Here is a 51,109-nt window from a genome sequence, read left to right on the forward strand (position 1 = left end):
TCCCCCTGTGAGAGTAGGACGTCGCCAGGCAACGTAAAAAGAACTAGCATATGCTAGTTCTTTTTTTATGTTCTTGTCGTAGACATACACATAATAGGCAAATGCACATACATTATAACAATAAATAATAAAATAATTTTCAGAATAAAAACACGTCTTTCTGTACAAAATGGATGTATGGAGGTGTATCGATGATGGGGATACCGTTAATGGGGAAAATATGTGTCATTTGTGAATGTGAGAAGTCGGTTGGAATTCATTTATATATGAGTTTTATTTGTGAGGAATGTGAAGCTGATATACTCTGTACAGATACAGATAATCCAAAATATACGTTTTTCTTAGAGCAATTAAAGAAAACAACGACTCCATATCTTAATAAATAATAAACGATAGGCATTGTAGGGCCTATTTTTTTTTGTATAAAAATCCTTTTACATGTTGGTAAAAGTTTTATCAAACAAATGGCATGGTTATTGTTATAATAGAAGAAGAATGGACGTAAAGGAGTCAATCATGGATCAAAAGAGAACGCCTTTAATAGAAGCATTAGTAAGGCATGACGAAGAAAATGTGGCTTCTTATCATGTACCAGGACACAAAAATGGTATGATAAGTATTAAACAAGGAAATTTGTATTTCCGTGACATACTCCGTATTGATGCAACCGAAATAACTGGCTTAGATGATTTACACGATCCTGAATCATGTATAAAAGATGCAGAACAGCTAACAGCATTATTATATGAAGTGAAGAAAAGTTATTTCCTCGTGAATGGTTCAACAGTTGGTAATCTAGCGATGATTTTAAGTGTATGTGGAGAAAATGATAAAGTACTTGTACAACGAAATTGCCATAAATCCATTACAAACGGATTAAAGTTAGCAGGAGCCAAGCCTGTTTTTCTACCAACGAGTGTAGATCAGCAAATGGCTGTATCTACTGGAATAGACATAGAACGTGCTAAGAAGGCGTTAGAGGTGCATCAAGACTGTAAGGCAGTTATTCTGTCTAATCCTAATTATTATGGTCATACAGTAGCATTACGTTCTCTTATTGAAATGGCACATGAGTATGGAATTCCTGTTTTAGTAGATGAGGCTCATGGTGCTCATTATCAGATAAGTGAATTATTCCCACATTCTGCTATTGAAGAGGGAGCAGATATTGTTGTTCATTCTGCTCATAAGACATTACCAGCTATGACGATGGGCTCTTATCTACACGTGAATAGTAATCGTGTAGACGAAGAAAAGCTAGGTACTTATTTACATATGTTACAATCTAGTAGCCCTTCTTATCCAATAATGGCATCTCTTGATTTAGCTCGTTATTACGCAGCAGAGCTGAAAGAAAAAGGGGCTATACATATCCTAGAAGATATAAAAGAGTGGAAAGAAGAAATAGAAAAGATAGAACAATTATATATTATTTTACCAAAATCCTCGGTGTCAGTGGATCCACTTAAAGTGACTATTGGGAATCGATGTGGATTATCTGGCTTTGAATTACAATCCTTATTTGAACGTGTTGGAATCTTCACAGAGATGGCAGACCCGTTCCACGTTTTATTTGTACTTCCGCTACATATTCAAGTGAATAAGCAGGAGATTCTTAATAAAATGCGAACAACAATACAAGGATATACGATACAAGAAGAGAAACTATACCCAACCGTAATAGAACAAGAAATATCTCCATTCCCTTATAGCTATAAGGAATTAGAAAAGAAAAGAAAACAGTTAGTTGGCTTTGGAGAAGCAGCGAATCGAATAGCGAGTCAGACTGTAATTCCTTATCCACCAGGTATCCCTCTTATTTTAGATGGGGAAGTAATTACTACAAAAAAATTAGAACAATTAAAGTGGTTAATAGAAAGTGGAGCAAGATTTCAACAAGAACAATACATAAAAGAAGGTATCCTAGAAGTATACGAATAAGAAAGGGGAAAACATCATTGTTTATCACATTTGAAGGACCAGAAGGAGCTGGTAAAACGACAGTTTTGCAGCAAGTAGCAAACAGGTTGAGAGAAGAAGGCATAAAAATTGTCGTAACGAGAGAACCTGGTGGTATTCATATATCAGAACAAATTCGTGGAATTATTTTGGATCAGCAAAATACGATGATGGATGCTCGAACAGAGGCATTATTATATGCAGCAGCAAGAAGGCAACATCTTGTTGAGAAAGTTATACCGGCATTAGAGACAGGACATCTTGTATTATGTGATCGCTTCGTTGATAGTTCGTTAGCATATCAAGGACATGCAAGAGGTCTTGGGATGGAAGAGATTTATCAAATAAATAAATTTGCGATTGAATCATGTATGCCAGATATGACGATTTACTTTGATATTCATCCAGAAGTTGGACTAGCACGCATAAGAGCAAATGAGAATCGCGAAGTGAATCGTCTAGATTTAGAGAATATACACTTCCATGAAAAAGTACGGGCAGGATATTTGAAAATTGCAGCGGCAGAAAAGGAACGTATTCAAATGATCGATGCAAGTCAGTCTATAGAAGATGTATATCAACGAGTGTTACATATAATCGAAGCTCGTATGAATCGTTAAGATAGAAGAAGCAAAAGAGTGTTTTGTCTTTTTGTTCTTTTTCTTACTAGGTCATCGGATAGAACATTGCTATAATTGAGAAGAGGTTAATTACAGGGGTGAAAGCATGAAGATTGAGCAAAGTATGTTGTCTAAATTAACAAATAATCGTGAAACAAAATCTGTCGTGACTGGAGAAAAATCATTTAGTACATACGTTCATAAGCAGGGGGAGAAAATGCAAGCCGGACATCTGCAACAGCTTATGAAGGAAATCGAGGGGCAAGGAGAGCGATTGGCGCGTGGAAAAAACTTTCGAGATTTAGCTAAATTTAAACATTTAGTTAAAAAGTTTGTACAAGAAGCAGTGGACTACGGAATGAACGTGAAACAATCGACTAGCTGGGATATGCATGGCTTCCAACAGACACATCGTACAGTTGCAAAAGTTGATGAACAGTTAGTAGAGTTAACAGAGCGTGTAATGGAAAAAGAAAGTGACAGCCTAACTGTTTTAGAGAAAATTGGTGAAATAAAAGGATTGTTAATTAATTTATATACGTAAGAGAGTGATAAGATGAGACAAACGTGGGGAAATCTTCAAACCGTACAGCCGATTGTTGTGAAAATGTTGATGAATAGTATGAAGAAGCAACGTGTTGCCCACGCTTATTTATTTGAAGGGCCAAAAGGGACGGGAAAGCTAGAGATGAGTATTCATTTCGCCAAAAGTCTTTTTTGTACAGAAGGGTTGCAATATGAACCATGTCAGCAATGTTCGAACTGTAAGCGAATTGAATCAGGAAATCATCCAGATATTTTCCTTGTAACACCAGATGGTCTTTCCATTAAGAAACAGCAAATTCAGCAACTTCAAGAGGAATTCACAAAGACTGGGGTAGAATCAAAGAAGAAACTTTATATTATTGAGCATGCCGATAAGATGACAGTCAATGCGGCTAATAGTTTATTAAAGTTTCTTGAAGAGCCACATGCCGAGACAGTCGCAATTCTATTGACGGAGCAAAGTCATCAATTGTTAAATACAATTATCTCTAGGTGCCAAATGTTAACGTTTAGACCGTTACCACGTGCACAACTAATAGAGAAATTAGTAGAGAAGGAAAATATACCATCTCTTGCAGCAGTTGCAGCCCAGCTAACAAATGATTTAGGTGAAGCGGAAGCGTTGTGCCATGATGATTGGTTTGCACAAGCTAGAGATTTAGTGATAAAATTATATGAAACGTTAAACACAGCGAGTAATCAAACTCTTTTATTTATACATGAACAATGGATGAAACATTTTGATGATAAAGAGAAGCTACAAATCGGATTAGATATATTATTGCTTATCTATAAAGATACATTATATGTACAACTCGGAGAGAAGGAAAAGGTAGTGTTTCATGATCAAGTATCGTTGTTACAACATCTATCTCTTCAACAATCAGGGAAACGAATAAGCAATGCTATGGCAAACATTTTGGAAACGAAAAAGAGAATAAACGCAAATGTAAACACACAGTTGCTGTTTGAACAATTAGTATTGCGTTTGCAGGAGGGATAAGCGCTTGTATGAAGTAGTAGGAGTACGCTTTAAAAAAGCAGGGAAAATATACTATTTTGATCCTGGGAGTTTGAAAATAGAGCAAAACGAATTTGTTATTGTAGAGACTGTTCGTGGTATTGAATATGGAAAAGCTGTAATAGGTAACAAGAAAGTGGGAGAGAATGATGTTGTTCTTCCATTAAAGAAGGTCATTCGCATCGCGGATGAAGATGATAAGAAAATTGTAGAAGAAAACAAACGAGCAGCAACAGAAGCATACAATGTATGTTCATCCAAAATAGAAGAGCATACGTTAGATATGAAATTGGTTGATGTAGAGTATACATTTGATCGTAACAAGGTGATTTTTTACTTTACAGCAGACGGTCGTATTGATTTCCGAGAACTTGTAAAAGATTTAGCCGCTATTTTCCGAACAAGAATTGAATTACGCCAAATCGGGGTACGTGATGAAGCGAAGATGCTAGGTGGTATCGGACCGTGTGGACGTATGTTATGCTGTTCAACATTCCTAGGTGATTTCGAGCCGGTGTCTATTAAGATGGCAAAGGATCAAAATCTCTCTTTAAATCCAACGAAGATTTCTGGACTATGTGGTAGATTAATGTGTTGCTTGAAATATGAGAATGATGAATATGAAGCTGCGAAAGAACAATTACCAGACTTGGATGAACAAATTAAGACACCGGTTGGCGTTGGAAAAGTAATTGGGCTCAATATTCTAGAGCGATTAATTCAAGTAGAACTAGTTGAAACAGAGCGCATTGTGGAGTTCACATTAGATGAGTTAATGAACAAAGGAGTTGCCTCTATACAGTCCACAGATAGATGAGGTGGGAAACGTGGATAAGAAAGATATATTCGAATCAGTGTTAAGTATGGAAGAACAAATCGGTCATTTATATAAACAATTAGGAGAACTAAAGCAACATTTAGCAGAACTAATTGAAGAAAATCATTATATTAAGATTGAGAATGAACATTTACGTAGACGTTTTGAAACTCCTTCAAGGGAAGTTCCTGTAGTGGAGAAGAAGCACGCACGTAAGAAGGAGAGCAAGCCAAATAAGCAGCTAGATATCGGTGAAGGATACGACAATTTAGCTCGTTTATACCAAGAAGGCTTCCATATATGTAATGTTCATTACGGTAGTGTCCGAAAAGAAGGAGATTGTCTGTTTTGCCTCTCCTTTTTAAATAAAAAATAAACGATGCCTTTCCACATATCGTTGGAAAGGTATTTTATTATTTTCTTCTTGTGGAGGAAATGATAAAGACATTAAGGTTTGCAGCGGTAGAAAGGTAGGAGAACCTATGGAAAAGCTATACGATGATGAACGTCTAGATTATTTATTAGGAGAAGAGTTGCGTATTATTCAGAGCCCTTCTGTTTTTTCTTTTTCTCTTGATGCGGTATTGTTAGCAAAATTCGCATACGTACCAATTAGTAAAGGAAGAATATTAGATTTATGTACAGGGAATGCTGTTATTCCATTGCTATTAAGTACGAGAACAAAAGCGACGATTACAGGTGTAGAAATTCAAGAAAGATTATATAACATGGGATTAAGAAGTATTGCTTATAATGGATTGGAAGAGAATATTAACTTAGTTCATGGCGATCTAAAAGAAATGCCACAAGCATTGGGATATCATCAATATGATGTTGTGACATGTAATCCACCTTACTTTGAAGTATTGCCAACATCGGAGAAAAATCCGAATGAGCATTTAGCAATTGCGAGACATGAGATTATGTGTACATTAGAAGACGTTGTGCGAGTAAGTAGCCAATTAGTGAAACAAGGTGGAAAAGTAGCATTTGTGCATCGACCAGAACGGTTACTTGATATTGTAACGTTAATGCGAGAATACAAAATTGAACCAAAGCGTATCCAACTTGTATATCCAAAACATAACAAAGAGGCGAATACACTTTTAATTGAAGGAATTAAAGATGGAAATAAAGGATTAAAAGTATTGCCACCGTTAGTTGTGTACGAAGAAAACAATGAGTATACGAAAGAATTGAAGCACATTTTATATGGAGAGTAAACATTATGTGTATATCGTACAATGCCGAGATGCTAGTTATTATATCGGATATACAACAAATGTAGAAAAGCGCGTGTGTACACATAATAACGGTACAGGTGCAAAGTATACGCGAGCACGTAGGCCAGTGATACTTCTCTATTATGAAGAGCATGACACAAAATCAGAAGCATTAAAGGCAGAATATCAATTGAAGCAACTGACTCGGAAAAAGAAAGAAGAGTACATAACAGAAGGTAGGAATATGTATGTGGCAACAAAAAAGTTTTCAACAGAATGAAGGGATATTATATTTAGTTCCAACACCAATTGGGAATTTAGAAGATATTACATTTCGTGCGTTAACAATTTTGAAAGAGGCAGATTTGATTGCAGCGGAAGATACAAGGCAAACGAAGAAGTTATGCAATCACTTTGAAATTTCGACACCGGTAACGAGCTATCATGAGCATAATAAAGAAGCAAGTGGCAGAAAGATTATGCAAGCATTAGGAGAAGGGAAAGTCGTAGCACTAGTAAGTGATGCAGGGACACCATGTATTTCAGATCCAGGTTATGAACTTGTATGTGAGGCGACAGCACAGCGATATACAGTTGTACCACTACCTGGAGCAAATGCAGCATTGTGTTCGTTAATTGCATCAGGGTTACCAACGGAACATTTTTATTTCTATGGCTTCTTACAGCGTCAAAAGAAAGAGAAGAAAAATGAACTGGAACGATTAAAAAAGTTCCCACATACGATTATTTTTTATGAATCGCCGCATCGCTTAAAAGAAACGTTGCAATGTATGTATGACATATTAGGAAATAGACGTATTTCGGTATCACGTGAATTAACAAAGAAATTTGAAGAATTTATTCGTGGTACAGTAGAGGAAATTATTCAGTGGTCGCAAGAAGATGAGATTCGCGGGGAGTTTTGCATCATTGTTGAAGGTACGCATGAGTATGTCGAAGAGGAAGAGACGACATGGTGGGAGAATATATCGATAACGGATCATGTGGAACATTATGTGAACGAAGGCATGATGTCGAAAGATGCGATTAAAACGGTTGCGAAAGAACGCAAGATGATGAAACGGGATGTCTATCAAGAATATCATGCAAAATAAAAAAGAGCGTCTAGCACGCTCTTTTATTATTTTGTTGCTAAGTAGTTTTGAAGTTCAGTTAAGATTGACTGAGCACCTTCTGGACTTAAGATAATTTTACCTTGAGCTAATTTTAAGTTACCGTCTGATACTTCACCTGTTACTTGGCAAGTCATATTTGGTTGGTATTTCTTTAAGATGATTTTCTCTTCGTCAACGTAGATTTCTAATGCATCTTTTTCTTCGATATTTAATGTGCGGCGTAATTCGATTGGAATTACTACACGTCCTAATTCATCAACTTTACGTACGATACCTGTAGATTTCATAACTAATTGTTCTCCTCTCAATCTCTTATCTATTAAAATATTAATTATTTACATTCGTCAAAGTTCGACAAAAGGTTACAAAGATATGATACCAATAATTACAAGTAGTGTCAACGGATAACTTCTATAAAAGTGGGGGATTTCGACATTTTTTTTATCAGCTAGAAGAGGAATGGTTGATAGGCCACATTTTTGGACAAAATGCAAAGAGATGTAAGAAAGAAGGAAATACTTTTCCTATTAAAAAATGCTATAATGGCTTATAGAATGCACATTATATAGAGTGGAAAATTAGAGGAGGTACATATTGTGACGGAGAGTAAAAATACATATTACATCACAACGCCAATTTATTATCCGAGTGGGAAATTACATATCGGTCATGCATATACAACAGTAGCTGGAGATGCGATGGCACGTTATAAAAGAATGAAAGGTTTCGATGTTCGTTACTTAACGGGAACAGATGAGCACGGACAGAAGATTCAGCAGAAAGCAGAAGAGTTAAACATTACACCACAAGAGTATGTTGATAATATCGTGGCAGGTATCAAAGACTTATGGGGAAAGATGGACATTTCATATGATGATTTCATTCGTACGACAGAAGATCGTCATAAACGTGTTGTCGACAAAATTTTTAAACAGTTATTAGATCAAGGTGATATTTATTTAGATGAGTATGAAGGTTGGTACTCGATTCCAGATGAAACGTTCTATACAGAAACGCAATTAGTAGATGTAGAGAAAGATGAAAACGGAAAAGTAATTGGTGGAAAGAGCCCAGATAGTGGTCACCCAGTAGAATTAGTACGTGAAGAATCATATTTCTTCCGTATGAGTAAGTATGCAGATCGCCTATTAGCTTTTTATGAAGAAAATCCATCGTTCATTCAACCAGAGTCTCGTAAGAATGAAATGATTAATAACTTTATTAAGCCTGGATTAGAGGACTTAGCTGTATCTCGTACATCGTTTGACTGGGGAGTGAAAGTACCAGGGAATCCGAAACACGTTATTTACGTGTGGATTGATGCTCTTTCTAACTATATTACGGCATTAGGATATGGAACAGATAATGAAGAGTTATACAATAAGTTTTGGCCAGCAGATGTACATTTAGTAGGAAAAGAGATTGTTCGCTTCCATACAATTTATTGGCCAATTATGTTAATGGCGTTAGATCTTCCACTTCCGAAGAAAGTATTTGCCCACGGTTGGATCTTAATGAAAGACGGAAAAATGAGTAAATCAAAAGGAAATGTTGTCGATCCAGTAACATTAATCAATCGTTATGGATTAGATGCAGTACGCTACTACTTACTACGTGAAGTACCATTCGGTTCAGATGGTGTATTTACACCAGAGGCATTCGTTGACCGCGTAAACTTTGATTTAGCGAATGACTTAGGAAACTTATTGAATCGTACAGTAGCGATGATCGATAAGTATTTTGGTGGCGAAATTCCAGCATATAAAGGAGCAGTTACGGAATTTGATGGTGTCCTTGCTGATTTCGCAAAAGCAACGGTGACGAAGTACGAAGAAGCAATGGAAAACATGGAGTTCTCTGTAGCGCTAAGTACGTTATGGCAATTAGTAAGTCGTACGAACAAATATATCGATGAAACTCAACCTTGGGTATTAGCGAAGTCAGAAGAAGATAAAGAGAAATTAGCTTCTGTGATGAATCACCTAGCAGAATCATTACGAATGACAGCGGTAATGCTACAACCATTCTTAACTGAAACACCAGGAAAGATCTTCGAACAGTTAGGTGTAACAAATGAAGCGTTAATAAACTGGGATAGTTTAGCAACATTTGGTGCATTAGGAGAAGGCATGAAGGTAGCGAAAGGAAATCCAATCTTCCCACGTTTAGAAGCAAAAGAGGAAGTAGCATATATTCAAGAACAAATGCAAGGGTCCGCACCTGTGAAGGAAGAGTCAAAGAAAGAAGTCGTTGTAGAAGAACAAAAAGAAGAAATTCTTATTGATGATTTCTTTAAAGTAGACTTACGCGTTGCAGAAGTACTTGTTGCAGAACCAGTGAAGAAAGCAGATAAGTTATTAAAAATCCAATTAGATTTAGGATCTGAAAAACGCCAAGTTGTTTCAGGTATTGCGAAATTTTATAAGCCAGAAGAGTTAGTAGGGAAGAAAGTTATTTGTGTAACGAACTTAAAACCTGTGAAACTTCGCGGTGAGTTATCCCAAGGCATGATCTTAGCCGGTTCAGATGCAGAAGGAAACTTATCATTAGCAACAGTGGATCAAACCTTACCAAACGGTTCAGTCGTAAAATAAGATAAAAATGGACATCGCTTGTCAAAGTGAATAAAAATCCGACATCATTCGAGATGTTTCACGTGTAACATTGCGTGAAATGTCTCTTTTTTTCGAATAAACGAGAATAATAGGGGTTTGATGTCATGACCGTAACAGTTTTACAAACATGTTACAAAAAATAAATCGTTTTCTAAAATGACTATTAGAAAAAAGATACATGAGCGAGAAGGGAAATGTGATATATAAAAGGGGATTCGGAGAGATGATAATATTTTTAAAGGGTTGATTCATGTCTTCGTACTGTAACCTTTTTGTTACTTGACCGTTAGGCACGTAATTTTTCTTTATGCTAGACTAAAATGCAGATGGATGGAGGATGAGCATGTTATTTGATACGCATGTACATTTAAACGCAGCACAATATAATGATGATTTACAGGAAGTAATTAACCGCGCATTAGAAGCAGGAGTGAAGCATCAAGTCGTTGTCGGTTTCGATCGAGAGACGATTACACGAGCACTTGAATTGGTGGAACAGTATGACTTCTTATATGCAGCAGTTGGTTGGCATCCTGTTGATGCAATTGATATGACAGATGAAGATTTGCAGTGGTTAGAAGATCTAGCCGCTCATCCAAAAGTAGTGGCACTTGGTGAAATGGGCCTTGACTATTACTGGGATAAATCTCCGAAAGATGTGCAAAAAGAAGTATTTCGTAAGCAAATTCGCTTAGCGAAGAAAGTAAAACTTCCAATCATCATTCATAATCGAGATGCTACACAAGATATAGTAGATATTCTGAAAGAAGAAGGAGCAAGTGAAGTAGGTGGCATTATGCATTGCTTTAGTGGCAGTGTAGAAATAGCGAAAGAGTGTATGAAGATGAACTTCTATATTTCATTAGGTGGCCCCGTAACATTTAAAAATGCGAGGATGCCAAAAGAAGTTGCGAAAGAAATCCCACTTGAAAAGCTATTAATTGAGACAGATTGCCCTTACTTAACGCCACATCCATTCAGAGGAAAGAGAAATGAACCTAGTTATGTAAAGCTTGTCGCAGAGGAAATAGCTTCTCTCAAAGAACTATCATTTGAAGAAGTTGCAACAAGAACAACTGAAAATGCTAAGAAATTATTTAAGATTGAATAAATAAAAGTGGAAGAGGTTTACTGAAAGGAAACCTCTTTCTCTTACCTGTTTTTTACATGCTAGATCTAGATTTCTCATACAAAAAGGAGGATTTCGCAATATGTTAAAAGAGGCGAAGAATTTTTTATCCGAACTTGGAAAGAGAAATAATCTAACGATTAAGCTGGCCAGTGCGCTAGTGTTGACAAGTTCTATCGGAACAGGAACGTATCAGGGATTGAAGGATACAGTTCAATTAGAAGTAGATGGGCAACAAGAGACAGTACGTACACATGCAGAAACAGTGGGTGAACTGTTAAAAGAACAAAAAATTGAATTACGCGAAGCAGATAAAATTAGCCCAAGCGTAGATACAGTATTAACAGATGATATGGATGTCAGGATTGACTTGGCTCATCCAATCGAGTTAGTCGTAGATGGGCAGAAGCAGTCCTTATGGACAACAGCAGATACAGTGAACGATCTTTTAGTAGAACAACAAATTGTAGTAGGAGAGCATGATGAAGTATTACCTTCACGCGAGGCGAAGATGGAAGATAATACACAAATCATCATTAACAAAGCTTTTCCGATGACATTAGATGTTGGCGGGCAAAAAGAGCAAGTTTGGTCAACTTCGACTACTGTCGCTGACTTTTTGAATAAAAAACAAGTTACATTAAATGAGCTTGATCGCGTGGAACCTGCTTTAGATGAAGTAGTTACCGAAAATTCAATTATAAAAGTCATCCGAGTAGAAAAGGTCACCGATGTGGTGGAAGAACCTATTTCGTATTCTGTTGTAAAACAAAGTGATGCGAACCTTGATTCAGGTACAGAAAAGGTACTAACGCAAGGTGAGAATGGTCTAAAACAAAAGACAGTGGAAATTGTTAAAGAGAATGGTAAAGAAGTATCACGTACAGTGATGAGTGAACAAGTAACAAAAAACCCAAAGAACCAAGTAGTTGCAGCTGGAACCCGACAAGGTTCTGTTGCACGTGAGATGGTTGTAGAGGCAACAGCTTATGCAGCATCTCAGCCAGGCAACCAAGGGTTAACGGCAGGTGGATATAATATTCAAAAGAATCCAGGCATGAAGTTAATTGCAGTTGATCCTCGTGTTATTCCACTTGGAACAAAAGTTTGGGTAGAAGGTTACGGATATGCAATTGCTGGAGATACTGGTGGAGCAATTAAAGGGAATAAAATCGATGTCTTATTACCTTCGATTAAAGAAGTGTATCAATGGGGTCGTAAGAAAGTAACAATTAAAATTTTAAACTAAGATGATAAATGGGTAGGAGGGAAACCTTCTACCCATTTTGTATGTCTGAAAAGAAAATCCTAAAATGATTGTTAATGAATAATAAAAGAGGAAAAATAGTCACAAGGAAGTTGTTTCTATCTGTTGAAAAAAAACGTAATTTACTGTTTACTATAAAGAATGGCATGTAAGTAGGAGGACGACATGAGAATTAAAGAGATTATCGTCGTAGAAGGGAAGGACGATACGGTTAAGATTAAGCACGCTGTTGATGCAGATACAATTGAAACAAACGGTTCTGCGATTAACGAAGCAACGTTGGAAAGAATAAAATTAGCCCAGGAGAAAAGGGGAGTCATTGTTTTTACAGACCCTGACTATCCAGGTGAACGTATACGTAACATCATTACGCAACATGTCCCAAATTGCAAACATGCTTTCTTGTCAAAAGAAGAAGCAATCGCAAAAAAAGGAAAGCGTGGTCTTGGAATTGAACATGCTTCTGTTGAAGCAATTCGCATAGCTTTGCAGCATGCTCAGCAGCAAACGGAAGAGTATAAAGGAGAAATAAGCTGGGATGATTTATTAGATGCGGGTTTAATCGGTGGTTCGGTTGCGAAATCACGACGTGAAAAGATAGGGAAGCTACTTAAAATAGGTTATACAAATGGCAAACAACTACATAAACGACTTCAAGTCTTTCAAATCTCGAAGGGTGATTTTGAAGAAGCTGTGCGCCAAATGATGCAGGAGGAAAACAAATGATGAAAGATATTGCAACGCCAGTTCGAACAAAAAATATATTAGAAAAGTATGGCTTTTCATTTAAGAAAAGCTTAGGACAAAACTTTTTAATTGATACGAATATTTTAGATCGTATTTGCGATTTCGCTGAGTTAGACGAAAATATGGGTGCTATTGAAATTGGACCTGGAATTGGTGCGTTAACAGAGCAATTAGCGAAACGAGCGAAAAAAGTTGTTGCGTTTGAAATTGACCAACGATTATTACCAATTTTAGCAGACACATTATCACCGTACGAGCACGTGAAGATTATTCACAGTGATGTATTAAAAGCAGATGTAAAAAATATGATGAATGAAGAATTCCAAGGTATAGAAGCGATGGTTGTAGCAAACTTACCATACTATGTTACAACACCAATTCTAATGAAACTCTTAACAGAGGACTTACCGATTCGAGGAATTGTATGTATGTTGCAGAAGGAAGTAGCAGATCGTATTGCTGCAAAACCTGGTACGAAAGAGTACGGTTCATTATCCATTGCGATTCAATATTATACAGAAGCGGAAACAGTGATGATTGTACCAAAAACAGTCTTTATTCCTCAACCTAATGTTGATTCAGCTGTCATCCGCTTAATGAAGCGTAAAGAGCCTGCTGCAAAGGTAGAGCACGAAGATTTCTTCTTTGAAGTAGTACGTGCAAGCTTTGCTCAGCGTCGTAAAACATTAATGAATAACTTAATGAATAACGTCCCAGCACTAAAGAAAGATAAAGTGGCAGTTGAAGCAATTTTAGCAGAGATTGGAATCGATCCAAAACGACGAGGCGAAACATTGTCGATTGAAGAATTTGCTCGTTTAAGTGATAGCCTTTATACAATTGCACATAAATAATTTTTTTGAAGCTACCGGTAGCCTATGGCATGTCGATAGCTTCTTTTTTCTTGTCACCTATGATGTTGTCCTAACATAAGGTAGAGAAGAAAGTGCTTATAGTCTGTTATGTTTTTCTTTTCTCCCGAATACTGATTATAAGCTTGGAGGGAAAAGAGTGATGGTACGTGTCGGAGATTTAGTCGGAAGAACATCGCATGGATGTGACTTGTTATTTCGAGTGATTGAGATAAAGGAAGAGAATGGACAGAAAACAGCAATCCTATATGGAGAGGATGTTCGCTTAATTGCTGATGCACCCATTCATGATTTAGTACTTGTCGATGAAGGGGAGTATTCGAAACGAGCGAAGAGAGAACGAGAGAAAGTAGAAAAGACATTTCGATTGTTTAAGCAAGACTACCAATTAATTAAGCAACGAAATGAGTATTATTCTACACGAGGATATTCAAATGACATTCATTATTTTCAGTTACCAGGAAAAGTCCTTCATATAGATGGAGACCCCCTTTATTTACGAAAATGTTTAGAGTTATATGAGAAGATGAATGTGCCTGTGCAAGGTGTGTATTGCAAAGAAACAGAGATGCATCAAAAGGTTGGGCAATTAATTGATGAGTATCGTCCAGACATTTTAGTTATTACGGGTCATGATGCTTATACGAAAGCAAAAGGAAAAGTAACAGATTTAAAAGCATATCGTCACTCTAGATATTTTGTTGAAACAGTAAGAGAAGCCAGAAAGAAAATTCCTTCGCTTGATCAACTCATCATTTTTGCAGGAGCGTGTCAATCACACTTTGAAGCATTGATTCATGCAGGAGCTAACTTTGCAAGTTCGCCTTCTCGTATAAACATTCATGCGCTAGACCCGGTATACGTTGTTGCCAAGATTAGTTACACGCCATTTATGGACCGAGTGCAGGTGTGGGATATTGTGAAAAATACAATTACAGGTGAAAAAGGACTAGGTGGTATTGAGACACGTGGGATTTTGCGAACAGGAATGCCTTTTCAACTATATGAAGAGAAGAGCCAAGGGTGATTTTCATTCTTGGTTTTTATGGCATGTATATTTTCATCTAGTATGACGTACACTAAGGGAGCGACGAAGCGTACATAGTATATGCAGTCATAACGAACAACTGAGCGAGGTGTCCGACATGGCAAAAAAGCTAACAGAAATAAAGCTGACGTTAGATGGTAACTTAGGGAGAAGACTTAGAGTAAAAGCGAATAGCGGGAGAAGAAAGACAATTGAACGGTTTGGGATTTTGGCGGAAACATACCCATCCGTATTTGTTGTTGAATTAGACCAACAAGAAAATGCGTTCGAACGAGTTTCCTATAGTTATGCAGATATATTAACGGAAACAGTGGAGTTGGACTTTTTTGACGAGGCAAGTGATAACTTTGCATAACATAGTTAGATGCTATGATAAGTAAATAATATTGAATCTTTTGTAGTAAAGTGAGTAGTCTCTTCACATACTATAAGTGTCGTAGCAAAAGGAGGCTGCTTGTAGATGAGTAGACGTAGAGGTGTTATGTCTGAAAAGTTTAAAGAAGAGTTAGCGAAAGAACTTGGCTTTTATGATGTTGTTCAGAAAGAAGGCTGGGGTGGCATTCGTGCAAAAGATGCCGGAAACATGGTAAAACGTGCGATTGAAATTGCGGAAGGTCACTTAGCTGGAAATAAAGATAATCATTAAAAAGTAGACGCGTTAAGAAAAGGAAAGTGTGTACCCCTTTTTTGATACGATATGCTACGACCCGAAGCAATTGAAATTGCTTCGGTTTTTTTATTTCTACAATTATAGATAGTTAAAAAGAGCTTCTTTTTGTCGTGAAAGTTATTTTTTTGCTGTTTTATGATACAATAATGCAAAGTATAATGTGAAAAAGTAAGTAGGTGGAACGTTTGAAGTTATTGATGAAAGCTCCAGCAAAGATTAATTTATCTCTTGATGTATTAAAGAAAAGAGAAGATGGTTATCATGAAGTGAAAATGATCATGACAACCATTGATTTAGCAGATCGAATCGAATTAGAACATCTAGAAAAAGATGTTATTCGAATCATTTCTCATAACCGTTATGTACCTGATGATCAACGTAACTTGGCATATCAAGCAGCAAGACTGTTGAAAGAACGATATAACGTGAAAACAGGTGTTGCCATTACGATTACGAAAGTTATTCCTGTAGCAGCGGGATTAGCTGGTGGTAGCAGTGATGCAGCTGCAACACTTCGTGGGTTAAATAAACTATGGAAGCTAGGGTTAAGTTTAGATAAACTTGCAGAGCTTGGAGCGGAAATTGGTTCAGATGTTTCGTTCTGTGTATACGGTGGTACAGCTATTGCAACTGGCCGAGGTGAGAAGATTGAGCATATCTCAACGCCGCCGTCTTGTTGGATTGTACTTGCTAAGCCAGTCATTGGTGTTTCGACAGCGGATGTATACAAGAATTTAAAAATAGAGGATGTTACACATCCAGATGTCGACAAGATGGTAGAGGCAATTAAGGGCAAAGATTATGATGGTGTATGTAGGGAAGTCGGTAACGTACTAGAGAGTGTAACGTTCAAGATGCATCCAGAAGTAGAACGTATTAAAGAACAGATGAAGAAGTTTGGAGCAGATGCTGTATTAATGAGCGGAAGCGGCCCAACGGTATTTGCATTAGTGAAGCATGATTCTCGCATGCAACGCTTATGTAATGGTTTAAAAGGGTTCTGTCATCAAGTGCATGCTGTACGCCTATTAGGAGAGCGTGAACCTCTTGATTAACAACGTATGTTAATGTATGATTCTTATAATAATATTCGTAATTAGAGGTGTGATATGAAGGTAAGACGTAGTACGAGGCTTGTGGATATGACGCATTACTTGCTACAAAACCCTCGCAAACTTGTTTCGTTAACGTTTTTTGCAGAGCGCTATCAATCCGCTAAATCTTCTATTAGTGAAGATTTGGTGATTATTAAGCAAACGTTTGAAGAGCAAGGTGCAGGGACATTACTTACAGTGTCAGGAGCTGCTGGTGGGGTAAAATATATTCCATATATTAGTGAAGAAGAAACAGAGCAACTAATCGGGGAGATTTGTAATCTAATTGAAAAGAAAGATCGCTTATTACCTGGAGGGTATTTATACTTAACAGATATATTAAGTAATCCACACTACATTAATAGTGTCGGTCGAATTTTCGCTTCTTTATTCGTAGACAAAGATATTGATGTTGTGATGACCGTAGAAACAAAAGGTATTCCATTAGCGTATGCCGTGGCAAATTACTTAGACGTGCCTGTTGTTATTGTACGTCGTGACAGTCGTGTAACAGAGGGAGCAACGGTATCTATCAATTATATTTCTGGTTCATCTAAGCGCATTCAAACAATGGTATTAGCGAAGCGTAGCTTAGAAGAAGGAGCAAATGTATTAATTATTGATGACTTTATGAGGGCTGGTGGGACGGTCTTAGGCATGATTAATATGCTAGAAGAATTTAAAGCAAATGTTGCAGGTATAGGCGTGTTGGTAGAATCTGGAGATATCGAAGAGCGATTAGTAGAAGATTATGTTTCGCTTATTCGATTATCAGAAGTTAATACGAAAGATAAAGTAATTAAGGTTGAAAAGGGTATTTTCCACTTGAAAAATATTAAACAAATGGCACCTTCTTCAGATGATTTATAGAAAATGAAAAAAAGATGAAATTTTTTTCAAAAAATTATTTGGAATTAGAAGGAAAAAAATGAATTTTGTAGAATATGTTTACCATATCGCTTATAACTAAAAAAAGGGTGGTGAACACAAGACCGCGTTAACACAGAAGGACGCATGAGAGCGATCGCATCTATTACATTAGACCATGAGTTTGTTGTTCATGATATTCGTGTTATTGATGGTAATAGTGGATTATTCGTAGCGATGCCAAGTAAGCGTACTCCGGATGGAGAATTCCGTGATATTGCGCATCCAATTAATTCTTCTACTCGTGGTAAAATTCAAGATGCAGTTTTGACAGAATATCACCGTTTAGGTGACGTAGAAGTGGAATTTGAAGAGGCGGGAGCTTCGTAAAATACACAATGGCAAGAGCTTACTCTTTAGTAAGCTCTTTTCTTATGTTAAGATATGTAGTGATAAGAATGATTTGAAAAGAAGATATTTCAAGTAATCGTTTCACCCTTTCTTTATATTCCTTGAAATCAATACATTTTTGAGATATATTCTAAAGTGGATAAAAAGGTTACGATGGAGGGTACATATGTCTAATCGTTATGCAGTTATATTAGCTGCTGGAAAAGGGACACGTATGAAATCAAAGCTTTACAAAGTTTTGCATTCCGTATGTGGAAAACCAATGGTTCAACATGTAGTAGATGAAGTAGAGAAATTGGGTTTAGCAAAAATTATCACAGTAGTTGGACACGGTGCAGAAGAAGTACAACGTCAACTTCAGAGTAAGAGCGATTTTGCACTTCAAACAGAGCAACTGGGCACAGCTCATGCAGTTATGCAAGCTTCAGATTTTTTACGTGACGAAGATGGTATGACATTAGTAATTTGTGGCGATACACCGTTAATTTCTGCTGAGACGATGGAAGCATTATGCCAACATCATGAAGAAACGAAGGCGAGAGCGACAATTTTAACAGCTCATGCAGCAGATCCAATCGGATACGGTCGTATTGTTCGTAATGAACAAGGACATGTTGAGAAGATTGTTGAACATAAGGATGCTTCGATGGAAGAAAAGCGTATCCAAGAGATTAACACAGGTACATATTGCTTTGATAACAAAGCATTATTTCAATCTCTTTCGCAAGTATCTAATAATAATGCGCAAGGCGAATTCTATCTTCCTGACGTAATTGAAATTCTTAAGAGTCAAGGAGAAACCGTATCAGCGTATCAAACGATGAATTTTGAGGAAACATTAGGGGTAAATGACAGATTTGCTTTATCTCAAGCAGAGGAAATAATGAAGAAGAGAATTAATAAGAAGCACATGTTAAATGGTGTGACGATTATAGATCCTTCGAACACATATATCTCTGCAGATGCGGTTATCGGAGCAGATACAATTATTTATCCAGGTACGGTTATTGAAGGTGCAACACATATTGGCGAAGAATGTATCATTGGGCCAAATTCGGAACTAAAAGAATGTAACATTGGTAGTTATACGTCTGTTCGTCATTCGGTTGTGCATGAAAGCACAATTGGAGAAAGTGTAGCCGTAGGACCATTTGCACATATAAGACCAAATTCAATGGTAGGCAATGAAGTACGAGTAGGAAATTTCGTTGAATTAAAGAATGTCACGTTTGGGGACAGAAGTAAAGTTTCACACTTAAGTTATATCGGTGATGCTAATATTGGCACAGATGTTAACATAGGTTGTGGTTCGATTACTGTGAACTATGACGGGAAAAATAAATTTAAAACGGTAGTAGAAGACGGTGCATTTGTTGGATGCAACTCAAACTTAGTTGCTCCAGTGAAGGTAGGTAAACATGCATATGTGGCAGCTGGCTCTACTATTACAAATGATGTACCAGACAAAGCGATGGGGATTGCCCGAGAGCGTCAAGTCAACAAAGAAGGATATGCTGAAAAAGTATTTCAAAATAAAAATTCTTAACATTCGTGGAGGTTCCTTACATGCCAAACTCTTATCCAAATAAAAACTTAAAAGTATTTACATTAAATTCAAATCCAAAGCTTGCACAAGAAATTGCGAGTCATATTGGAGTAGAATTAGGTAGATGTTCAGTTACACGCTTTAGTGATGGAGAAGTGCAAATTAACATCGAAGAAAGTATTCGTGGCTGTGATGTATATATTATTCAATCAACGAGCTTCCCAGTAAACGAGCATATTATGGAGTTATTAATTATGATTGATGCTTTAAAGCGTGCATCTGCAAAAACAATTAATATCGTGATTCCATACTACGGTTATGCTCGTCAAGACCGTAAAGCTCGTTCACGTGAGCCAATTACATCTAAATTAGTAGCGAACTTGTTAGAAACAGCTGGCGCAACACGTATTATTACATTAGATTTACACGCACCACAAATTCAAGGATTCTTCGATATTCCGATTGACCATTTAGTTGGTGTACCAATTCTTTCAGATTACTTCGAAAAGAAAAACTTAGAAGATATCGTTATTGTTTCACCTGACCATGGTGGCGTAACGCGTGCACGTAAAATGGCAGATCGTCTAAAAGCACCAATTGCAATTATCGATAAGCGTCGTCCACGACCAAATGTTGCAGAAGTAATGAATATTATCGGAAACGTTGAAGGAAAAACGGCAATTTTAATTGATGATATCATTGATACAGCTGGTACAATTACATTAGCAGCAAACGCACTTGTAGAGTGTGGTGCAAAAGCCGTATATGCTTGCTGTACACATCCTGTATTATCTGGACCAGCAATTGAGCGAATTGAAAACTCAAATATTAAAGAGTTAGTTGTAACGAATTCCATTATGTTACCAGAAGAAAAGAAAATCGGCAAAATTGAAGAATTATCTGTAGCGCCGTTACTTGGAGAGGCAATTATCCGCGTATTTGAAGAAGAATCAGTAAGTACATTATTTGATTAATATAATAATGAAAGTATCAGGCATTCGTTCGTTGGAACGGATGCCTCTATATGTGTACGGTATTTTACGTAAGAAACGAAAAATATATAGACATTAGATGTCTAAAAACAGATATAATAGATGATGTAGGATACACAGGGAATAATGACGTAACCGGTAAGATGGTTACGTCTTTTCGTATAAAGTGAACTGAGAAGGAACTGGAATTTTAGATTTAGTTATGTAGGAGAAAGGAGTTAACTAATGAAGTTAATTGTTGGACTAGGGAATCCAGGAAGAGAATATCACGATACACGTCATAATATTGGATTTATGGTCATTGATGAACTAGCAGAAAAGTGGAATATTCCATTAAATCAAGAAAAATATAAAGGTGTATTTGGTAGTGGAATTGTTAATGGAGAGAAGGTTATTCTAGTGAAACCATTAACATATATGAACCTTTCGGGAGAATGTATCCGTCCATTAATGGACTATTACAAAGTTGAAATCGATGATTTTGTAGTGATTTATGATGACTTAGATTTAGTACCCGGAAAGTTACGTTTACGAATGAAAGGTAGTGCTGGAGGACATAACGGAATTAAGTCGACAATTGCACATCTAGGAACACAAGAGTTTAATCGTATTCGAGTAGGGATTGGTCGTCCGGTGACAGGAAGAACGGTTGTTGACCATGTATTAGGGGCATTCTTCCAAGAAGAAACACCTGATGTTAAGCATTCAATTACGCAGTCCGTAGGTGCATGTGAAGCGTGGCTATCAACACCTTTTTTACAAGTGATGAATACGTTTAATCGAAAGTAGATAAGATACACACCGGCAGATGAATATTCTTTTTATAGAAAGAGCATACTAATAGAACGAGTATAGGTGAGTTTTGACTATAGGAGGAAGCGCACGGTGTGTATTTATTATAGTTGTCGGCATTGCCATACAGAATTCGGGAAAATTGACAGAGAGTATTATCAGGTCATTCATTTAGCGTTATCTCAACTGTCAGAAGAGGACAAAAGAGAGATGTTGATGTATCACGTAGATGGTAATATATATGTAAAAGTTATTTGTGAGCACTGTCAATCAACACTAGAAGAAAATCCTCATTATCATGAGTGCCATACATTTTTGCAGTAAAGCTTTGGAGTATTTGTCTCCCAAAGCGTTTTTCTGTTATACAGTTTGAATTTTTAGATTAAGGGAGGTTGGAGGTTATGCTTCATTTATTACGAGCATTCCATGGGAATAAAGAGATAGAATCTCTCTTTACCGGATTATCTTCCCATGTGAAGGAGCAACTTGTTACTGGTTTAACTGGTTCATCGCGAACGATTATGCTAGCAACTATGTATAAAGAAACAAAACGCTCGCAAGTCGTTGTTACATATAATTTATTACAAGCACAGAAACTATACGAGGATTTAGTATCCATTATTGGAGAAGAGCATGTATGGCTATATCCAGTAAATGAATTAATCGCATCGGAAATTGGGGTGGCGAGTCCAGAATTAAAAGCACAGCGACTAGAGGTGCTTAATTTCTTATGTACGAATCAAACAGGAATTATTATCGTACCGATTGCAGGATTACGTAGATTTCTTCCATCAAAAGAATCCTGGAAAGAATCTCAACTATCGCTTTCTGTAGGTGAGGAAATAGAAGTTGATGCATTATTACATCGCTTAGTAGAAATGGGCTATGAGCGTAAAGAAATGGTAGAAGCACCAGGTACATTTAGTATACGTGGCGGCATTGTTGATATTTATCCGTTAACGGAAGCATTACCTATTCGAATGGAGTTATTTGATAGCGAAATAGATTCTATTCGTTCGTTTGCACCAGAAGACCAACGTTCGCAAGAAAAATTATCACGAGTAGATATTGGTCCAGCGGCAGAATATATTTTATCGAAGCAAGAGCGAGAGCGTGGCTTAGTTCACCTTCAGCAGAAGTTAGCGTTCAGTATTCAACAAGCAAAATATGCAAAACAAAAAGAAGCATTAGCTGAAAATATAGGTTATGAAATTGCAAAGTTGAAGAATGGTCAACAAATTGAACAAGTCTTTAAATATTTATCATTATTTTATGAGAAGCCAGCTAGTTTACTAGATTATGTACCAGACGATACGGTTATTATTTTGGATGAAATTTCACGTGTTTCTGAAACGGCGGAGCAATTGGTGAAAGAAGAGGCAGAGTGGTATACATCTTTACTGGAGTCAGGAGAAATTGTACGTGATGTTTCTTTCTCACATGAATTTATTCAGTTGTTGCAAGGATCGAAACGTCAGATTGTCTATTTAAGTTTATTTACACGTCATGTAGCCCATACCCATCCACAAAATACGGTACATGCAACGTGTAAGACGATGCAAGAATTTTATGGACAGATGCATCTGTTTAAAGCAGAGATAGAGCGATGGAAAAAAGCAAAATATACAGTGCTTCTTCTTTGTGTAAATGAAGAACGAGTGAAGAAGTTAGAAAGCATTTTAGCAGATTATGAGATAGAAGTACATGTTATTTCTGCAATGGATCCACTTTTACCTGGTAAGGTTGGCATTATGATTGGGGATTTGAATGCAGGTTTTGAATTGCCAATGCAAAAGCTGGCAGTGATCACAGAGAAGGAATTATTTAAAAAGAAAATTAAAAAACAGCAGCGAAAACAAAAAATGTCCAATGCAGAGCGCATTAAAAGTTACTCCGAATTAAAAGTTGGCGATCACGTTGTTCACATTAATCACGGTATCGGAAAGTTCCTCGGTATTGAAACACTTGAAATCAACGGTATACATAAAGATTATCTTCATGTGAAATACCAAGGTAATGATAAGTTATATGTTCCAGTTGAACAAATTGACCAAGTACAAAAATATATTGGTGCAGAAGGAAAAGAACCGAAGATTTATAAGTTAGGTGGAACCGAGTGGAAGAAAGTAAGAACGAAAGTAGAGCGATCTGTTCAGGATATTGCGGATGATTTGATTAAGCTATACGCTGAACGTGAAGCGACGAAAGGATATCCATTCTCACCGGACGGAGCAGAGCAACAGGAGTTTGAATCTTCTTTCCCTTATCCAGAAACCGAAGATCAGTTACGTTCGATTGAAGAAATCAAAAAAGACATGGAACGCGAACGACCAATGGATCGGTTGTTATGTGGGGACGTTGGCTATGGTAAAACAGAAGTGGCAATTCGTGCAGCTTTTAAAGCTGTGATGGACGGAAAGCAAGTTGCTATTTTGGTGCCGACGACTATTTTAGCACAACAACATTATGAAACAATTAAAGAAAGGTTCCAAGAGTTCCCGGTAGAAATTGGCCTAATGAACCGTTTCCGTACGAGAAAACAACAGTCGGAAACAATTCAAGGGTTAAAAGAAGGAACGGTTGATGTTGTGATCGGGACGCATCGTTTATTATCAAAAGACGTAACGTATAAAGATTTAGGATTGCTCATTATCGATGAAGAGCAGCGTTTTGGCGTAACGCATAAAGAGAAAATCAAACAATTAAAAACAAACATTGATGTATTAACACTAACAGCAACGCCAATCCCACGTACATTACATATGTCGATGCTAGGTGTACGTGATTTATCTGTTATTGAAACACCACCAGAGAACCGTTTCCCTGTACAAACATATGTAGTCGAGTACAATGAGGTACTTACTCGTGAGGCAATTGAACGTGAGTTAGCACGTGACGGACAAGTGTATTTCTTACATAACCGTGTCGAGGATATTGAACGAAAGGCGGAAGAAATTGCAGCACTCGTACCAGATGCACGTGTAACGTATGCTCATGGAAGAATGAATGAAAACGAATTAGAGTCTGTTATTCTTGATTTCTTAGATCGTCAATATGATGTATTAGTAAGCACAACTATTATCGAAACAGGTGTCGATATTCCAAATGTGAATACACTAATTGTTAATGATGCAGATAGAATGGGTCTATCTCAGTTATATCAATTACGTGGACGAGTTGGACGTTCAAACAGAGTTGCATATTCATACTTCACATATAAGAAGGATAAATCATTAACAGAAGTAGCAGAGAAACGATTGCAGTCGATGAAGGAATTCACTGAGCTTGGTTCTGGATTCAAGATTGCGATGCGTGATTTATCTATTCGTGGTGCCGGTAATTTGTTAGGTGCAGCACAGCATGGCTTTATTGATTCTGTTGGATTTGATCTTTATTCACAAATGCTAAAAGATGCAATTGAAGAGCGTAAAGGGACAATCGATGAGCAACTGCGAAGAGAAGTGGATTTTGATATGGAAGTGGATGCATATATTCCAGAAACGTATATCTCTGATAGTAAGCAAAAAGTTGGGATGTACAAACAATTTAAAGATTTAACCTCCATTGAAGAGTTAGAGTCACTACAAGAAGAAATGATTGATCGTTTTGGGGATTACCCAATTGAGGTGGGTTACTTATTCCAAGTTTCATACATTAAATTATTAGCGCGTATGGAAAAGTTACAGTCAGTGAAACAAGTAAAAGAGGAGATAACTCTTCTTTGTTCAGCAGAAGCAACGAGTAATTTAGATGTCTCGAAACTATTTGAATTGGTGAGTACATATGGCAAGGCAATTGGCCTAGGGACAGAGGGAGCTAACCTGAAACTAGTTATTGATAAAAAGGGATTAGCTACGTCAGATTGGTTAACGATGATTGAAAATGTGTTAAAGGGTTTAGCGAATGCAAAAAAAGAAAGTGTTAACGTGTTATAAAATGATTCGTTCGTGCTTCATTCATGTATGGAGAAGAGTCAGTATATAGAGGTGTAATAAAAATATCGGTTGCTTCGTGAATAGAACATTTAATGTGAAGGATACTATGCTTAAAGTTGGTGATTTTTACATACAAAGGATATACCAACTAAAGTCACCATGTAATTCTTTCATCATCAGAAGAAAGCGAGGCAACATAAGAATGAAAGCAACTGGAATTGTTCGACGAATCGATGATTTAGGAAGGGTTGTTATTCCAAAAGAAATACGTAGAACATTGCGTATTCGAGAAGGAGATCCTCTGGAGATTTTTGTGGACAGAGATGGTGAAGTGATTTTAAAGAAGTATTCTCCAATTAGTGAATTAAGTGATTTTGCGAAGGAATATGCCGATGCTTTATACGATAGTTTAGGTCATACGATTCTCATATGTGACCGTGATGCGGTTATTGCTGTATCTGGTTCTTCTAAGAAAGAATATATGAGCAAGAACGTAGGAGATTTAATTGAGAAGTGTATGGAAGAAAGGCAGTCGACGCTTGTTACGGAAGAAAAAGATGTTGCACTTACGGAAGGTGTATTAGAAAAAGTACATTCTTATGCGCTTTGTCCAATTGTTGCAAATGGCGATCCAATTGGTGCGGTTGTTATTTTTTCAAAAGAAAAAGTATTAAGCGAAGTAGAAAAGAAAGCTGCTGATACAGCAGCGAGTTTCCTAGCAAGACAAATGGAACACTAACGAACTCGTAATGGATAAGCACGGAGAATGCTTTACTATTCACATGACAAAATGAGATGACGCCTGTCTTTGTACAGGTGTCATTCTTCTTTTGGAAACTTCTTTTATTATGTGTATTTTTTCACATTTTATAAACGATGTATTAGTAAAAGTTCTTCTATTCATTATGTTATAATACGGACATTATATGGTATCAAATGAGGAGATGCGAAAGGGTGCAAGAGCAAAAAATGTGGAAAGGTGCAGCAATTTTAACAATTTCTGCGCTCTTTTTAAAAATATTAAGTGCGATGTATCGCATCCCGTATCAAAACATGGTTGGAGATGTTGGGTATTATATTTACCAACAAGTGTATCCATTTTTTGGTGTAGGGGTAACGCTTGCTACATATGGGTTTCCAATCGTTATTGCAAAAATGATTGCAGATAAACGAGAAGAAGGAAAAAATGATGAAATACGTGAAATAGTAAAGGTATCCTTGTATGCCTTATCTATTGTAGGCGTTGTTATTTTTGTGTGTTTATTTGTAGGTGCAGAAGCAATTGCCTCTTTTATGGGAGACGAGAATTTAACAAGTCTTATTCAGGTTATTGCGTTTTACTTTTTGTTGTTTCCGCTTATTTCGGTATTAAGGGGATACTTTCAAGGGAAGTTTATAATGATGCCGACGGCTATGTCACAAGTGGCAGAACAAATTATACGTGTAGGTGTTATTTTGTGCGCGTCGTATGTAATGATTCGCGTTGGATTTAACAGTTATGAGATTGGGAGTGCAGCTATTTCGGGCTCTGTTTTTGGTGCAATCGCTGCCGTTATTGTTCTTGTTTTGTATAGGAGAAAGGAAGGCTTCTCTTTGCATCCAAGGGGAATCTATTCTTCTGACAACAGAAAAATGATGAAATATATTCTTGTACAAGGGATAACAATTTGTATTTGTAATTTAGTATTAGTGCTTATTCAGTTAGTCGACGCTAGTAACTTCTATTCCTTGTTAGTAGATGGGGGGATGGGAGAAGAAATTTCCAAAGAAATGAAAGGTGTATATGACCGGAGTTTACCACTTGTTCAGGTAGGGACTGTTGTGGCCACTTCTATTGCATTAGCACTTGTACCGCAGTTGGGTCGAGGTAGTGAAGTAGAACGGGGAGAAAAGATAACACTGGTGATAAAATTCTGCTTTGTCTTTTCGATAGGTGCTACAATTGGATTAGCATGTATTGCAGAACCAACGAATATTATGTTGTATAAAAATGATAAAGGGACGAACATTATTGTCTTGCTATCTTTTAGTATTTTGCTTAGTTCGCTAGCAATTTCGACTGCAGCTATTTTACAAGGATTAAACGAAACAATTCGACCGGCTATCCATGTGATTGGCGGTATTATACTGAAATGGATAGGTAATATGTTACTTATACCTTTCTTTGGGATAGAAGGAGCGGCTATAGCTACACTTATCTCATTATGCGTTATTGTATTATTAAATATTAAATCTTTACAAATAATCACGACAATTCAGTGGAAAGACGTCTTTTATATAGTGTTTAAGAGTGGATGGGCAGCATGTTTGATGGCGATATGTGTAACCATGTATGTCTTCGTAGGTGAAACGTATATGAATTTCTTTGAACATGCCCGTGCAAATGCGGCTGTTCAGTCGCTATCTGCAGCCATGATTGGAGGATTTATTTACCTTATCCTACTAGTGAGACTTCGTGTTATAGAAGAAACGGAAATGAGCATGTTCATAAAAAATAAAAAGGTTAAAAATTTTATATCTTGGATTAGCGGGAGATAAATAGAACAGAAGTAAGTAGGAGGAAATAAGATGGCAGTTATTAAAATAGTAGGATTAGGTGCTGGTGAATTAGAGCAGTTACCGCTAGGGATATATAATATGCTAACACGTGCAAAGCATGTATTTTTACGTACAAAAGAGCATCCTGTTGTGGGAAATTTAGAAGCAGAAGGAATGACATATACGTCATTTGATCATGTGTATGAAGAGCATGATCAATTCGAAGATGTGTACGAAGCGATTGTACAAACATTATTAGAGGAATCAAAGGATAAAGAAATTATTTATGCCGTTCCGGGTCATCCATTCGTAGCGGAAAGAACCGTGCAATTGTTGGTAGAAAAAGAAGCGGATATTGATGTACAAGGCGGTCAAAGCTTTTTAGACCCATTATTTGCTAGTCTTCAAATTGATCCGATTGAAGGCTTCCAATTTGTTGATGCAACATCATTTGTTAAAGAAGAGCTTCAGTTGCGCCATCATCTTATTTTTTGTCAAGTCTATGATAACTTTATCGCATCCGAAGTTAAATTAGCATTAATGGACCGTTTCTTGCCAGATGATTATGATGTATATATCGTAACAGCTGCTGGTACATCATTTGAAGAAATTAAGAAAGTACCGCTTTATATGTTAGATCATGAAGCAGAGTTAAATAATTTAACAAGTGTGTATATTCCACCTGTACTAGATGATTCTTTATTATATCAAGAGTTTACGACGTTACGACAAATCATTGCAACGTTACGTGGGCCAAACGGCTGTCCATGGGATAAAGAACAGACGAATGAATCATTGAAAAAATATTTAATTGAAGAGGCATACGAGTTGCTAGATGCGATTGATGAAGAAGATGATGAACATATCGTCGAAGAATTAGGAGATGTTCTTCTTCAAGTGATGCTTCATGCTCAAATTGGAGAAGACGAAGGTTGGTTCTCCATTGATGAGGTAATTCAAGGCTTAAGTGAGAAAATGGTTCGACGTCATCCGCATGTGTTCGGTGGGCGAGAAGTAACAGGTACAAAAGAGGTTGTAGCGAATTGGAACGAGATTAAGAAAGAAGAAAAAGGTGAACCGGCATCTATTTTAGCATCCATTCCAACGGGACTCCCTGGATTAATGAAAGCATATGAGTTGCAAAAGAAAGCGGCGAAAGTAGGCTTTGACTGGGATGACGTAGCGCCAATGATGCAAAAGGTAGAGGAAGAGTTACGTGAATTTATACAGGAAAGAGAGAGCGGATCATCACAAGAAAGAATGGCAGGAGAATTTGGAGACTTGTTATTCGCGTTAGTAAATGTTGCGCGTTATTATCAGATTGATCCTGAAGAAGCAATTCGTATGACATGTAAAAAGTTTATGCGTCGCTTTTCCTATATCGAAGAATGTGTAGCAGCGCAAGGATATAAGGTAGAAGAGATGACATTGGAACAGTTAGATGCTTTCTGGGAAGAAGCAAAAAAAGAAGAGTAAGGGAGAGAGTATAATGCGTTTAGATAAGTTCTTAAAGGTGTCACGTATTATTAAGAGAAGAACATTAGCAAAAGAAGTGTCAGATCAAGGCCGAGTATCAATTAATGGTGTTGTAGCAAAGGCAAGTTCAACAGTGAAGGTAAACGATGAATTAAAAATCCGTTTTGGTCAAAAAATTGTAACGGTTACAATTAATGAGCTAAAGGAGACATCTAAGAAAGAAGAATCGGCAGGGATGTATACTATTGTGAGTGAGGAAAAAATAGAGGCTTAATAGGGCTTGTTCTAAAGCGTAGGGTTCCTTCATACAATCATAGTAATAAGAAGAATATGTAGTGAAAGTATGGAGGGATTAGGATGAATAAAGGGTATCAAAGTTTTTCCTCAACTACTAGTACGCCAGCGGAACATGATGTAACGATGAAAGGAAGAAGATTGCTTGATATTACGGGCGTGAAACAAGTAGAGAGCTTTGATAGTGAAGAGTTCCTATTAGAAACCGTCATGGGTTTTTTGGCAATTAAAGGACAAAATCTTCAAATGAAAAATTTAGATGTAGAAAAGGGGCTTGTATCCATTAAAGGAAAAGTGTTTGAAATGGAGTATTTAGATGACCATCATGGGGAGAAAGCTAAAGGATTCTTTAGCAAGTTATTTAGATGAGTTTAAATGTTCAATTTCTTACGATGCTTGCGATGATTGGAATGGGTGGATACCTAGGTGCCACCTTAGATACATATAATCGCTTTCTCAAGCGAAGCAAGCGGAATAGATGGTTTGTCTTTGTGTATGATTTCTCTTTTTGGATATTACAAGCCCTGCTCATCTTTTATGTACTATTGTTAGTAAATGAAGCGGAGTTGAGATTCTATATTTTTATCGCTATTTTATGCGGGTATGCAGCGTATCAAAGTTTATTTCGCTCCATTTATTTAAAAGCACTTGAACATTTTATTCGTTTAGTCATTACATGCTATCGATTTCTCTTTAATGCTGTTATGATGATAATAGTGAAACCGTTCTTATTATTAGTCAAAGGTATAATGATGGTTTTGTTATTCTTTGTACAAGTAGTTCAAAAAATATTTGATATGTGTATGAGGATAGTACTTGGTATTCTGTCGTTCATTGGTCGTATTCTTTGGATGTTTATTCCGAAAAAAGGGAAGTTGTTTTTACAAAAACATGCAGGGATTTTCAAAAAGGCAAAGAATATAGTAATAGTTATCAAAAAGTGGTGGGGAAAATTTAAAAAGTAGGAGGGGCATACATATATGACAATGTTGAAAAAAAATCAGCCATTCGTATCTTCAACAGTGAATGAAGAACAAGATTACCTCCAACAGCGTTTAGAAAAGAAGAAGCGTGCATTACTCAAGCGCTTATCTCTTTTAGGTGGACTAGCTCTAGTGCTTACTGTGTTTTTCGCAGTTTCCTTCTACCTTCAACATGCACAAATAAGTGCAAAAGCAGAGAAGAAAAAAGAATTAGAAGCGCACTCCCAACAACTAGGGGAAGAGGCAAAAGAATTACAATTAGAAAAAACAAGACTAAGCAGTGATGAATATATTGTAAATATAGCACGTTATAAATACTTATATTCTAAAGAAGGAGAAACAATTTATTCAATTTCTGAAGGAAATTAGTGTTGTTGACACTGCTTTTTAATATTATATATAATGAATAATAAGATGAATTTATTTTTTTAGTACTTAAGGAGGAGCATTTTTTTTATGTCAATTGAGGTAGGCAGCAAGTTACAAGGTAAGGTAACAGGTATTACGAATTTTGGAGCTTTTGTAGAGCTGCCAGAAGGTATCACTGGTCTTGTTCATATCAGTGAAGTTGCAGATAATTATGTGAAAGATATTAATGAACATTTAAAAGTTGGTGACGAAGTAGAAGTAAAGGTTATCAATGTTGAGAAAGATGGTAAAATTGGTCTTTCTATTAAGAAAGCGAAAGAACGTGAAGTAAAAGAATACAAACCACGTCAAGCGCGTCCACAGCGTCAAAATCGTGACAACCGTGGCGATCAACGTGGAGGGGCAGTAAAAGAAAACTTCGAACAAAAAATGTCTCGCTTTTTAAAAGATAGTGAAGAACGTCTTACTTCTTTAAAACGAAATACAGAATCTAAACGCGGAGGTCGCGGAGCTCGTCGCGGGTAACTTGTTGTTTAGCCATTATTATAGAGTCATAATCTCTGGAACATAGGGGGTACTTGTAGTTCCCCCTATGTTCTTTTTTATGACTGTATAGAATCGTAGGAAAATGGCAAAGAATGAGTATGTACGTAGATAGATTGTCACTAATTAATAAAATATACGTGATGAAATAATTTTTTTAGAAAAAGTGTTGACGATTAAATAGATATATTGTAATATAAGTCTTGTCCTTTAATATGGCGGTGTAGCTCAGCTGGCTAGAGCGTACGGTTCATACCCGTGAGGTCGTGGGTTCGACTCCCTCCGCCGCTACCATATTTAAAGGCCCGTTGGTCAAGTGGTTAAGACACCGCCCTTTCACGGCGGTAACACGGGTTCGAATCCCGTACGGGTCATCTAAAAGGAAAAAAGAGCTATGCACAAATGTGCATAGCTCTTTTTGTATATCCAGAAAGCGAAGCAAGCATATCTCGTATTATACGTGATATGCTTGCTTTTTTTATCGACAAGCCTTGTCCACCTTGTCGGATTAAGAGAAAAGAGAGGAAGCGACTAGAAAAGCGTCGAAATGGAGGTATTGTGTGATGAAGGATGTCAGGTCGTGTACCGATTATATATGCATGAATAAAGATATCGTCGGAATTACTATTGTTAAAGTGCATGTGACAGATAAGGTGGGAAGAACAAAAAATGAAATTTACATCTAAATATGTATTGTTATAGCGTTATTTCTGTATAAACGTCGAACGTTTTCTCACTTGAACTATTAGATTTTGACAAAAAAAGTTGTGCTAACTCGTTTATACTGACTAGTAACTATTACTATGCGGGTGGTGCAAAGAATATGCCAAAAACAGAAAGAACTATGGTGAGTCCTACAGCTGATTTAAAAATGTTAAATGTTTCGGGAGCAAATGTTTTGCAGGGATCAACAAGAATGCGTCTTAGAATGGAACATATGATGGTTCATTTAGGTGTCATTATTCTTGTCGTGGGATTTTTATTAGGTAGAGCTTATATTTTAGGAAACATTCTTCCTTTTGCTCTTCCTTTCTTTGCGGCAGTATTCATAATGAAAAAAGAGCGTACGGCATTAGCTTTCATTGGATTGGTTGCAGGATCGTTAAGTGTGTCATTGCAGCATGCGAGTTATACGTTTGTTGCGATTATCCTATTTTTAGTCGGTCATATGATTTTGAAGAAGAGTGTGAAAAGGGTGCAGGGGTTATTGCCTATTCAAGTTTTCTTCTCTATTTTTCTTACCCATCTCGTGCTCGTGTATGCATATCATAGTGAACTAACCACGTATGACTTTTTAATGAGTTCCATTGAAGCGGGATTAAGTTATATTTTAACGATTATCTTTTTACAAAGCGTTCCTTTTTTAACGCAAGTTAATCGTCGGCAAGGACTAGTGACAGAAGAAATTGTTTGTTTAATTATTTTGATAGCATCTGTTATAACAGGTACAACGGACTGGTATATTTATGACGTATCAGTTCAACATATTTTATCCCGTTATCTTGTGTTGATTTTTGCGTTTGCCGCAGGTGCAACGGTTGGTTGTACAGTAGGTGTTGTGACGGGATTAATTATGAGTTTATCTAATGTGGCTAGTTTGTATCAAATGAGCTTGTTAGCGTTCTCTGGTTTGCTCGGTGGATTATTGAAGGAAGGAAAGAAAGTTGGCACGGGCCTCGGCTTGCTTATTGGGACAAGTTTGATTAGTTTATATGGAGATAAGCAAGGAGAAATTGTTTCTTCAATTATTGAGTCGTGTATAGCAGTAGCCCTTTTTCTTCTAACACCTAAATATTTGTTAGAGAAGATAGCAAAAATAATTCCTGGTACGGCGGAGAATGTGACAGATCAACAGCAATATTTACGAAAAATAAGGGATTTGACATCTGAACGAATTATTCGTTTTTCGAATGTGTTTCAAGCATTATCGACAAGTTTTACGCACTTTGGAGCAGTGGATACGGACGAGCCAGAGGATAAAGTTGATTTGTTCTTAAGTGATATCACAGCTAAATCATGTCAGACATGCTTTAAGAAAGAACAGTGTTGGAGTATGAACTTTGATCGTACGTATTCCTATATGGAAGATTTAATGGATGGTGTGGAGAAAGGGACGTTGGAGAAGAATCATAAGCTTCAACGAGAGTGGGAGAAGTATTGTGTACGGTCGTCAAAAGTAAAAGAATTAATGGAAAAGGAATTGTTCCCATTCAATGCACAGTTGCAATTAAAGCGTCAAGTACGGGAGAGTAGACGCCTTGTTGCAGAACAGTTAGCTGGCGTAGCAAAAGTGATGGATGATTTTGCGAGAGAGATTACGCGTGAGAAAGAAAATCATCAATTACAAGAGGAACAAATTTTGGATTGTTTAAAGGGTTTTGGTGTTGATATACGAGATGTAGAAATTTATAGCATGGAGCAAGGTAATATCGATATTGAAATGAACATTCCTTATTGCAATGGAAGAGGCGAATGTGAGAAGTTAATTGCACCAATGTTATCGGATATTTTACGGGAAAATATTGTCGTAAAGAAAGAAAAATGTGCTACAAGTCCAGCAGGATTTTGTAACGTATCATTTGGCTCGTTGAAAAAGTATATGGTAGATGCGGGATTAACTACTGTTGCAAAGGGAGGTGGGTTTGTCTCCGGTGATAGTCATAAATTGATGGAGATTGGAGCTGGCACATATGCAATCGCCATTAGTGACGGAATGGGGAACGGAGAGAGAGCACATATGGAAAGTACGGAGACATTGAAGTTACTTCAAAAGATTTTGCAATCTGGAATTGAAGAGACCGTAGCAATTAAGGCGATTAATTCTATTTTATCATTACGAACAACCGATGAAATATTTGCAACGCTTGACTTGGCGATGATTGATTTACAAACAGCAACAGCAAGGTTTCTTAAAATTGGTGCCACACCAAGCTTTATTAAGCGCGGAGATCAGGTTATCAAAATAGAAGGGAGTAATTTGCCGATTGGGATTGTTCAGGAATTTGATGTAGATGTGATACATGTTGAATTAAAACCTGGTGATTTGTTAATCATGATGAGTGATGGTGTATATGAGGGTGCGAAGTACGTAGAGAATCATGAAATGTGGATGAAGCGGAAGATAAGAGAGTTACAAACGAATAACCCGCAAGATGTATCAGATTTACTAATAGAAGAAGTGATTCGAACGAAGGATAAACATATCGAAGATGATATGACAGTCGTTGTTGCACAATTTGAGCATAACAATCCGAAGTGGGCAACGATTCCTGTCTATAGTCTACATGCATGAACCTTTTGCGGCTGCAAAAGGTTTTTTTCGTATATATCTTTTTCTTTTTGTCAAAGCTGATACTACATTTCAGAGGAGGGGATGGCATGCGAAAAGGAACATTGAGGCAAATATTACTTATAACAGATGGTTGTTCGAATCAAGGGGAAAGTCCAATTGAAGCTGCAGCGTTATTGTTTGAATACGGTATTGTCGTGAATGTAATCGGAATTATACCAGAGCAGGATTGTAATCATCATGAATTACGAGAGATTGAAGAAATTGCATCTGCTGGAGGCGGAATTAGTGAGATTGTTTATGCGAAGCAACTGTCTCATACGGTACAAATGGTGACAAGAAAAGCAATGAAACAAACTATTCAAGGATTTGTAAATAAGGAATTGCAACAGATTTTAGGAGAAGGCAAATATACAGAAGATTTACCACCAGAACAACGTGGTCAGGTGTTAGAGGTGGTAGAAGAAATTAGTGAAAGTGCTGATTTAGAAGTGTTTATTCTAATTGATACGAGTGCTAGTATGCAAGATAAATTAGAACCGATAAAAGAAGCGTTGCTTGACTTGCAGTTAAGCTTGCATGCTCGTATGGGATACCAAGAGTTTGCATTAGGGGTATTCCCGGGGAAAGGAAAGGCCGTTGAATTATTAATTGATTGGACGACGAAATTAAATGCTCTTACAAAAGTGTTCACACAGTTACGTTTATCTGGCGTCACTCCAACCGGTCCAGCATTAAGGGAAACGAGGGAATACTTTCGGCAAAAACGTTCATTTAGGGATAGGGTGAAGGATGAAGAACAGCATAGAGAAAAATATGGCTTATAGGGTGCAAGTGGGAGATAGTATTCAAGGTAAATGGAATGGAAATCGCTATGTTGTAAAATCACATTTAGGAAGCGGGGCAATTGGTGATGTGTATTTAGTACAAGGAGATAAAGGTCTTGCTGCGTTAAAAATAAGTACAAATAATACGTCAATTACGTCCGAAGTAAATGTGTTTCGTAGTTTTTCAAAGGTCCGTGGGTGTAGCCTAGGACCTTATTTATTAGATGTAGATGATTGGATTCATCCAGCAACACGTATGTTGGTTTCTTTTTACGTAATGGAATACATAGAAGGAATAAATCTGTATTCTTTTGTACAACAAAGGGGAGAGGAATGGGTTCCTTTGTTGATTCTTCAACTGCTAGAAGATTTAGAGGTATTACACCAATCTGGCTTTGTATTCGGGGACTTAAAGCCGGAGAATCTTATTGTAACAGAGGGGACGTGTCGAGTTCGTTTACTTGATGTAGGAGGTGTAACAATGAAAGGGAGGGCAATTAAAGAATTTACTGAGTTTTTTGACCGGGGATATTGGGGTATTGGGACTAGAAAGGCAGAACCATCCTATGATCTATTTGCGGTTGTCATGCTAATGATTGCTATATGTTATAAAGGAACATATAGCAAGCGAGAAGGGGGATATGTACAGCTGGAAAAATTGATACAGAATCATTCGTTACTTCGGAAAGTAGAGAAGGTATTGCTTGAGGCGGTACGCGGAAACTATCAATCTGCTATTAAGATGAGAGAGGAATTGTTAAGGGTTGTAGGGAGACAGATTAATCGGAAACAGGGCGTTCTGAAAAAGGACATACAGTCATATGGATGGAGAGAGGTATTTCTTGTTTGTAGTGCTACTGTAATTGGATATATGCTCTATATGAATTACGTATGGCTGTGAAACAATTTTTATTTTTGTTTTATACATGATACGATATAAGTAGATAGACAGAGTAGGGATTGGTGAAAGTTGGATAGAATGTTCCATCAAAAAGTAACAAAATTTATATCTGAATATGACTTATTGAAGAAGGGAAGCACGGTTGTTGTTGGTGTATCCGGAGGCCCTGATTCTTTAGCTTTGTTGCATTTTCTGTATACACAACGTCAGGCATGGAAACTACGTCTTGTTGTAGCGCATGTTGATCATATGTTCCGTGGAAAAGAATCAGAACAAGAAATGTATTTTGTAGAGGAAATATGCAATCGATATCGAATACCTTTTGAAGGGAAGCGAATAGATGTTTCTGCATATCAAGTAGAGGTAGGAGTGGGTGGTCAAGTGGCTGCGCGCGAGTGCCGATATGCTTTTTTTCACGAGGTGATGCATAAACATAATGCGGATTTCCTTGCCCTAGGTCATCACGGAGATGATCAAATTGAAACGATTTTAATGAGGTTAGTGAGAGGTTCTACATTAGAGGGAATATCAGGGATGAAAAAGAAGAGGCCGTTTGAAACAGGGTACCTCATCCGCCCGTTTTTATCCGTTACAAAAGCGGAGATTTATGCGTATTGTGAAATGAATAATGTAATTCATTGTGAAGATCCGAGTAATAAGAAAGAAGTCTATACGAGAAATCGTTTTCGTAAATGGATTCTTCCGCATCTACAGGAAGAAAATCCAGCTGTACATGAAAGATTTATGCAATTTAGTCAGTCGCTAGCGGAAGATGATGAATATCTGCGGATGTTAACCGTAGAGAAAATGAGTGAAGTTATTATTCGTCATGAACGAGATGAAATTGCAATTACAATTCTTCCTTTTGAATCCTTATCAATGCCTTTACAAAGAAGAGGTATTCAACTAATATTAAACTATCTTTATGGAAATAAGCTAACTGACGTATCTTCTATACATATTAATCAAATACTCGCTCTATTGCGAAGTAGTAACCCCTCAGGGAAATTGAATCTTCCAAACGGATTAACGGTGCAGCGATCCTATAGTACTTGTATATTTACTTTCCGTCAAAAAAAGGGAAAGGAATATCAAGAAATACTATCGCTAGAAGGAATTATACATATTGGAAATGATTCAACCATTCTTTCTAGCCTGCATACAATTATTCCTTCTATAACAAATCACCAATACTCTTTCCTTTGCGATTTAAAAGATATATCGTTACCTTTAATGGTTCGCTCTCGGAAGAATGGTGATAAAATGACGTTAAAAGGAATGAAAGGTTCAAAAAAGATAAAAGATATCTTTATTGATTGTAAAATTCCAAAGGAAGCCCGTGATACATGGCCTGTTGTGGTAGATGCAAAAGGTACGATTATTTGGTTGCCAGGAGTAAAGAAGTCATCGTTTGAGGCGAAGGAACAAGAAGTGGAATCTTATCTGCTTTTACAATACTTTAGTAATGATACTTCTAGGAGGACAAATGATGAAGCAAGATATTGAAAAAGTGTTGATTTCTGAAGAAGAGATTCAACAAGTTGTAGCAAACTTAGGTAAGCAATTAACAGAAGATTATCAAGATCGTTTTCCGTTGGTTATTTGTGTGCTAAAAGGCGCAATGCCATTTATGTCTGATTTAATTAAGAAGATGGATACGTATTTAGAAATTGACTTTATGGCCGTATCTAGCTACGGGAAAAATACTGTTTCATCTGGAGAGGTAAAAATTATTAAGGACTTAGATGCTTCAGTTGAAGGTCGTGATATTCTAATTGTAGAGGATATTATCGATAGTGGTTTAACATTAAGTTACTTAGCGGAGTTACTTCGTCATCGTAAAGCAAATTCTGTGAAGATTGTTACGCTACTTGATAAACCGTCAGGTAGAAAAATTGATATCCATGCAGACTATGTAGGCTTTGATGTGCCTGATGCCTTTGTGGTTGGGTATGGATTAGATTATGCGGAGAGATATCGCAACCTTCCGTATATCGGTGTGTTGAAACCAGAAGTTTATACGAAGTAGGCATTCAAAAGTTGAATTAGCAAGTTTTTTTATGTTACTATTTTAAATAGTTCTTATGTTCTGAGAGGAGGTTCGGGATGAATAGAATGTTTCGTAATACGCTCTTTTATATACTAATTTTCTTAGTTATAATTGGGATTGTGAGTTATTTTAATAACTCGAATGGACAAGTAAGACCAATGGATTACAGCGAGTTCACCGCAAAATTAGAGAGCGGTGAAGTAAAGGACGTAACTATTCAACCTAAAAATGGTGTATATGAGATTAAAGGTCAGTTAAAGTCGGATAAAGAGAACGACTTTTTCCAAGTACATATACCTAATAGTAATAAAGCGCTCGAACGTATTGATGCAGCAGCGCAAGGTACAGAAGTGAAGTTTGTTCAAGCAGAAGAGACAAGTGTTTGGCTGTCGATCTTCACATCGTTAATACCAATTATTCTTATCGTGCTTCTGTTCTTCTTCTTCCTGAACAACGCTCAAGGTGGCGGGAATCGTGTGATGAACTTCGGTAAGAGTAAAGCGAAGTTGTACAACGATGAGAAGAAGAAAATTCGTTTCAAGGATGTAGCTGGAGCAGATGAGGAGAAGCAAGAACTTGTAGAAGTAGTAGAGTTCTTGAAAGACCCTCGTAAATTCTCGGAAATTGGTGCACGTATTCCAAAAGGTGTGTTATTAGTTGGTCCTCCGGGAACGGGTAAAACATTACTTGCTCGTGCAGTTGCAGGAGAAGCTGGTGTACCATTCTTCTCAATTAGTGGTTCTGACTTCGTAGAGATGTTCGTCGGTGTCGGTGCCTCTCGTGTTCGTGATTTATTTGAGAATGCGAAGAAAAACGCACCATGTATTATCTTTATCGATGAGATTGATGCAGTAGGACGTCAGCGTGGAGCTGGTTTAGGTGGAGGTCACGATGAGCGTGAGCAAACGTTAAACCAATTACTTGTTGAGATGGATGGATTTGGTGGAAACGAAGGAATCATTATGATTGCTGCGACAAACCGTCCAGACATTCTAGACCCAGCATTATTACGTCCTGGTCGTTTCGACCGTCAGATTACAGTAGATCGTCCAGATGTAAATGGACGTGAAGCAGTGTTAAAAGTACATGCGCGCAACAAACCTTTAGATGAGCTTGTGAACTTAAAAGGTATTGCACAACGCACACCTGGTTTCTCTGGAGCTGATTTAGAAAACTTATTAAACGAAGCTGCTCTTGTAGCTGCTCGTCGAGATAAGAAGAAGATTGATATGGATGATATCGATGAAGCGACAGACCGCGTGATTGCAGGTCCAGCGAAGAAGAGCCGTGTTGTTTCGAAGAAAGAGCGCAACATTGTTGCCTACCATGAGGCTGGTCATACAGTTATCGGTATGGTGTTAGATGAGGCGGATATGGTACACAAAGTAACAATCGTTCCTCGTGGTCAAGCGGGTGGTTATGCAGTAATGCTTCCGAAAGAAGATCGTTACTTCATGACGAAACCAGAACTTCTTGACAAAATCACAGGTCTACTAGGTGGACGTGTGGCAGAGGAGATTACTTTCGGTGAAGTATCGACTGGAGCTCATAATGATTTCCAGCGTTCAACTGGAATTGCTCGTCGCATGGTAACGGAATTCGGTATGAGTGATAAGTTAGGTCCATTACAGTTTGGTCAAGCGCAAGGTGGTCAAGTGTTCTTAGGCCGTGATCTTCATAACGAGCAAAACTACAGCGATAAGATTGCTTACGAAATTGATATGGAAATTCAACGATTTGTGAAAGATTCGTACGAACGTGCGAGACAAATCTTAACAGATAATCGTGATAAGTTAGAGTTAATTGCTCAAACACTTCTGGAAATAGAAACGTTAGATGCAGACCAAATTAAAGGTCTATGGGAAGATGGTAAGTTACCAGAGCGTGTATCTAGCAACACTACAATTGAAGCGGGCGACGTGAAGGTGAACATTGGATCAAAACCAGATGAGGTAGAGAAGCCGGAACGTGAAGAAGCGGAGGTAGAAGTGAAGGAAGACACGAAAGAAGATCGTCTTCCAGAGGCGAAGCAGGAGCCGAAAGAATAGATGATACAAAGAAGTTAAGGGGAAACCCTTAGCTTCTTTTTTTGTATGATGGTGTGGTATAGTATGGATAGTGAATGTTAGAGGTGATAAATAGATGATTTTTGTATTTGATGTTGGGAATACAAATACGGTATTAGGTGTATTTGAAAATGATGAATTAAAGCACCATTGGCGTATTGAAACGAACCGTAACAAAACAGAAGATGAATACGGAATGATGATTAAAGCATTGTTGGCCCATGAAGACATTAGTTTCATGGATATTCAAGGTGTCATTATTTCTTCTGTTGTACCTCCAATCATGGTAACATTTGAACGCATGTGTAAGAAATACTTTAAGCAAAAGCCGCTTGTTGTTGGTCCAGGAATTAAAACAGGATTAAATATTAAATATGAAAACCCTCGCGAAGTCGGAGCAGATCGTATTGTAAATGCGGTAGCTGGTATTCAAGAGTATGGTAGCCCGTTAATTATCGTCGACTTTGGTACGGCAACAACGTATTGTTATATTGATGAGTCGAAAAACTATATGGGAGGAGCAATTGCTCCTGGTATTGGTATTTCGACAGAAGCATTATACACGCGCGCATCGAAATTACCGCGCATCGAAATTGCTCGACCAACGGATATTATCGGTAAAAATACAGTGAGTGCGATGCAAGCTGGTATTTTATTCGGCTATGTTGGACAAGTAGATGGCATTGTCGCACGAATGAAGAAGCAAGCAAATGTAGAACCTAAAGTTATTGCAACTGGTGGATTAGCTTCACTTATTGCAAATGAATCTGAGGCTATTGATGTTGTAGATCCGTTCTTAACATTAAAAGGGTTATACTTGTTATACGTGCGTAATGTGTGAATAGAAGGAGATTTGAAATGAACGATTATTTAGTAAAAGCGTTAGCATTTAACGGAGAAGTACGAGCATATGCGGTTCGTACGACAGATACAGTAAGTGAAGCGCAACGTCGCCATGATACATGGGTGAATGCATCAGCAGCATTAGGACGCTCGATGACAGCCGGTATTATGATGGGGGCAATGTTAAAGGGTGAACAAAAGTTAACAATTAAAATTGAAGGTGGCGGTCCGATAGGCCCTATCCTTATTGATAGCAATGCAAAAGGGGAAGTTCGTGGGTATGTAACGAACCCTCATGTTCAATTACCACAAAATAAATTTGGGAAAATTGATGTAGCTGGAGCCGTTGGTACAGATGGTTTCTTATCTGTTATTAAAGATGTAGGGATGCGTGATCATTTTACAGGACAGGTTCCTCTTGTTTCAGGTGAGCTTGGAGAAGATTTCACGTATTATTTCGTCACATCAGAGCAAACGCCATCTTCTGTAGGTGTAGGTGTATTGGTAAATCCAGATCACACAATTTTAGCTGCCGGTGGATTTATTCTTCAAATTATGCCAGGTGCGACAGATGAAACAATTACGCAAATTGAGAATAATTTAAAAGGTGTGCCAGCTGTCTCGAAGTTAATTGAACAAGGATTAACACCAGAAGAGATTTTATACACGTTATTAGGAAAAGAGAACGTAAAAATCCTAGAAACAATGGAAGTGAAGTTCCATTGTCAATGCTCAAGAGAACGTATTGAAGGTGTACTTGTGAGCTTGGGGAAAGATGAGTTAACAGCTATTATCGAAGAAGAGGAACAAACAGAGGTACATTGCCACTTCTGTAATGAAACATATATCTTTTCGAAAGAAGAATTAGCAACATTACGCGATAACTTATAAGATGAAAACCTCCTTTTAGTGAGAAAGGAGGTTTCTTTATTTTTCTAAAAAAATGGGCATGAATAAAACAAAGAAAAAATTGACAAAGTGCTATTGTTTTGAGAAAATATAGATAAAACCAATGAAAATACTTGGAATTAGGGGTGGAGACATGAGAGTAGCGAATTCTGTTCATGAGTTAATTGGAGGAACACCGGTAGTTAAGTTGAATCGTATTGTAGACGAGAATAGTGCGGATATTTACTTAAAGTTGGAATTTATGAATCCAGGGAGTAGTGTAAAAGATCGTATTGCATTAGCAATGATTGAAGATGCAGAGAATAAAGGATTAATTAAAGAAGGCGACACAATTATTGAACCAACGAGCGGAAATACAGGTATTGGTTTAGCAATGGTAGCAGCGGCGAAAGGGTACAAGTCCATTCTTGTTATGCCAGAAACGATGAGTATAGAGCGTCGTAACCTTCTTCGTGCATACGGTGCAGAGCTAGTGTTAACGCCAGGACCAGAGGGTATGGGTGGTGCGATTCGTAAGGCAGAAGAATTGGCGAAAGAACATGGTTATTTCATTCCGCAACAATTCCAAAATGAATCAAATCCAGAAGTGCACCGTTTAACAACGGGACCAGAAATTTTAGCGCAATTTCCTGATGGGTTAGATGCATTTGTTGCAGGTATTGGTACGGGCGGAACAATTACAGGTGCAGGGGAAGTAGTGAAGGAAAAGTATCCAGAATTGAAGATTGTAGCGGTAGAACCACATGACTCACCAGTTTTATCAGGAGGTTCACCAGGCCCGCACAAAATTCAAGGGATTGGAGCTGGTTTTGTACCACGTATTTTAGATACAGATATTTATGATCAAATTATTCAAGTAGAGAATGAAGATGCATTTAAATATGCGCGTAAAGTAGCAAGGGAAGAAGGAATCTTAGTCGGTATTTCTTCTGGGGCAGCCATTTATGCAGCGTTGCAAGTGGCGAAAGAGCTTGGAAAAGGAAAGAAAGTATTAGCGGTTATTCCAAGTAACGGAGAGCGTTATTTAAGTACACCTTTATATCAATTTGAAGAATAGAGAAGCAGCCTTTATAGGCTGTTTTCTTTTTTGTCATCTACTATGCGTTATTGTACAATGAGAACTAGTTAATCAAGTAGAGGTGAACTGATGAGACATTGTTTAGCAACATATATTCCATATGAAAAAGAATTTTTTGACCAATATAAACGATTAAGTAAAGATAAAGCACACCATGTTTTGTTAGAAAGTGGACGAAATGCCCGTTACAGTATGGTAGGCCTGGATCCGATTGCAATTATAACAGGTAAAGAAGATACATTCACTGTTGTAGAAGGCGGCGAAACATCTGTAATGAAAGGGAATCCTCTTGAAGAGATGAAGCAATACATGCAGAAGTTCAAAGTTGCTAATCCCGTTAAAGAGATACCATTTAGCGGCGGAGCGGTTGGTTATTTTAACTATGATTGCATCCGTTATATCGAAAAATTACCGACTGTTGCAGAGGATGACTTACAAACGCCAGATATCTTCTTTTTACTATTCGATGATATAGTTGTATATGATCATGAAGAGAAGAAATTATGGATTATGACACATTATGAAGAAGATAAAGAAAGAGCGGAAGTTCATCTAGAAGAACTGCAGATGTTATGGACAAGCGAGATCTTAGATGTTGTATATGAATATGAAGTGCCAAGTGGAGTAGTAGAAGGGAAGCGTGTGTCGTTCACAGAAGAAGGATTCATTGATGCGGTGGAGCGAACGAAAGAGTATATTGCAGCGGGAGATGTGTTTCAAATTAACTTATCTGTGCGTCAATCAGAAGCGTTAGAAACACATCCTATGAATATTTATGAAGCATTACGTGGTATTAATCCTTCTCCTTACATGGCATACATGGAATGTGGTGATTTCCAGATTGTAAGTGGATCCCCTGAGCTACTTATTAAGAAAAAAGGTACGGAAGTGAGTACACGCCCAATCGCCGGAACGCGTTCGCGTGGGAAAGATGAAGCAGAGGATATGGAGCTTGCGAATGAATTAATTCACAACGAAAAAGAACGAGCAGAACATGTCATGCTTGTGGACTTAGAGCGTAACGATTTAGGGAGAGTATGTGAGTACGGAACGGTAGAAGTGGATGAATTTATGGTCATTGAAAAATATTCGCATGTAATGCATATCGTATCGAACGTACGTGGAACATTAAAAGAAGAGAATGATGCATTTGATGTTGTTGGTGCGGTTTTCCCTGGGGGAACAATTACAGGTGCACCGAAGATTCGTACGATGGAGATTATTGAAGAATTAGAACCAGTGAGACGTGGTTTGTATACAGGGTCGATTGGTTGGATTGGGTATGACGGGGACATGGAGCTTAATATTGTGATTCGTACGATGGTAGCGAAAGATGGGTATGGTCATATTCAAGCTGGAGCAGGAATTGTGATTGATTCTATTCCAAAAAATGAATATAAAGAATCTCTAAAAAAAGCTGCGGCTATGTGGCGCGCAAAAGAAGTGGCTGAGAGGTGCGAACAATGATTTTGATGATTGATAATTACGATTCTTTTACGTTTAACTTAGTACAGTTTCTGGGTGAATTGGGAGAAGAGTTACTTGTAAAGCGTAATGATGAAATAACACTAGAAGAAATTAAAGTATTAGATCCTGATTTTATTATGGTTTCACCAGGACCTTGCAGCCCGAATGAGGCTGGTATTAGTATGGATGTTATTAATTATTTCGCAGGAAAGATTCCGATCTTTGGTGTTTGCCTAGGGCATCAATCGATTGCGCAAGTATTTGGAGGAGATGTTGTGCGTGCCGAGCGGTTAATGCACGGCAAGACATCATCTGTTTATCATAACGGAGAAACGGTATATAAAGATATTCCAAATCCATTTACGGCAACGCGTTATCATTCGCTTATCGTCAAGAAAGAAACGTTACCGGAATGTTTAGAAGTGACGTCTTGGACAGAAGAAGGCGAAATTATGGGTATTCGTCATAAAACGTTACCGATAGAAGGAGTACAATACCATCCAGAGTCAATTATGACATCGCATGGGAAAGAATTATTGAAAAACTTTATTACAGCGTATAAGAGGCGTGAAGAAGTATGTACATCTATGTAAATGGGCGTGTTATGAAGCAAGAGGAGGCAATGATTTCTCCTTTCGATCACGGTTTTCTCTATGGGCTTGGTGTATTCGAAACGTTCCGTGTGTATGATGGTCATCTGTTTTTGTTTGATGACCATTATCTACGTTTAATGGAATCACTAAAACAATTGAATATAGAGTGGAGTGTAACGAAAGATGAAGCGAAACGAATTGTCATGCAGTTGTTGGAAAAGAACAATATCCAAAATGCTTACGTTCGCTTCAATGTTTCGGCTGGTATTGGGGAAGTGGGCTTACAGGTAGATGCTTATCAGCAACCGACGACAATTGTCTTTATGAAACCTTTGGCATCCGCGACTGCGGAAGTGTATGAAAAAGAAGGGGTTATTCTTCAAACGAGACGTAATACGCCAGAAGGACCCTCCCGTTTAAAGTCGCATCATTATTTAAATTCTGTATTAGGAAAACGTGAAGTTGGTAGTGATATGTCCAAAGAAGGAATTTTTTTAACGGAAGAGGGGTTTGTAGCAGAAGGGGTAGTCTCAAATGTTTTCTTTGTGAAGGATTTAGTAGTTTATACCCCTTCTCTCCAAACAGGGATTTTAAATGGTATTACACGGAAATTTGTTATGAGGCTTTGCGAATTAGGTCAAGTTCAGGTTCAGGAAGGGTTATTTACAAAGGAAGAGTTGTTACAAGCGGATGAAATATTTGTTACGAACTCTATTCAAGAAATAGTACCTGTTGTAGAAATAGATAATAAGAGATTTGTAGGGAAAGACGGCGAGGTAACGAAGCGTCTTATACATGACTATCAAAGGTATCGTACATCTTTAGTGAGCAGATACGATGTGAAAGAAGGAAGATAGAATGAGATATACAACGTTAACGTGTGGGAAGTATACGTTTGATTTGGCGAAAGAAACGTTAATGATGGGGATTTTGAATGTAACCCCAGATTCATTTTCAGACGGTGGGTCATGGAATGATGTGGACCGAGCAGTTCAGCATGCGAAAAAGCTTGTGAAGGACGGTGCGCATATTATTGATATCGGCGGTGAGTCGACACGTCCGGGAGCTGAATTGGTAAGTGAGCAAGAAGAGATTGCGCGTGTTGTCCCAATTATTCGAGCTATTCGGGCAGCGGTAGATGTACCAGTTTCCATTGACACGTACAAAGCAGAAGTGGCGAAGCAAGCAATTGAAGCGGGTGCACATATTATTAATGATGTATGGGGAGCAAAAGCGGATAAACGAATGGCAGCAGTAGCTGCGCAGTACGATGTGCCAATTATCTTAATGCATAACCGTACAGACGTGGACTATCGCGACTTTATGTCAGATGTGGTTGCAGACCTTCAAGAGAGTATTCAAATTGCGAAGCAAGCGGGTGTACGGGATGAACGCATTATTCTTGATCCGGGGGTTGGATTCGTGAAAACAGTGGATCAAAACTTGGAAGTAATAAGAGAGCTAGGACAATTACAAGTGCTAGGGTATCCAGTGCTACTTGGAACATCGCGAAAACGATTTATTGGTGCGGTATTGGATTTACCGGTAGAAGAGCGCGTGGAAGGGACGGGAGCGACGACCTGCCTCGGTATTCAACAGGGATGCCATATTGTACGTGTACATGATGTATTAGAGAACGCGCGAATGGCAAAGATGATGGACGCAATGCTTGGGAAGAGAGGTAGTATAGATGGGTAAAATTTATGTGAATAATATGATGTTCTATGGATACCATGGTGTATTACCACAAGAAACAGCATTGGGGCAACGTTTCAATGTTGATTTAGTAGTCGAGGTAGATACGAAGCAAGCTGGGGAGACGGATAACCTAACGTATTCGGTGAGTTATGCTGATATGTACGCAACGTGTAAGCGCATTGTAGAAGGAGAGCCGTATAAACTGATTGAAGCAGTAGCGGAACGAATTGCAAGCGAGCTCCTGGCAGAATACGCATTAATTGATGTATGTCATGTGAAAGTTATTAAGCCGGACCCACCGATTCCAGGTCATTATCATTCTGTTGCAGTAGAGATTACGAGGTCGCGTCAATGAATCACATTGCGTACTTAAGTTTAGGGACGAACATTGGTGATCGTTTATATTATTTAAGAGAAGCTGTAAAGGCGTTACACGCTCATGAAGCAATTTGCATAGAAGATGTTTCTTCTATTTATGAGACGGAGCCAGTTGGATATGTAGATCAAGAAAACTTTTTAAATATCGTTGTGAAAATTTCTACCAGCTTACGTCCAATCAATTTACTAGAAACGACACAGTCGATTGAGTTACAATTAGGAAGAAAAAGGGAAATCCACTGGGGACCTCGAACAATAGACCTTGACATTTTATTATATAGTAACGAAAATATGGACACAGAGACACTGATTATTCCGCACCCTAGAATGTACGAACGAAATTTTGTGTTGGTACCCTTAATAGAATTAGGTGTAGATATTTCCCGAAGTGAAAGCGTAAATTTACGAGAAGGGGTAAGAATATGGAAGCGGAAAAATGGGGGAGACGTATTCGAGCTTTTCGAAAGTTGAAAGGATATACGCAAGAAAGCTTTGCGAAAGGTTTAGGGGTTTCTATTTCGGTACTTGGAGAAATAGAAAGAGGAAATCGTGTGCCAACGGAATCATTTATTATGGACGTGGCAAAGACCTTAAATGTATCGGTCGAGGAATTAATGCCTGTAGAAAAGAAAGGCGGACAAAAATAAAATGTTAAAAATCGGTCATATAGAAATGAAGAATCCAGTGGTATTAGCACCAATGGCCGGGGTATGTAACTCTGCATTTCGTTTAACGGTAAAAGAATTCGGCGCTGGTTTAGTATGTGCTGAAATGATTAGTGATAAAGCCATTCTTCATAATAATAAAAGAACAATGGAAATGTTATATATCGATGAGCGTGAAAAACCACTAAGCTTACAAATTTTCGGTGGAGAGAGAAGTACGCTAGTAGAAGCAGCGAAGTATGTAGATAAGAATACAAATGCTGACATTATCGATATCAATATGGGTTGTCCTGTTTCGAAAATTATTAAATGTGAAGCAGGAGCAAGATGGTTACTAAACCCAGATAAGATTTATGAAATGGTTTCTGCAGTTGTAGATGCTGTAGAAAAACCAGTAACAGTTAAAATGCGTATCGGTTGGGATGATGACAATATCTTCGTTGTAGAGAATGCACAAGCGGTTGAGCGTGCTGGTGGACAAGCTGTTGCGATTCATGGGCGTACACGTGTGCAAATGTATGAAGGTGAAGCTAACTGGGATTACATTAAGTTAGCGAAGGAACATGTGAACATCCCGATTATCGGAAATGGTGATGTACAGACACCTCAAGATGCGAAGCGTTTATTAGAGTACACAGGTGCAGATGGTGTGATGATTGGTCGTGCGGCGTTAGGTAACCCGTGGATGATTTATCGTACAGTAAGGTATTTAGAAACAGGAGAATTAATGGGTGAACCGAGTTTGCGTGAGAAAATCGATGTATGTAAGTTGCACTTAGATCGCCTAATTGACTTAAAGAACGAAAAGATTGCTGTTCTGGAAATGAGAAAGCACGCAGCTTGGTATTTAAAAGGTGTGAGTGGTACTGGAGAAGTACGTAATAAAATTAATGAGTGTAATACAAGAATGGATCTTGTTACGTTACTTGATAGTTGTGTAGAAGAAATGGAAGTTCGTGAAGTGGAAGTAGCTCTTCGTGGTTAAGAAGGTTGTTTGACATCTTTTTGTTGTTAAACGTATAATACGTCTTGTAATGAAACTGCCAGTCTTTTACTGGCAGTTTTTTATGTTGACATAAAGTGATATACTTGGAATACATGTTTATATATTTTGTAATGGAGTTGATAAAATGAGTCACGAAGAATTGAATGATCAATTGCTTGTTCGTCGTGAGAAGTTACATAACTTACGCGAGCAAGGTTTAGATCCATTTGGAGGACGTTTTGAAAGAACAAGCTCTTCACAAGAGATTGTAAAAGAGTTTGATGCTTTTTCAAAAGAAGAATTAGAAGAAAAAGATGCAGTTGTTTCGATTGCTGGTCGTATTATGACAAAGCGCGGAAAAGGAAAAGCTGGATTTGCGCACATTCAAGACTTAGAAGGGCAAATTCAATTATATGTTCGTAAAGATGCAGTTGGCGATGATGCTTACGAAATCTTTGATTCTTGTGATTTAGGAGATCTAGTAGGTGTAACAGGTACAATCTTCAAAACAAAAGTTGGAGAGTTATCAATTAAGGTTACAACATTCACACTTCTAACGAAATCATTACGTCCACTACCGGACAAGCATCATGGATTAAAAGACGTAGAACAACGTTACCGTCAACGTTATTTAGATTTAATTACAAATATGGATAGCAGAAAGACATTTGTATTACGTAGTAAAATCATTCAATCGATGCGTCGTTACTTAGATAGCATTGGTTTCTTAGAAGTAGAAACACCGACATTGCACACGATTGCTGGTGGTGCATCGGCGCGTCCGTTCATTACACACCACAATGCGTTAGATATGCAATTGTATATGCGTATCGCAATCGAGTTACATTTAAAGCGTCTAGTCGTTGGTGGATTAGAGAAAGTGTATGAGATTGGTCGTGTATATCGTAATGAAGGTATTTCAACTCGTCATAATCCAGAGTTCACGATGATCGAATTATATGAAGCGTATGCGGACTATAAAGATATCATGAGCTTAACAGAAAACTTAGTTGCTCATATTGCCCAAGAGGTATTAGGGACAACGACGGTTGCGTACGGTGAATATGAAATTGATCTAAAACCAGAGTGGAAACGACTTCATATGGTAGATTCAGTGAAAGAATACACAGGTGCAGACTTCTGGACAGAGATGAATGTAGAAGAGGCCCGTGCTTTAGCGAAAGAACATGGTGTAGAAATTACAGAGCATATGACAGTTGGTCATATTATTAATGAGTTCTTCGAACAAAAAGTAGAAGAGCACTTAATTCAACCGACATTCATTTATGGTCATCCAGTGGAAGTTTCACCACTTGCGAAGAAAAATCCGGAGGACCCGCGTTTCACAGATCGTTTCGAGTTATTCATCGTTGCTCGTGAGCATGCGAATGCGTTCACGGAGTTAAATGATCCAATCGATCAAAAAGAGCGTTTCGAAGCGCAATTACAAGAGCGTGAGCAAGGTAATGACGAAGCGCATATGATGGATGATGATTACATTGAAGCGTTAGAGTATGGTTTACCGCCGACAGGTGGACTAGGTATCGGTATTGACCGTCTAGTAATGCTATTAACGAATTCACCATCAATTCGTGATGTATTATTATTCCCGACAATGAGACATCGTTAAAAAGTGAAAGACCCTTTAAATAGAAGTATTTAGAGGGTCTTTTATTTATTTTATTTTTTTATAAAAAAGTCCTTGCTATAAAGATTGATAGGTGATATATTAATATTCGTTGTCACGAAAGAAACGACAACAAAAGAAATGAAAAACAATATTGACATCAACTAACGAAGATGTTAAGATAACGAAGTCGCTTTAAGCGATAGAAGTTCTTTGAAAACTA

The 51,109-nt window shown here is 37.6% G+C and carries 52 protein-coding genes, 2 tRNA genes and 1 pseudogene; 54 read left to right on the forward strand and 1 reads right to left on the reverse strand.

From position 1 onward, the window contains the following. The first annotated feature begins 191 nt into the window (after positions 1-191). The 10 genes from IEV41_RS18720 (at position 192) to rsmI (ending at position 7,301) form a co-directional block, all read left to right on the forward strand. Positions 192-386, forward strand: a complete 195-nt coding sequence (locus tag IEV41_RS18720; protein ID WP_188390039.1) for a sigma factor G inhibitor Gin — start codon at positions 192-194, stop codon at positions 384-386. 130 nt (positions 387-516) lie between these two features. Then, entirely contained in the window at positions 517-1,941 is a 1,425-nt protein-coding gene (locus IEV41_RS18725; RefSeq protein ID WP_188390040.1) for an aminotransferase class I/II-fold pyridoxal phosphate-dependent enzyme, read from the forward strand. Positions 1,942-1,958: 17 nt separating this feature from the next. Continuing rightward, positions 1,959-2,579 (forward strand): dTMP kinase, encoded by a 621-nt coding sequence (tmk, locus tag IEV41_RS18730; protein WP_229722290.1) that lies wholly within the window; start codon positions 1,959-1,961, stop codon positions 2,577-2,579. A 106-nt stretch (positions 2,580-2,685) separates the two neighbouring features. Continuing rightward, on the forward strand, positions 2,686-3,123 hold the full coding sequence (locus IEV41_RS18735) for a YaaR family protein (protein ID WP_188390041.1): 438 nt from the start codon (positions 2,686-2,688) through the stop codon (positions 3,121-3,123). A 12-nt stretch (positions 3,124-3,135) separates the two neighbouring features. Next, positions 3,136-4,128, forward strand: coding sequence for a DNA polymerase III subunit delta' (holB, locus tag IEV41_RS18740; protein WP_188390042.1), 993 nt, complete (start codon positions 3,136-3,138; stop codon positions 4,126-4,128). Between the two features lie 4 nt (positions 4,129-4,132). Continuing rightward, entirely contained in the window at positions 4,133-4,963 is an 831-nt protein-coding gene (locus IEV41_RS18745; RefSeq protein WP_188390043.1) for a PSP1 domain-containing protein, read from the forward strand. Between the two features lie 10 nt (positions 4,964-4,973). Then, complete coding sequence (gene yabA / locus IEV41_RS18750; RefSeq protein ID WP_188390044.1) at positions 4,974-5,339, forward strand: DNA replication initiation control protein YabA; 366 nt, start codon at positions 4,974-4,976, stop codon at positions 5,337-5,339. 106 nt (positions 5,340-5,445) lie between these two features. Beyond that, positions 5,446-6,186 carry a tRNA1(Val) (adenine(37)-N6)-methyltransferase gene (locus IEV41_RS18755; RefSeq protein WP_188390045.1) on the forward strand — a complete coding sequence of 247 codons (741 nt, stop codon included), beginning with the start codon at positions 5,446-5,448 and terminating at the stop codon, positions 6,184-6,186. A 7-nt stretch (positions 6,187-6,193) separates the two neighbouring features. Then, on the forward strand, positions 6,194-6,466 hold the full coding sequence (locus IEV41_RS18760) for a GIY-YIG nuclease family protein (RefSeq protein ID WP_373284272.1): 273 nt from the start codon (positions 6,194-6,196) through the stop codon (positions 6,464-6,466). Beyond that, positions 6,435-7,301 (forward strand): 16S rRNA (cytidine(1402)-2'-O)-methyltransferase, encoded by an 867-nt coding sequence (gene rsmI / locus IEV41_RS18765; RefSeq protein WP_188390047.1) that lies wholly within the window; start codon positions 6,435-6,437, stop codon positions 7,299-7,301. The genes IEV41_RS18760 and rsmI overlap by 32 nt, the downstream gene beginning before the upstream one ends. 26 nt (positions 7,302-7,327) lie before the next feature. On the opposite strand, the gene abrB is transcribed toward rsmI, so the two are convergent. Beyond that, positions 7,328-7,609: a transition state genes transcriptional regulator AbrB gene (gene abrB / locus IEV41_RS18770; RefSeq protein ID WP_188390048.1), complete on the reverse strand. Its 282-nt coding sequence runs from the start codon at positions 7,607-7,609 to the stop codon at positions 7,328-7,330. A gap of 309 nt (positions 7,610-7,918) precedes the next feature. On the opposite strand from abrB, the gene metG reads away from it, so the two are divergent. The 44 genes and pseudogenes from metG to lysS all read left to right on the forward strand — a co-directional run bounded on the left by metG (position 7,919) and on the right by lysS (position 50,889). After that, the gene (metG, locus tag IEV41_RS18775; protein ID WP_188390049.1) at positions 7,919-9,916 is read left to right on the forward strand and encodes a methionine--tRNA ligase; all 1,998 of its coding nucleotides are present in this window, start codon (positions 7,919-7,921) and stop codon (positions 9,914-9,916) included. A gap of 364 nt (positions 9,917-10,280) precedes the next feature. Then, positions 10,281-11,048, forward strand: a complete 768-nt coding sequence (locus tag IEV41_RS18780) for a TatD family hydrolase (RefSeq protein ID WP_188390050.1) — start codon at positions 10,281-10,283, stop codon at positions 11,046-11,048. A 100-nt stretch (positions 11,049-11,148) separates the two neighbouring features. Continuing rightward, positions 11,149-12,315 (forward strand): resuscitation-promoting factor, encoded by a 1,167-nt coding sequence (locus tag IEV41_RS18785; protein WP_188390051.1) that lies wholly within the window; start codon positions 11,149-11,151, stop codon positions 12,313-12,315. Between the two features lie 183 nt (positions 12,316-12,498). Further along, complete coding sequence (gene rnmV, locus IEV41_RS18790) at positions 12,499-13,059, forward strand: ribonuclease M5 (RefSeq protein WP_188390052.1); 561 nt, start codon at positions 12,499-12,501, stop codon at positions 13,057-13,059. Continuing rightward, positions 13,059-13,934, forward strand: a complete 876-nt coding sequence (gene rsmA / locus IEV41_RS18795; protein ID WP_188390090.1) for a 16S rRNA (adenine(1518)-N(6)/adenine(1519)-N(6))-dimethyltransferase RsmA — start codon at positions 13,059-13,061, stop codon at positions 13,932-13,934. The genes rnmV and rsmA overlap by 1 nt, the downstream gene beginning before the upstream one ends. Before the next feature lie 160 nt (positions 13,935-14,094). Next, positions 14,095-14,979, forward strand: a complete 885-nt coding sequence (gene yabG, locus IEV41_RS18800; RefSeq protein WP_239534648.1) for a sporulation peptidase YabG — start codon at positions 14,095-14,097, stop codon at positions 14,977-14,979. A 118-nt stretch (positions 14,980-15,097) separates the two neighbouring features. Next, positions 15,098-15,355: a biofilm formation stimulator Veg gene (veg, locus tag IEV41_RS18805; RefSeq protein ID WP_188390054.1), complete on the forward strand. Its 258-nt coding sequence runs from the start codon at positions 15,098-15,100 to the stop codon at positions 15,353-15,355. Positions 15,356-15,460: 105 nt separating this feature from the next. Further along, complete coding sequence (locus IEV41_RS18810) at positions 15,461-15,646, forward strand: small, acid-soluble spore protein, alpha/beta type (protein ID WP_188390055.1); 186 nt, start codon at positions 15,461-15,463, stop codon at positions 15,644-15,646. Between the two features lie 209 nt (positions 15,647-15,855). Next, complete coding sequence (ispE, locus tag IEV41_RS18815; RefSeq protein WP_188390056.1) at positions 15,856-16,725, forward strand: 4-(cytidine 5'-diphospho)-2-C-methyl-D-erythritol kinase; 870 nt, start codon at positions 15,856-15,858, stop codon at positions 16,723-16,725. 54 nt (positions 16,726-16,779) lie between these two features. Continuing rightward, positions 16,780-17,634: a pur operon repressor gene (gene purR, locus IEV41_RS18820; protein WP_188390057.1), complete on the forward strand. Its 855-nt coding sequence runs from the start codon at positions 16,780-16,782 to the stop codon at positions 17,632-17,634. A 123-nt stretch (positions 17,635-17,757) separates the two neighbouring features. Continuing rightward, positions 17,758-18,021, forward strand: a pseudogene (spoVG, locus tag IEV41_RS18825) (septation regulator SpoVG); the annotation flags it as partial. A 187-nt stretch (positions 18,022-18,208) separates the two neighbouring features. Then, the gene (gene glmU, locus IEV41_RS18830; protein ID WP_188390059.1) at positions 18,209-19,588 is read left to right on the forward strand and encodes a bifunctional UDP-N-acetylglucosamine diphosphorylase/glucosamine-1-phosphate N-acetyltransferase GlmU; all 1,380 of its coding nucleotides are present in this window, start codon (positions 18,209-18,211) and stop codon (positions 19,586-19,588) included. Between the two features lie 20 nt (positions 19,589-19,608). Further along, positions 19,609-20,562, forward strand: coding sequence for a ribose-phosphate diphosphokinase (locus tag IEV41_RS18835; RefSeq protein WP_188390060.1), 954 nt, complete (start codon positions 19,609-19,611; stop codon positions 20,560-20,562). Between the two features lie 243 nt (positions 20,563-20,805). Next, a complete protein-coding gene (gene pth, locus IEV41_RS18840) occupies positions 20,806-21,369 on the forward strand; it encodes an aminoacyl-tRNA hydrolase (protein ID WP_188390061.1) in 564 nt (187 codons plus the stop codon). Between the two features lie 96 nt (positions 21,370-21,465). Continuing rightward, positions 21,466-21,696 (forward strand): anti-sigma-F factor Fin, encoded by a 231-nt coding sequence (locus tag IEV41_RS18845; RefSeq protein WP_188390062.1) that lies wholly within the window; start codon positions 21,466-21,468, stop codon positions 21,694-21,696. Positions 21,697-21,773: 77 nt separating this feature from the next. Next, positions 21,774-25,307 carry a transcription-repair coupling factor gene (gene mfd, locus IEV41_RS18850; RefSeq protein ID WP_188390063.1) on the forward strand — a complete coding sequence of 1,178 codons (3,534 nt, stop codon included), beginning with the start codon at positions 21,774-21,776 and terminating at the stop codon, positions 25,305-25,307. 202 nt (positions 25,308-25,509) lie between these two features. Then, positions 25,510-26,046 carry a stage V sporulation protein T gene (gene spoVT / locus IEV41_RS18855; RefSeq protein WP_188390064.1) on the forward strand — a complete coding sequence of 179 codons (537 nt, stop codon included), beginning with the start codon at positions 25,510-25,512 and terminating at the stop codon, positions 26,044-26,046. A gap of 215 nt (positions 26,047-26,261) precedes the next feature. Next, entirely contained in the window at positions 26,262-27,845 is a 1,584-nt protein-coding gene (locus IEV41_RS18860; protein ID WP_188390065.1) for a putative polysaccharide biosynthesis protein, read from the forward strand. Positions 27,846-27,875: 30 nt separating this feature from the next. Continuing rightward, positions 27,876-29,321, forward strand: coding sequence for a bifunctional methyltransferase/pyrophosphohydrolase YabN (gene yabN, locus IEV41_RS18865; protein ID WP_188390066.1), 1,446 nt, complete (start codon positions 27,876-27,878; stop codon positions 29,319-29,321). Positions 29,322-29,334: 13 nt separating this feature from the next. Next, a complete protein-coding gene (locus IEV41_RS18870; protein ID WP_188390067.1) occupies positions 29,335-29,595 on the forward strand; it encodes an RNA-binding S4 domain-containing protein in 261 nt (86 codons plus the stop codon). Between the two features lie 83 nt (positions 29,596-29,678). Then, positions 29,679-29,984, forward strand: a complete 306-nt coding sequence (yabP, locus tag IEV41_RS18875) for a sporulation protein YabP (RefSeq protein WP_188390068.1) — start codon at positions 29,679-29,681, stop codon at positions 29,982-29,984. Then, positions 29,981-30,580: a spore cortex biosynthesis protein YabQ gene (gene yabQ / locus IEV41_RS18880; protein ID WP_188390069.1), complete on the forward strand. Its 600-nt coding sequence runs from the start codon at positions 29,981-29,983 to the stop codon at positions 30,578-30,580. The genes yabP and yabQ overlap by 4 nt, the downstream gene beginning before the upstream one ends. A 15-nt stretch (positions 30,581-30,595) precedes the next feature. After that, positions 30,596-30,967: an FtsB family cell division protein gene (locus tag IEV41_RS18885; protein ID WP_188390070.1), complete on the forward strand. Its 372-nt coding sequence runs from the start codon at positions 30,596-30,598 to the stop codon at positions 30,965-30,967. 87 nt (positions 30,968-31,054) lie between these two features. Next, positions 31,055-31,492, forward strand: a complete 438-nt coding sequence (locus IEV41_RS18890; RefSeq protein WP_188390071.1) for a S1 domain-containing RNA-binding protein — start codon at positions 31,055-31,057, stop codon at positions 31,490-31,492. A gap of 235 nt (positions 31,493-31,727) precedes the next feature. Further along, positions 31,728-31,804 (forward strand) — tRNA-Met (locus IEV41_RS18895). Positions 31,805-31,812: 8 nt separating this feature from the next. After that, positions 31,813-31,884 (forward strand) — tRNA-Glu (locus tag IEV41_RS18900). Positions 31,885-32,333: 449 nt separating this feature from the next. After that, on the forward strand, positions 32,334-34,802 hold the full coding sequence (gene spoIIE / locus IEV41_RS18905) for a stage II sporulation protein E (RefSeq protein ID WP_188390072.1): 2,469 nt from the start codon (positions 32,334-32,336) through the stop codon (positions 34,800-34,802). Continuing rightward, on the forward strand, positions 34,799-35,626 hold the full coding sequence (locus tag IEV41_RS18910) for a VWA domain-containing protein (protein ID WP_188390073.1): 828 nt from the start codon (positions 34,799-34,801) through the stop codon (positions 35,624-35,626). Before spoIIE ends, IEV41_RS18910 begins: the two co-directional genes overlap by 4 nt. Further along, entirely contained in the window at positions 35,592-36,527 is a 936-nt protein-coding gene (gene prkT / locus IEV41_RS18915; protein WP_188390074.1) for a serine/threonine protein kinase PrkT, read from the forward strand. Before IEV41_RS18910 ends, prkT begins: the two co-directional genes overlap by 35 nt. Before the next feature lie 78 nt (positions 36,528-36,605). After that, complete coding sequence (gene tilS, locus IEV41_RS18920; RefSeq protein WP_373284273.1) at positions 36,606-38,033, forward strand: tRNA lysidine(34) synthetase TilS; 1,428 nt, start codon at positions 36,606-36,608, stop codon at positions 38,031-38,033. After that, the gene (hpt, locus tag IEV41_RS18925; RefSeq protein WP_188390076.1) at positions 38,014-38,556 is read left to right on the forward strand and encodes a hypoxanthine phosphoribosyltransferase; all 543 of its coding nucleotides are present in this window, start codon (positions 38,014-38,016) and stop codon (positions 38,554-38,556) included. The genes tilS and hpt overlap by 20 nt, the downstream gene beginning before the upstream one ends. Positions 38,557-38,633: 77 nt before the next feature. Next, positions 38,634-40,625: an ATP-dependent zinc metalloprotease FtsH gene (gene ftsH, locus IEV41_RS18930; protein ID WP_188390077.1), complete on the forward strand. Its 1,992-nt coding sequence runs from the start codon at positions 38,634-38,636 to the stop codon at positions 40,623-40,625. A gap of 94 nt (positions 40,626-40,719) precedes the next feature. Beyond that, positions 40,720-41,484 (forward strand): type III pantothenate kinase, encoded by a 765-nt coding sequence (locus IEV41_RS18935; protein WP_188390078.1) that lies wholly within the window; start codon positions 40,720-40,722, stop codon positions 41,482-41,484. Between the two features lie 17 nt (positions 41,485-41,501). Then, a complete protein-coding gene (hslO, locus tag IEV41_RS18940; protein WP_188390079.1) occupies positions 41,502-42,377 on the forward strand; it encodes an Hsp33 family molecular chaperone HslO in 876 nt (291 codons plus the stop codon). Between the two features lie 151 nt (positions 42,378-42,528). After that, positions 42,529-43,452, forward strand: a complete 924-nt coding sequence (gene cysK / locus IEV41_RS18945) for a cysteine synthase A (RefSeq protein WP_188390080.1) — start codon at positions 42,529-42,531, stop codon at positions 43,450-43,452. A 90-nt stretch (positions 43,453-43,542) separates the two neighbouring features. Further along, on the forward strand, positions 43,543-44,940 hold the full coding sequence (gene trpE / locus IEV41_RS18950) for an anthranilate synthase component I (protein WP_188390081.1): 1,398 nt from the start codon (positions 43,543-43,545) through the stop codon (positions 44,938-44,940). Further along, entirely contained in the window at positions 44,937-45,533 is a 597-nt protein-coding gene (gene pabA, locus IEV41_RS18955; protein WP_188390091.1) for an aminodeoxychorismate/anthranilate synthase component II, read from the forward strand. The genes trpE and pabA overlap by 4 nt, the downstream gene beginning before the upstream one ends. Further along, positions 45,518-46,390 carry an aminodeoxychorismate lyase gene (gene pabC / locus IEV41_RS18960; protein ID WP_188390082.1) on the forward strand — a complete coding sequence of 291 codons (873 nt, stop codon included), beginning with the start codon at positions 45,518-45,520 and terminating at the stop codon, positions 46,388-46,390. The genes pabA and pabC overlap by 16 nt, the downstream gene beginning before the upstream one ends. Before the next feature lies 1 nt (position 46,391). Beyond that, the gene (folP, locus tag IEV41_RS18965; RefSeq protein ID WP_188390083.1) at positions 46,392-47,231 is read left to right on the forward strand and encodes a dihydropteroate synthase; all 840 of its coding nucleotides are present in this window, start codon (positions 46,392-46,394) and stop codon (positions 47,229-47,231) included. Then, entirely contained in the window at positions 47,224-47,586 is a 363-nt protein-coding gene (gene folB / locus IEV41_RS18970; protein ID WP_188390084.1) for a dihydroneopterin aldolase, read from the forward strand. Before folP ends, folB begins: the two co-directional genes overlap by 8 nt. Then, entirely contained in the window at positions 47,583-48,080 is a 498-nt protein-coding gene (gene folK / locus IEV41_RS18975; protein ID WP_188390085.1) for a 2-amino-4-hydroxy-6-hydroxymethyldihydropteridine diphosphokinase, read from the forward strand. The genes folB and folK overlap by 4 nt, the downstream gene beginning before the upstream one ends. Then, positions 48,032-48,256 (forward strand): helix-turn-helix domain-containing protein, encoded by a 225-nt coding sequence (locus IEV41_RS18980; protein WP_188390086.1) that lies wholly within the window; start codon positions 48,032-48,034, stop codon positions 48,254-48,256. Before folK ends, IEV41_RS18980 begins: the two co-directional genes overlap by 49 nt. A gap of 1 nt (position 48,257) precedes the next feature. Beyond that, positions 48,258-49,259, forward strand: a complete 1,002-nt coding sequence (gene dusB / locus IEV41_RS18985; protein ID WP_188390087.1) for a tRNA dihydrouridine synthase DusB — start codon at positions 48,258-48,260, stop codon at positions 49,257-49,259. A gap of 145 nt (positions 49,260-49,404) precedes the next feature. Continuing rightward, on the forward strand, positions 49,405-50,889 hold the full coding sequence (gene lysS, locus IEV41_RS18990) for a lysine--tRNA ligase (RefSeq protein WP_188390088.1): 1,485 nt from the start codon (positions 49,405-49,407) through the stop codon (positions 50,887-50,889). Positions 50,890-51,109: the final 220 nt, after the last annotated feature.

Source organism: Priestia taiwanensis, from assembly GCF_014638355.1.
GTDB classification, from domain to species: domain Bacteria; phylum Bacillota; class Bacilli; order Bacillales; family Bacillaceae_G; genus Priestia_D; species Priestia_D taiwanensis.

What these genes read in the sequence shown, in the direction of transcription:
- IEV41_RS18720 (WP_188390039.1), top strand. Translation starts at nt 192, where the DNA reads ATGATGGGGATACCGTTAATGGGGAAAATATGTGTCATTTGTGAATGT.
- IEV41_RS18725 (WP_188390040.1), top strand. Translation starts at nt 517, where the DNA reads ATGGATCAAAAGAGAACGCCTTTAATAGAAGCATTAGTAAGGCATGAC.
- IEV41_RS18735 (WP_188390041.1), top strand. Translation starts at nt 2,686, where the DNA reads ATGAAGATTGAGCAAAGTATGTTGTCTAAATTAACAAATAATCGTGAA.
- holB (WP_188390042.1), top strand. Translation starts at nt 3,136, where the DNA reads ATGAGACAAACGTGGGGAAATCTTCAAACCGTACAGCCGATTGTTGTG.
- IEV41_RS18755 (WP_188390045.1), top strand. Translation starts at nt 5,446, where the DNA reads ATGGAAAAGCTATACGATGATGAACGTCTAGATTATTTATTAGGAGAA.
- rsmI (WP_188390047.1), top strand. Translation starts at nt 6,435, where the DNA reads ATGTGGCAACAAAAAAGTTTTCAACAGAATGAAGGGATATTATATTTA.
- abrB (WP_188390048.1), bottom strand. Translation starts at nt 7,609, where the DNA reads ATGAAATCTACAGGTATCGTACGTAAAGTTGATGAATTAGGACGTGTA.
- IEV41_RS18780 (WP_188390050.1), top strand. Translation starts at nt 10,281, where the DNA reads ATGTTATTTGATACGCATGTACATTTAAACGCAGCACAATATAATGAT.
- IEV41_RS18785 (WP_188390051.1), top strand. Translation starts at nt 11,149, where the DNA reads ATGTTAAAAGAGGCGAAGAATTTTTTATCCGAACTTGGAAAGAGAAAT.
- rnmV (WP_188390052.1), top strand. Translation starts at nt 12,499, where the DNA reads ATGAGAATTAAAGAGATTATCGTCGTAGAAGGGAAGGACGATACGGTT.
- rsmA (WP_188390090.1), top strand. Translation starts at nt 13,059, where the DNA reads ATGAAAGATATTGCAACGCCAGTTCGAACAAAAAATATATTAGAAAAG.
- yabG (WP_239534648.1), top strand. Translation starts at nt 14,095, where the DNA reads ATGGTACGTGTCGGAGATTTAGTCGGAAGAACATCGCATGGATGTGAC.
- veg (WP_188390054.1), top strand. Translation starts at nt 15,098, where the DNA reads ATGGCAAAAAAGCTAACAGAAATAAAGCTGACGTTAGATGGTAACTTA.
- IEV41_RS18810 (WP_188390055.1), top strand. Translation starts at nt 15,461, where the DNA reads ATGAGTAGACGTAGAGGTGTTATGTCTGAAAAGTTTAAAGAAGAGTTA.
- purR (WP_188390057.1), top strand. Translation starts at nt 16,780, where the DNA reads ATGAAGGTAAGACGTAGTACGAGGCTTGTGGATATGACGCATTACTTG.
- glmU (WP_188390059.1), top strand. Translation starts at nt 18,209, where the DNA reads ATGTCTAATCGTTATGCAGTTATATTAGCTGCTGGAAAAGGGACACGT.
- IEV41_RS18835 (WP_188390060.1), top strand. Translation starts at nt 19,609, where the DNA reads ATGCCAAACTCTTATCCAAATAAAAACTTAAAAGTATTTACATTAAAT.
- pth (WP_188390061.1), top strand. Translation starts at nt 20,806, where the DNA reads ATGAAGTTAATTGTTGGACTAGGGAATCCAGGAAGAGAATATCACGAT.
- mfd (WP_188390063.1), top strand. Translation starts at nt 21,774, where the DNA reads ATGCTTCATTTATTACGAGCATTCCATGGGAATAAAGAGATAGAATCT.
- spoVT (WP_188390064.1), top strand. Translation starts at nt 25,510, where the DNA reads ATGAAAGCAACTGGAATTGTTCGACGAATCGATGATTTAGGAAGGGTT.
- yabN (WP_188390066.1), top strand. Translation starts at nt 27,876, where the DNA reads ATGGCAGTTATTAAAATAGTAGGATTAGGTGCTGGTGAATTAGAGCAG.
- IEV41_RS18870 (WP_188390067.1), top strand. Translation starts at nt 29,335, where the DNA reads ATGCGTTTAGATAAGTTCTTAAAGGTGTCACGTATTATTAAGAGAAGA.
- yabP (WP_188390068.1), top strand. Translation starts at nt 29,679, where the DNA reads ATGAATAAAGGGTATCAAAGTTTTTCCTCAACTACTAGTACGCCAGCG.
- yabQ (WP_188390069.1), top strand. Translation starts at nt 29,981, where the DNA reads ATGAGTTTAAATGTTCAATTTCTTACGATGCTTGCGATGATTGGAATG.
- IEV41_RS18885 (WP_188390070.1), top strand. Translation starts at nt 30,596, where the DNA reads ATGACAATGTTGAAAAAAAATCAGCCATTCGTATCTTCAACAGTGAAT.
- IEV41_RS18890 (WP_188390071.1), top strand. Translation starts at nt 31,055, where the DNA reads ATGTCAATTGAGGTAGGCAGCAAGTTACAAGGTAAGGTAACAGGTATT.
- spoIIE (WP_188390072.1), top strand. Translation starts at nt 32,334, where the DNA reads ATGCCAAAAACAGAAAGAACTATGGTGAGTCCTACAGCTGATTTAAAA.
- IEV41_RS18910 (WP_188390073.1), top strand. Translation starts at nt 34,799, where the DNA reads ATGAACCTTTTGCGGCTGCAAAAGGTTTTTTTCGTATATATCTTTTTC.
- prkT (WP_188390074.1), top strand. Translation starts at nt 35,592, where the DNA reads ATGAAGAACAGCATAGAGAAAAATATGGCTTATAGGGTGCAAGTGGGA.
- tilS (WP_373284273.1), top strand. Translation starts at nt 36,606, where the DNA reads ATGTTCCATCAAAAAGTAACAAAATTTATATCTGAATATGACTTATTG.
- hpt (WP_188390076.1), top strand. Translation starts at nt 38,014, where the DNA reads ATGATGAAGCAAGATATTGAAAAAGTGTTGATTTCTGAAGAAGAGATT.
- ftsH (WP_188390077.1), top strand. Translation starts at nt 38,634, where the DNA reads ATGAATAGAATGTTTCGTAATACGCTCTTTTATATACTAATTTTCTTA.
- IEV41_RS18935 (WP_188390078.1), top strand. Translation starts at nt 40,720, where the DNA reads ATGATTTTTGTATTTGATGTTGGGAATACAAATACGGTATTAGGTGTA.
- hslO (WP_188390079.1), top strand. Translation starts at nt 41,502, where the DNA reads ATGAACGATTATTTAGTAAAAGCGTTAGCATTTAACGGAGAAGTACGA.
- cysK (WP_188390080.1), top strand. Translation starts at nt 42,529, where the DNA reads ATGAGAGTAGCGAATTCTGTTCATGAGTTAATTGGAGGAACACCGGTA.
- trpE (WP_188390081.1), top strand. Translation starts at nt 43,543, where the DNA reads ATGAGACATTGTTTAGCAACATATATTCCATATGAAAAAGAATTTTTT.
- pabA (WP_188390091.1), top strand. Translation starts at nt 44,937, where the DNA reads ATGATTTTGATGATTGATAATTACGATTCTTTTACGTTTAACTTAGTA.
- pabC (WP_188390082.1), top strand. Translation starts at nt 45,518, where the DNA reads ATGTACATCTATGTAAATGGGCGTGTTATGAAGCAAGAGGAGGCAATG.
- folP (WP_188390083.1), top strand. Translation starts at nt 46,392, where the DNA reads ATGAGATATACAACGTTAACGTGTGGGAAGTATACGTTTGATTTGGCG.
- folB (WP_188390084.1), top strand. Translation starts at nt 47,224, where the DNA reads ATGGGTAAAATTTATGTGAATAATATGATGTTCTATGGATACCATGGT.
- folK (WP_188390085.1), top strand. Translation starts at nt 47,583, where the DNA reads ATGAATCACATTGCGTACTTAAGTTTAGGGACGAACATTGGTGATCGT.
- IEV41_RS18980 (WP_188390086.1), top strand. Translation starts at nt 48,032, where the DNA reads ATGGAAGCGGAAAAATGGGGGAGACGTATTCGAGCTTTTCGAAAGTTG.
- dusB (WP_188390087.1), top strand. Translation starts at nt 48,258, where the DNA reads ATGTTAAAAATCGGTCATATAGAAATGAAGAATCCAGTGGTATTAGCA.
- lysS (WP_188390088.1), top strand. Translation starts at nt 49,405, where the DNA reads ATGAGTCACGAAGAATTGAATGATCAATTGCTTGTTCGTCGTGAGAAG.